The sequence below is a fragment of the Kitasatospora sp. NPDC023120 genome (assembly GCF_055560835.1).
This window is the reverse complement of record NZ_JBVHHY010000020.1, coordinates 108,873-160,977: the sequence shown is the minus strand read 5'-3', so window position 1 is coordinate 160,977 and position 52,105 is coordinate 108,873. Positions and strand designations below refer to the sequence as shown.

Sequence of the window (52,105 nt, the reverse complement as noted above, 5' to 3'; positions counted from 1 at the left end):
CGCGAGAACCTGATGGTCGTGGCGGTGCCCCGCAACGCGGATGTGAAAGGGTTCCAGGTGCTGCCACGCAGGTGGGTGGTGGAACGGACATTCTCCTGGCTGGGACGGTGCAGACGGTTGGCACGGGACTACGAGCGCAAGACCGCGCACGCCGAAGCGATGATCAAGGTCGCCATGATCCGCCTCATGGCCGCCCGCCTCGCCGGCGAGGAGATCGAACCACGCGGCCCCATCGAGGCCGAAGCAGCCCGCCGCCTCGCCGACGACCTCAAGAACGAGTAGTCAGCCAGTTACCCGACACTTTCTCAGTCGGTCTCCACCCGGCCGAGTCTGCGGCGTCGCGGCGTGACGGGCGTGGCGGTGCTCTCGCGGAGGGGCACGGTTGCGGCGGCTCGCTGGTACCAGTGCCCGTAGCGGGCGGCGATGACCGCGGCCGATGCCCCGTGGAGCAGCACGCTGAGTCCGACGGTGATCGCGACCACCTCGCTGATCGGGCCCACGCCGTGGATGTGCTCCTCGGCGACCAGGAGTCCGAACACCATCGAGGCGAGGCCGCGTGGGCCGAACCAGCCGACGTAGGCGACGGTCGGCGCTCTCAGCCCGCTTCCGGCCAGGGCGAGCGCGACCGGGACCATCCGGATCACGGTCAGGCTCAGCAGGGCGTATCCGACGATCCGCCAGCTGAGGTGCTGCAGCGCGGGGCCGAGCAGCACCGCTCCGAAGAACAGCAGGCTCAGCATGGCCAGCAGGCCGCCGAGGTCCTCGGCCAGTTCGGTGGTGCGGGCCACCTCGCCCGACGGACGATCACCTCGGCTCAGGGCGTAGGCGAAGGCGAAGCCGGCCACCCATGCGCCGATGAAGCCGCTTCCGCGGGTGACCGTGGCCAGGGTGTAGGCGAGGGTGGCCGCGGCGAGCACGTAGACGGGACGCCAGTCCGACGCGACCCAGCGGCGGTCGATCGACAGGGCCAGGAGCCGGCCGCCGATACCGCCGACGGCGAGGCCGAGTGCGGGACTGAGCAGCAGGGCGCGCCAGAACGTGTCGGCCACGCCCTGGTGCGCGTAGGAGGTGCCGGGAATGGCCGCGAGGAAGACCACGAAGAAGGGCAGCACCAGGCCGTCGTTCAGTCCGCTCTCCACATTGAGGGTCTGCCGTACCAGGCCGGGCACCCGGGGATCGGAGATGGCGCTCTTGCCGAGGGCCGCGTCAGTGGGGGCGAGGATCGCGCTGACCAGCGCGAGCTCCCACCCGGTGAGGCCCGGAAGGAGCGGCCAGGCCAGCAGCCATCCGGCGCCCATGGTGAGGACCAGCCCGATCGACAGCAGCCGCCCGGGCAGCGCGCCGCCGCTGCGCAGGTCCGTCGGGCGCACGGTCGTCGCGTCGGTGAACAGCACCAGGGTCAGCGCGGCTTCCACCAGGATGCGCAGGGGTTCGGTGTCGTGGCTCAGGCTCACCAGGTCCAGGCCGACGGGACCGATGGCGATACCGGCGCCGACGAAGACCATGGCGGCGGACACCGGTGAGGTGGCCAGTCGCCTGGAGGTGAGCGCGTAGGCCGCGGCGACCCCGGACACCACCGTGAGGGTCCAGGAGCCGCTACTCACGACCGCCCGCCTCGCGGTGACCGGGTGTGGCCGGTGCTCCCGGTCGGGGCCGTCTGCTCCCGTTGGTCACAGTCATCGATTCCCCGTTGCTCCGCCGCGGCGATCACGTCCGCCCACTGTGCGGCAGCCCGAGGGCCCTCCGCGTCAGCGACACGGGAGTCTCCAGGTGATCCGCTCTCGCTCCCGCGGGCCTTCGCCGACGTCGCGATCACTCGCCCGGCAGATCGGCGTCCCTGCTGTCGCCGAACGTGGCGAGGGTGACGCAGTAGGCCGCGCCGGCATAGGGCCCCTCGCTGGCGAGCAGGAGTTCGCCGACACGGCTGCGGAACTCCGTCCGGCCGGCCACGGCAACCAGCCAGGAAGCAGTCTTGCGCTCCCGCCATCCGCCCTCGAACAGGATGTCGAGCTCGGCAGGAGTGATCTCCGCGGCAGCCTGGACCAGCTCCCCCATGAACACTTCGCGCTCAGGCCCCCTCAACCGCAGCGAGCTTCCACCCAACCGAAGGTACCGTCGTCCGGGCGTGACGAATCGGCGGACCAGGTCCATCAGCTCAGGGTCGGTGTGGGCATGACGCATGAGCTGCATCCTCGCCCGGTCGACGCGCAGCTTCCAGTGGTTCCCCCCCCCCAAGGGCCGGCGGGATCGGCCACCCCCGGTGGTTCCCGCCGGCGCGTACCCCACCGGGATCCGCCCGCACCAGGACGGGTACGTCGTGCCCGGCCGGCTGTCGGGTGCTCAGTGCTTCCTCTTCAGGCGGCCCAGGACGTTCTGGCTCCGGCTCGTCTGCCAGCGTGACCGTGCCTGACGGAGCACCGTGTCCCATTGCTGGCGGACCTCGTTGTCCGGCGGGCGCTCGCCGCGGCCGATCCTGTCGAGTTCGTCGCCCACCTCTCTTCCGAGCGCTGCCGAGGCCACGGTCGCGAGCATCGCCCCGAACAGGGCGGAGAGCATGGCGAACACCGCCCCGATCGCGCCGTAGCGGTCCGTGGAGGAATCGAGGAGGTGGGGCAGGTAGACGCCCATCGCCACCGAGTAGCCGCTCAGCAGGACCGCCCCGATGGACCCGAACGGCAGGAGGTCGAGCCAGCGGATCCGGCCGGCGGACAGGAGCCGACCGCCCCAGACGAGGAAGCCCGCCGTCAGCGGCGCCTCCACGAGGGCCGCTCCCAGTTCCAGCGGTCCGCGGCCGAGTTCGGCGTGGACCCAGCCGCTCAGCGCGGTGTACGCGGCCAGCAGCGAGATCCACTTCAGGCCGTTCACCGTGTTGCGGACGCTCAACGGCTGCAGCTCCCAGCCCTGTTCGAAGAGCCGCTGGGCGGCCCGCGCGAAACTCAGCACCGAGACGAGCAGGAAGGCGACCCCGAAGAGTCCCGTGGTGGTCCAGTCGCCCGCCGAGGAGAAGAGGTGGCGTACGGCTTCGGCGCCGTCCCCGGTGAGGCCGTAGCGGTCGATGATGCGCTCGGCGACGTCCTTGCCGCCGCCCAGGCGGGCCACGAGCGCGCCGAGGAGGATGGCCAGGGGCACCAGCGCGGTGAGCGCGGAGGAGGCCAGGGCCATCGAGCGGTCGAAGCCCACGAGTCGCTGGAACCTGCTGAACACGCGCAGCGCGAACGCCGGGCGGAGCCAGAAGGTCGCCGTCCTCAGGATGGCCTCGCGGCTGATCCGTGTCGTGTGGCCCTCCGGAGTAGCGGGTGGCGAGGTGTCCTCGCAGGAAGCCGGGCGGGTTCGGCTGGTGCCCGTACGGGCCCGCCGGTCGGCACGGCGGACCATTGCCGGAACGATCTTCCCGCGACGGATCCCGACCGGACCAGGCAACCCGCCGGGTGAGTGCCTCCATCCGCTCGGGAAGGAGGCACCGCCCGCGCTCTCGCCACCCGCTGTTGACGAGCCGCAAGGCGCCCACCCCCGTGGGCCCCTCGTGGCGGAGCCGGTCAGGTGCGCGGGGCGGTGCCGGACTGCTTCTGCCAGCGCGTGCCGATGGTCCGCAGCAGGCTGTCGTAGACGCCGAGGTAGCGGAAGGGCTTGATGGCGGCCAGGTAGAGGTGGCCGAACGGGCCGTTGGGTTTGACGAGGACGGCCATCTGGCCGCGGTGGCCGCCGGAGCCGTCGGGGACCCAGCCGAGGCCTTCTGGCCTGCGTCGGCCTGGCGGCAGGACCCGCACAGGCAGTCGTCGTTCCAGGTGTCGGCCCGCTCGTGACGCGCGAGGTTAGGGGCGGGTTCACCCGGGAGCCCGGCGCACTTCAACTCAACAAAATCAAACGCCCCTACGTTTCATCCCGCTCAGATGCAAACGAAAGGCAACAACATGGCACAGCAGGTCGGTCGGCGCGGTTTTCTGCGCGGCGCCGGTGCAGGACTGGCGACGGCGGGACTGGCAGGGGCGGCGGGCACGCTCGCCTCGCCCACGGCTTCGGCGGCGGTGTCACGCGAGGAGCGGCGGGTGCCGCGCGGCGGCTTCGTCTGGCTCGCGGGCGACCACCACCTGCACAGCCTGTACAGCAACGACGCGATGTACCCGGTTGCCGACCAGGTGCGGCGCGGCATGGCCCACGGTCTGGACTGGCTGGCGATCACCGACCACGGCAACGCGGCCTTCGCCGCGCACAGTATCGAGGACCGGTACGCCGACCTGCGCGCGGCGCGCGAGCGCTACCGGGAGGACATCCTGGTCTTCCAGGGGCTGGAGTGGAACATCCCGGGGGCCGAGCACACCACCCTGATGCTCGCGCCGGGGGCCGGCGAGGCCGCGTTCCTCCAGGAGTTCGTCAACCAGCACGACGCCCTCGTCACGGGCACCCGCGACGGCACACCCGTAAACGAGGCGGCCGCGATCAAGGCGCTGACCTTCCTTCGCGACGCCGTCCGCTGCGGACGTGTCGCCGACGCCCTCGTACTGCCCAACCACCCCTCCCGCAAGGGCATCGACTCGCCGCACGAGCTGCGCGCGTGGCGCGACACCGCGCCCGAGATCGTCATCGGTATGGAAGGCGCCCCCGGCCACCAGGCGGCCGGCCTGCCCGCCCCCTGCATGGCGCGAGCCCGCGGTCTGTACGACAACGCGCCCGGCACCTGGTCCTTCCCCGGCTACCCGGCTGAGAGCTACCGCACCCACGGCGGCTTCGACTGGATGACCGCAACCGTGGGCGGCGTGTGGGACAGCATGCTCGCCGAGGGCAAGCCGTGGTGGATCACCGCGACCTCGGACGGACACCAGGCGTGCGGCGACTGGGTGAAGAACCCCGTCGACCCGCTGAACGAAACCGCGTACGACAACACGCCCTTCGACGCCGAGGGCCACACCTTCGCCGGCACCGGGCACTTCCCCGCCCCGGTGAACGCCGGCCGTCCGGTGACCACGTACAGCGCGCTGCCACCCGGCGCCTACTCCAAGACCTGGGTGGGCGCCACCACCTACGGCCACCGCGCGGTGATGGACGGACTGCGCGCCGGACGGGTGTGGGCCTGCCACGGCGACCTGATCAGCGGCCTCGACGTACGGGTCCAGGAGAAGGGCGCCCCGCATCGCGGCGTGCCGATGGGCGGACGGCTGCGCGTCAGGCGCGGCGCCACGGTCGAGGTGGTCGTCGAGATCCGGCTCACCGAGACGCCGAACCACGCGGGCCTGGTGCCGGTGCTCGCCCGTGTCGACCTGATCAAGGGCCGCGTCACCGGGCCGGTCACCGACCGCGACACCATCACCGCGCCGGACACCCGGGTCGTACGGTCCTGGGAGGTGGACGAGCGCCAGGGCACCGTGACGCTCGTCCAGGAGTTCACCGCCGACCAGTCCTGCTACCTCCGGGTCCGTGGCACCGACGGCAAGCGCACCGCCCCCGGCCTGCTCGGCAAGGCAGTCGACCCGGCAGGCCCCGCGATGGACGTCCCGGCGGCCGCCGACCCGTGGGAGGACCTCTGGTTCTACGGGAACCCGGTGTTCGTCGAGGTCTGACACCGGCCGGCGGCCTTCGTGGTGGTGCTGACCGCGGGGCCCTGCCACCCGCCGGCGTGGGGCAGCAGCCCGGCAGGGGAGATCGCGGCGTGGCGGGGCCTTCGGCCGACCGGTTCGGCTGCCAGCCGCGGCTCCAAGCCCCCGACCGCACCCGGCTGGTGCCGGCCGCGTCTCCCCGGATGCGGGGTCAGGCAGGGAGACCACGGCCCGGAATGCTGCTCGGCGGGCGCTGGGATTAGCGCCCGCCGAGCCCGGGCCGCGGTCGACCCTGGTCTCGTCCCGTTGCCTGCGGTGGTCGGCTCGGCGTTTACGCCACCGTCGCAGCCGGCCGCCCCGGCAGCGACCGGGCATCGGCGCTGCGGCCAACGACGGGTTCGAGACGGGCGCGATGAGCCCCTGGGTCAACGGCGGCGCCGCCCCGTCGGTCACCGCCTCCGACACGTAGCGCCTGTTCAGCTCCCTCGGCGTGCCGCATACCGGTCCCGGCCCGCGCGCCGGTTGGGCTACCACGGCACGGGCCCACGCACCGGCGATCGCCTCCTTGGGGTGCGGTGCCAGCTGAGCAGGCAGGGTCCTCAAGGTGTCGGTTCGGCGATTTCTTGAGTGCCGATGACCGCGAGGAGGTGGAGCAGGCCGGAACCGTCCGTACCGGCTCCGGGGATGAACCACCCGTAGATCCGCGACGAAGGCACGGGATTGGGCATCGTGATCGGTTTCGGGGTAGACGCGTCGGGCGTCGGGTTCTATGCAGGTGGGCACCGAGCTCGTCGTACGCGACTCGACCGTTCCGTCGTCCGGCGGCGCGCGGACCACCGCCGCCGATTGGTCACCCGCCTCACTGGCGGCTGAAATCGTCGCGGGTGCGGAGACCTGGGATGTCGGCTGCCGTGCGCGGCGGCCCGGCGAAGCGTGTGCGGCCGCACCGGTCGAACCGACCGTCTCGCTCCTGAGCCGGCGCGTCGCTCCCGGCGGGGGCGGATTCTGCAACACCCGGCCCTTTTCCCGGCAGGCCGACGTCGGCGCCGTACCGTTGCGGCACCCCGCCCGGACCACGTAGAAGATCGCGTCGACGATCCGCCGCCGCGGTGCTTCTCCCGCCGCCCGCCCTTCGGACCGACCCTCGCCGGCGGCAACGGCTCCATCAGCACCCACTGGTCATCCGTCAGGTCCGACGGATACCCACCCCCGCCACGTCCGTTACCGCCGTGGTCCTGCTGTGGCGTACACCACGGTGCCGGTTGCCAACAGGGCCCACGCGATCGCGGTGGACGCCGCCGTGCCGGGGGGAACAATCATCCAGTTGACCACCTCCCCCACAGTGCCACGCGGAGTCGGGACGAGGAGGGTGAACGCGAGCCAGCCGGTCGGCAGCGTCCAGGCGAGCTGGGCCCCGCAGAGCGCCGCACCGAGCGCGGCCAGGCCGACCAGGCCCGCGCTGTCCCGGACGACGACCCCGGTGGGGGCGAGCTTCGCGCCCGCTGCTTGGACCGCCAGCTGCGCCGCACCGGCGAACGCCCCGATCAGCAGCACGTGCACGGCCCGGCGGGGTGCCCACCGGATCGCGGCGGTCCGCTCCAGCGCGACATCCCGTCCGCCGAGCCCGACGGACGCGGCCGCCACGTGCGTGGTGAGGACCAGGACCGCCATTCCCAGGTCCACCGGCCCCGGGCCGCCCCGGTCGAATGTCCACACCGTCAGCGTGACGAGCATGATCGCGGCGGCCGAAGTGGGCGCCTGCCGTGAACGGGCGTACAGGATCAGCCATCTCATCGCGACGCCTCCCCCGCCAGTACCGGAAGCTTGTCGTATCCCGTGCAGGCGAGGGCGGCGGCGCGCACCTCGGCGATCCGCGAGCGCTGCTCGGCCGGTGACAGCGCCGTCAGCTTCTGCCAGGCGACATCGGCATCCGCCCAGGTCTTGAGCGAGTACGCGTCGCTGCCCTTCTCCCCCAGCGGGTGGAGCTGGGAATCGCGCAGGGCCCAGCTCGCGGCGATGCTCTGGAGGGCGACGTCGGCAAATCCTCCGCCCTCGAGGGCGTTGTTCCCGTGGCAGCTCGGTGCCAGACCCTGGGCGACCAGTGCGCGGGCAAGTTTCTCGCCCGTCGCATCGGCGAACAGCCGTTCGTCGAAGTCGACCAGGACCACGTCGCCGGAGAGTTCGCGTGCGTCCCCGAGCGCGCGCAGCTCGGTGTCCTCCCGAACCGAGTTCGGCGCCTTGTCGCCCAGGACGTCGTGCAGCACGCGCAGCGCCTCCTTGCCGCGCAGCGCGAGCTCGGGCAGGTGTGAGTGGTTCGCCTGTGTCACGCACACCGGTCCGTCGCAGACCGGGGCGGCGGCGGCCTTGTCGACGACGTAGGTGTCGTGTGCGGCGGCCGGGAGGACCAGCAGGGCCAGGGCCGCGCCGGCCAGCACGGGGGTCACTGCGAGCAGGCGGGCCCGGTGCGTCGTGGCCGACAACAGGGCGAAGCCGGTGGCGAGCAGGCCGAGCAGCCAGAGTGTCTGGCCGAGGTGGACGGACCCGGACAGGGTCAGCAGCATCTCCCGCGGTTCCACGGTCACCGGGGAAAGCAGCGCGAGCCGGTTCGGCGCGATGGTCGACGGCAGTGCCCCGTCACCGTTCTCCTGGAGGAAGGCCGTCGCCATCAGGAAGAGCAGCGCGAGGGCCGGCGGGGTGAGCACGGAGGGCAGGGCCCGCGCGACGCCCATACCGAACACGGCCCCCGCGACCAGGGCCAGCGCCGCCACGAGGGAGATCGGCAGCCACCCGAGGGGCATGTAGGTGGTGGGGCCGAGGGCCACCTGGACCGCGCCCACGAGGATCAGGAGGCCGAAGCCCGATGCCAGCGCGAGCGCGATCGCCCCGGCCGGCAGCGCCGCACGGCGCCAGGCCGGCACCGGTGTGGTGGTCAGCAGTTCGGTCATCCGTGAGCGGGATTCGCGCAGCCCGTACACCGCCCCTATGCCGACCACGAGCGGCCACCAGAAGGACAGCAGGTAGCGGGTCCACATGGCCATGGAGGTCCACTGGGCCGTCCACCCCGCGGTGCCCTTCCACCAGATCCCGTCGATCAGGCAGAGGACCGCCAGGCTGCCTCCCAGGACGACGATGCCGGGCCACGGGGCGGCGGAGCGCTTCAGTTCGATGCGCAGGACACGTCCGTTCACCAGGTGCCTCCCTGCTGCCCGGAGCCCTGGAGCAGCGCGGAGTAGCCGCGCTCCAGGGGGCTGTCGCCCGGGTGCTCGGGGCCGCCCGCGGCGGCCAGGTCGTCCGGCGTGCCCTGGAAGACGAGGCGGCCGTCGGCGAAGAGCACCACGTCGGAGCAGGCGGCCGCGACGTCCTCGACCAGGTGGGTGGAGACGACCACGCAGGTGTCGCGGCCCAGTTCCTGCAGCAGTTCGCGGAAGCGCAGCCGCTGCGCCGGGTCCAGGCCGGCCGTCGGCTCGTCCAGCAGCAGTACTGCGGGGTCGTTGACGATGGCCTGGGCGATGCCGGCGCGCCGCAGCATGCCGCCGGACAGGGTCTTCATCCGGTGGTCGGCGCGGTCCGCCAGGCCCACCCGTTCCACGGCCCGCTGGACGGCCGCGGGGACGTCCGCCTTCGGGACCTCCTTCAACCAGGCCATGTACTCGACGAACTCACGCACCGTGAAGCGCTTGTAGTAGCCGAACTCCTGCGGCAGGTAGCCGATCCGGCGACGCAGGGCCCGGTGGTCGCCCATCGGGCCCACGGAGGTGCCGAGCAGCTCCAGTTCGCCCTCGGTGGGGCGCAGCACGGTGGCCAGCGCCCGGATCAGGGTGGTCTTTCCCGCTCCATTGGGCCCGAGGAGGCCGTGGGCGCCGGTGCCCAGGGAGAGGTCGAGCCCGTCGACGGCCATCTTCTTCCGTCCGACGCGTACTCTCAGGCCGCTGGCCCGGATCTCCCAGGCGTACGTCTTCGGCGTAGTGTCGGCCGCGCCAGTCGGCGGTGTCATGCGGTTCCTTTCGGGGGTCGTCGATGGTTTCACAGCGTTGAGTAGGCGTTCCTGCGGGCGATCACGGCGCCGGTGCCGAGCGCGAGGAGCAGTCCCCACACGGGCAGTTGGTCCGGCTGCAGGGCGAGTTGCAGGAGAGCGGGGACGTGGCCGGTGGCCCAGGCGGGTGCCACGACGACGGCCCACGCGACCGCCAGCCCGGCGGCGGCGCGGGTGACGCCGACCACGCTGCCCAGGGCCAGGGCGGTGGAGGTGAAGGCCAGGGAGGGCAGCAACCACTGGGCGGCCGTCATGGTTCCGGTCAGCCATCCCCCCACCAGGAGCCCGGGCAGGACCACCACGAGGACCGCCGTGGTGCGCCGCAGGAGCAGGGGCAGGCCGGCCCGGGCGGTCGAGGCCGTCAGTTCATGCGCCGGGTCCAGGCCGCGCGACCACGATGCGGCGACCCCGCACATCGGCAGCACGGGCGCGACCAGCAACACGGGAGAGGCGTCGCCGAAGAGATTTGGCGACGCGACCGCGTCCAGCAGCAGCGCCACCAGGGTGACGGCGAGGGTCATGGCCAGCCACGGGGTCATGACCGGCGTCATCCAGGCCGAGACCCACCTCGGCCGGCGCCGCCGCCAGGGCGCCCTGACGGCCGCGTCCAACTGCGGTTCCAGACCGGCCCGGACGGTGTCGACGAGCGCGGCGATGCCGGGTGCCTCGGTGGCCACGGAAACCGCCAGGCGGCTCCGGCACGGAGCGCACGTCTCCAGATGGGCCTCCAGCGCCCATACCGTGTCCGCTGCCATCGCCCTGTCGCCACGTGCATAGTCGTCGAGCAACCGCCTCGACGCGTGTTCCCCATTCATGCCAGCGCCTCCCGCATCGCTATCCGGGCCCGGCGGGCGCGGGTCTTGACCGTGCCTTCGGGCAGTCTGAGCAGGACGGCGGTCTCCCGGACGGACAGCCCGTCGAGCACCGTGGCCTGCAGTACCTCTCGGAGTTCCGGCGCCAGTCGCCGCAGGGCGTCGCCGACGTCCCCGCCGACGGCCTTGGCGAGTGCCTCCTCCTCCGCTGCGGGCACCACCGCCCGCTCGGCGGCGGCGACCGGCGGTTCGGCGTGGTGGGCACGGCGCCGGAACGCGTCGACGAGACGGCGCGCCGCGATCGTCCACAGCCACCCGACGGCCGACCCGCCGACCGCGCTCCCGGCGAACGCGCCGGCCGCGCGCCACACCGCCAGATAGGTCTCCTGCATGACCTCGGCGACGATCTGCTCATCGGCACAACGACGGCGCAGCCGCACCGCCAGCCACGGCGACGTACGTCGGTACAACTCGTCGAACGCCCTGCGGTCACCTCTGGCCACCAGCCGGACGAGGCGTTCCTCGTCCAGCTCATCCGGTGCTCTCCTACGTGATCTCACACCAGCCAGACGGCCGCCGAGGCGCGCAGGTTCTGCATTCGACGTGATCTGCATCACGGCCGTCTCGTCCGGAGGCGTGTGATCCCCGAAACCCTGTCGCCGGCCCATGGCGAATCCTGGGGTCTTGACCGAGCACGCCGACCGACACGCAGCCGCAGTCGATGCCGAAGGCTCAGCCCGCCAACCGAAGCACTCGCTCGCCAACTGAAGCGCTCAGTCGCGATCGGGATTTTGAAACGGCCTGCTCCGGGTGGGGCTTCTTCTCCCGGGCTTCCTGGCGATCGTCGTACGCCTGGCGGGTGTCCGGGGCTCTCCAGCGCATCGAGCGCCTCCAGGCCCTCCCGAACCCCGGCTGAGCAGCAACGACGTCCTGTCCCGACGAGTCATCCTCTGGCCGGAGCCGTGGAACCCGGCGCTCACCCGACGCGACAGCTGGCCGCAGGCCTGCCCGCCCCCAGCCCGGGCAGCCGAAACGGCCCGCCGAATGAACCGACGGACCGTCACGAAATATCGAGGCTAACCGGTGTCTGGGGGGGGCGGCAGGCGACGATAGCCGTGTTCAGCGCGTCTTGAAGGACTTGCGCAAGGCCGCCCGATCCTGCCACGAGTCCGCAGCGGGGCCCTTGGTCATGTCGGTGAAGAAGCTGTCGTGGCGGACGAAGAACGCGGCCCGCTCCTCGTCGGTCATGGCCGCGACGTCGGCCAGTCCCTCGAAGTAGCCCTCCCGTGCGGCGCCGGGGGCGAAGAGCATGAGGAACTCGGCCGGCTCTCCCGAGATGTTGCCGAAGGAGTGGACGCCGCCCGGTGGAATGTAGAGGTAGTCGCCCTGGGAGGCGTCGAACCAGCGCTCGCCGTCGAAGATGTGGATCTCGCCGGACAGGACGTAGAACGACTCGGACATCGTCTTGTGGAAGTGCGGGCTGGTGCCGCCGATCTGGCCGGTGAGCCGGTTCTGGTAGAGGCCGTACAGCCCGTTCGTGCTGAGCCGGGTCGACAGGTAATGGAACGCCGACCCGTTCGGCGCGACGTAGTCGGGCGGCGTCCCGGCCGGGCGGAACGAGGCGACACTGACCTCGCCCTCGTCCCGGTCGTAGATGATCTCGGGGTAGTCGGGTGACAGGAAGGACACGTCGATCTCCTCTGGTTGGTCCTCGTATACGGAAAGGGGGCGGTGGCGCGGCGGCGGTCAGTCGGCGTCGAGGAATGCGCGGGTGAGCCCGACCAGGCCGGTCGGGTCGGCGAACCAGTCCATGTGCCCCTGGCCCTCGACCTCGACGAGTCGGCTGCCGGCGATGCCGGCGTGGAGCTGCCGCGAGCCCTCGACGGGAATCATCGCGTTGTCGGCGAACCCGACCACCAAAGTGGGTGCGGTGATGGCGGAGAGCAGGGGGCGGAGGTCCACCCGGGCGCCGAGGTCGATCTGGCGGCCGATGCCGGGCGGCGGCCAGGCGTCGGCCAGGGAGTCCGCGAGCCCCTGGTGGCCGAAGCGGTCCAGCGCGGCCGCGCTGAAGCCGGTCAGAGCCGAGAAGCGCTTGAACATTGCGCCACCGAGTCGGCGTAGACCGGCAGTTGGGCGACTTCGGAGAGCCAGTCGTACAGGGTGTCGTCGGTGGCGTCCGAAGCGGGCACCGCCGGGCAGGCGGCCTGTCCGCGGCCCTGCCAGAACATGAACGGCGCGCGCAGGACGGCGATCTCGAAGGCCGTCGCCGTCGTGGCCAGCAGCCGTCCGAGTCGCCTGCGCAGCATGGGTCTTCCTTCCCGTCGTCGACTCCCAGTCAACCGGGCCTCCGACCTGAGCGGATCCCACTTCGAGGGGGATCCGCCTCCCTCCCGAGGGGGAGACGCGCACCCCTCCCCGGGCGACCGTTCACACTGCCGAGATCCCGCTGACAGCCATCCGGCACTCATGGCATGGCCTTCGTCCGGTGAGTCCGCTCGCTGCGTGCGGTGACCGCGAGTGTCACGGCCGTGACCACGGCGAGGGCCGCCCACGCGGGGGTGAAGCTGTGGGTGGTGTCGCGGAGCAGCCCGAGGGCGGGCGGGACCAGGATGACGGCCAGTTGGTTGACAGCCATGATCAGGCCGAGGGTGAAGCCGGTCCGGCCCGGTGGGGCTGATTCCGCGAGGTGGGCGACCCAGGGGCCGTACCAGCCGATGCCGAAGAAGCCGAGCCAGGTGAACAGGAGGGCGGCCGCCGGCGGGGACTGGCCGGCCGGTGTGGTCAGGGCGGTCAGGCCCGCCGCCACCGCGGCCATGCTGACCAGGACGGGCCGGTAGCGTCCGGCGCGGCTGCGGTCGCTCCAGGCCGCCAGGGCGATCCGGCCGATCGCCCCTGCCACCTGGGCCGCTACCAGGACGGCGGCGGTCGGGCCCGCGCCGAGGGACGTCACGTCGTGGAGGTACAGCGCGCCGAGGACGCCGACGCCGCCGTGCACCGAGACCAGGCTCATGCCGGACAGGAGGATCCTCATCATGGAGCGCTCGCGCAGCATCCGCAGCCGGGCCGGCGGCGAAATGGACGGGCTCCCCTCCGGCACATCGGGCGGTGCGTCGTCGGGGATGTCGCCCGGGACGGGCCGGGCGGCCGCATTGGCGGGTGGCCGCCGGTAGAGGGTCATGAAGAGCACGGCTCCCAGGAGCGCGACCAGCCCGCCGACCATCAGCGCCGTCCGCCACCCGTAGGACGCGGCCACCGCCGGCAGGACAGCGGCGGCGATCGCCCCGCCCAGCGGCAGTCCGGCCTGGCGCACGCCCATCGCCAGCCCGCGCCGTGCGGGGTCGAACCAGGCCGCCACCGACTTGCTGCCTCCGGGCTGCGCGGTGCTGTAGCCGGCGCCGACGACCAGCAGGACGACGAGCAGGGACGCGTACCCCTGCGCCAGGCTTCCGAGGAGCAGGCCTGCGGCGACCACGCCGGCGCCGATGCCGACGACCCAGCGCTCGTTGTGGCGGTCCAGCAGCTCACCGGCCACCAGCAGGCCGACCAGCGGGACCAGTTGGGAAGCCGACAGGAGTAGCCCCAGCTGGGCGGTACTGAGGTCCAGCGAGCGTTGGAGGGGGACGGCCATCGCCCCGATGCCCTGCACGAAGAAGCTGGAGGCCGCCTGGGTGAAGGTGGCGATGGCGAGGACCACCCAGCGGTACCGGGGCAGATGCGCGGTGTTCCGGGAGTCGTGCCGCACCCCGTTCGTGGTGCGGTCGGTCGCGGCTCGCGCGATCACGGTGCGGCTGGTCGTGGTGTGCTCGTTCACGGGCGCCGGTCCGGGGCCGCGCAGCAGTGGTCGGCGAAGCCGAGTTCGCGGCGGAGCGGCTCTCCCTCGACGGCGGCCAGCGGGTCCACCCGGTCGGCGCCTCGCTCGCGGAACCACTCCAGTAGGTCCCGCAGGATCACGAGTCCGTGATCGCGCCTGCGGTACTTCGGATCGGTGGCGATCCCGATGACCAACCCGACCCGGCCGGTGCGCAGGTGCGGGCTCGGGAGCCGCTGTTCGACGCTGCCGACGCCGTAGGCCGCGAGACCGTTCCCGCCGTCGACGACGAGGACCCGCACGTCGTCCGCCTCGATCTGCCCGTGCAGCACCGCGGACAGGGCGTCGCACCAGGCCTCCTCCCCGGAAGGAGGGATGCCGTGGTTGGCCCAGGGAAACTCGAACGAGAGCGCGCGCAGCCGAACGAGTTCCGCTACATCGTCAACTTCCGCAGGGCGCAGGACGACCCGCGTGCCGGTGTGGTGACTCATGCCGATCAGCCTGATGTAATGGCCTTATGCAACTCAACCCTTACGGCGAGGACGCCGTGAACCTTGCCGCGGACTTGGCCAATCGACGTCCGGGAACCGTCGAGGAGCTGACGGAGCGCTGCCGCGCGGCCGGGCTGGTGGTCGACGGACCGGTCGCGCCGCAGGACCTGGCCCGCACCCTCACCCTGCTGGACGCCTGGGAGGAGGTGGTCGACGCGGCGGACGAACGCGAGCGTGCCGAGCGGCTCAACCGGATGCTGGCCGCCGGCGCCGCCCACCCCCGGCTGACCGACCACTCGGACGGTGGCTGGCACCTCCACTACCGCGACGACCACCAGCCGCTCACCGCCGTACTGTCCTCACTGATCGCCGTCGGCACCGCGTTCCACCTGGTGGGGCGCGGCATGCACCGGCTCGGCCGGTGCACCGTCGCCGAGTGCACCACGATCTTCGCCGACACCACGCGAACCGGCCGCCAGCGCTACTGCTCCCCACGGTGCGCCAACCGTGACGCGGTCCGCCGCCACCGCGCAACCGCAGCACAGTCGGCGAACGGCGTGGTACGCACGTGACCACCCCTCAAAACCTCACCTGGGCTCTCTCCGCGACGCGTTGACCACACAGACGAACGCGAAGAGATCCGACCTGCGCGTACGCGCCGTAACAGGCCACGACGTCTGGCCGCCGCGCAGCGGACACTCCGTTGGTGCCCGCGTATCACCTCAAACGGTCGGCACGCGTGTCCCGGGGCCCTGCTGGGCCATACGCCTGGGTGTCTCGCACACGGGCTATGTCAGCGACAGGGCGTACACCGTGGCGCCGTGTTGGGCGATCAGCCGTTGTCCGTCGGTGGTCAGCAGCCAGTCGTGCGAGGAGTCGGATCCGGTGCGGAAGTTCCACCGGATCCGGCCCGTGGCGGTGTCGATCGCGTAGAGCCCGGTGGCGCCGCCGGTCGGCACGACGAGCGTGCGGGCGACGACCTGGGCCCGCACGGGGGCGACCGTGCCCTCCGGGAGCCCGCAACTCCACAGCGTCTGCCCGCTGTCCGCGTGGAACGCGTGGACGTCGGTGTCCGCCGCGGTCGCGTAGACCACCCCGTCGGCGACGGCGGGTGGGGAGTAGGCGCTCTGCCCGTCCGCCGGTGGCTCGACGGACCAGAGCTGCTTGCCGTCGGCGAGCCGCAGCGCCTGCAGCCCCCGCTGTCGGTAGGCGCAGTAGACCCTCTCCCCGTCGCAGCACATCAGGTGGCCGAGCGGGGCGCCCGTGCTCACCGACCACACCTCGCGGCCGTCGGCGGTGCTGCGGCAGACCAGGTTCCCCTTCTCGTCGCCGTAGAGGACGTGGTCGGGCGCCGTCAGCGAGCTGACGCCCGGTTCGGGCGCCGTCCGCCGTTGCGAGAACCAGGACACCGCCCCCGTCTCCGGGCTGAAGCCGGCCACCCCGCGCAGGTCGGCGCCGCGGTCGGCCAGCGTGTAGACGCCGTGGTCGTCGGCGCCGAGCAGCTGGGTCGGCGCGGTCGCGGTGGCGGTGTACCTCCAGCGCTGTGCCCCCGACGTCAGGTCGAAGCCGACCAGGTCCCCCGCGACGGTGAAGAACGCCGTTCCGCGGGCCGCGGCCAGTTGGTACGTGCCCGCGTCCCGGACCCGCCACCGCTCCTTGCCGGAAGCACTGTCCAACGCGAACACCGAGTCGCCGCCGAGCAGCACCATGCCGCCGACCACCAGCGGAGGCGCGTTCAGCGCACCGATCGCGTCGTACGTCCAGACCGGCTTCGGCGCGCCGTCCGGCCCCGGACTCTGCGACGGCGGCAGGGAGTCCGAGCCGGCGGGAGAACCCGGGCCGGATGCGGCGGAGCCGCTCGCCCCACCACTGCGGCCGGTCAGCCGCCAGGCTGCCGCCCCGCCGGCCGCGACGGCGGCCAGCGCTGCGGCGCCGCCCGACAGGACGGCCCGGCGGGACCGTCCCGGCGACTGCGCCGCGGCGGTGGCCACGGCGCCGGGCCGCTGACCGGGCGTCGGGGCCTCCAGTTCGAGTACGGCGGCCGACTGCGCGGCGATCGCCGTCGCGACGGGCGCGGGCAGCCAGTCGACCGCCGCCCCTTCCGACAGGCGCTCCTGAAGTTCGACGAGTGCGGGCCGCTGCTCCGGCTCCTTGGCCAGGCAGTGCTCGACGGGCGGGCGCAGAGCGTCCGGAACGTCGGCCAGGTCGGGCCGCTCGTGGACCACCCTGTACAGCTGCACGGCCGGACCGGAGTCGCTGTCGAACGGGCCCCGACCGGTCGCGGCGAACACCAGCACCGAACCCAGCGAGAACACGTCCGACGCCGGGCCCACCACCTGGCCGTTGGCCTGCTCGGGTGACATGAAGCCGGGCGTGCCGATCGCGACCCCGGTACGGGTCAGGCGGTCGCCGTCGACGGCACGGGCGATGCCGAAGTCGACCACCCGCGGCCCGTCGGCGGCAAGCAGCACGTTGGAGGGTTTGAGGTCGCGGTGGACCAGCCCGGCCCGGTGGACGGCGACCAGCGCACGGGCCAGCGCGTATCCGAGCGCGCGGACCGATGCCTCGGGCAGCGGGCCGTACCGCCGGACGGCCTGGCTGAGCGACGGCCCCGGCACGTACGCCGTGGCCAGCCAGGGCTGAGCGGCCTCCGGGTCCGCATCGACGACCGCCGCCGTGTGCGCACCGTCCACCCGCCGCGCGGCCGCCACCTCCCGCGCGAAGCGGACCCGGAACTCCTCGTCGTCCGCCAGCTCCGGGCGCACCAGCTTGACCGCGACCGTCCGACCGCCCGCCGACCGGGCGAGGTACACCCGGCCCATCCCGCCCGCACCCAGCACCCCGAGCAGCCGGTAGGGGCCCACCTCCACCGGGTCGCCCCCGGCCAGCGGCTGTATCGGCATGGTGATTCGGCTCCCTGAGCGCTGGACTGGTCCCGGCGGGTCGGCCCGCCGCAGCCCAGGAGTGTAGAAGACCGGTGGGAGTGCGTCGGACCCGGCCGATAGGGTGACGGCCGATCGAGGCGGCGACACCGAGGACGACGGCAGTGCAGCTCAGGGCAACATCACGGCACTAAACGGTCCCGACGTAGGCACGCAGCTCAGAGTGCCCGGTCGGCACATTCCACCGGCGCAGAGCGTCCGTTCCGCCGTACGGCCAGGTCCAGTCGTCCCGGTCGGCGACGAACTCCACGACCCGCCGCTGCACGTCACTCAGGTCTCCGAAGCGCTGCGGCGGTTCGGCGGGTTCGCCCGGGAAGAGCAGCGTGAACAGACTGTGTGCCGTGTAGTACCTGTCGTGGAACCTCTCTACGCCCGTGCAGTCGGCCAGACCGGCGAGCATGGCCTCGACCGACCGCAGCGTCGTGGCCTCGGGCGTCTCGGCCAGGGCCATCACTGCGAGGCTGCCGTAGGAGCCGCTCAGGAACGACATCGTCTCGGTCCTCTCCGGCGGCCTGGCGACGACCTGGATCAGCACGTCGACGACGGCCGGATCGGCGCTGCCGAGGCGCGTCAGCGCGAAGGCGGAGGCCCAGCGCAGCTCGACGACGGGGCTGTCCAGGTAGCTTTCGACGAAGGGCACGGCCGCCGGATCGCCGAGCAGCCCGAGGGCGACCACGCCCGTCGCCGCGGCGCCCGGCGAGGCTTCCTCGGCGACGAACGCCTTCAGCAACGGAATCGACATCGACGCGGACTCGGGGAACCATGCGAACAGGTTCGCCGTCTCGGCGCGCAGCTCAGGGCTGTCCGAGGTCAGCAGGACGGCGAGTGCGGGAAGTGCCTCCCGAACGGCGTCGTAGGAGAGCACAACCGCTTCGGCGTCGATGAGCATCTGCTCGCAGATCTCCTCGCGATGCCTGCGCTGCTCGTCGTCCGCGGCTTCGGCGATCCACCGCGCCCGGTCCTCGGCTTCACCTCGCAGGCTTGCCAGCTGGTCGCGGTCCTCCCGGGGGTCGTAGCCGTTCGGCAGATGGTTGTTGTCCAGCCCGATCGCGATGGCCACCAGCAGAGCGACGAACCGGTGCCTGTTGACCAATCTCGGGTCGAGCGCCATCCGCACGAGAAACGGAACGGTGTACACCGCAGCCTGCGATCGCGTGCCCTGGTGCACGATGTGGTTCGCCAGCAGCACACTCGGCGGGAAATGGCCCGCCTCGTCCCCCGCCTGCATGGCCCGGAGGTGTCCGGGGACGTCGTCGGCCATGCCGTAGGAGTGCCGCAGTCGGGCCCAGGGCACATCGTTCAGGCCGGCAAGAGGGTCGCTGATCACAGCAGTAGATCCTGGCACACCCAGGCCCGCCCGCCGTCCGGTGGATTCGGGCGCCGGCTGATCGGCACACGAAGCGCCTCGGGGAACCCGCGGGTGCTCGGTGACGGTCCTGGGAGCGGGGCGATCACCGACCCCACCACCGAAACCGACCTCCCCGAGAGGACCCGACACCCGATGTCCATATGGCCTTCGATCGTCGCCGTGCTCGGCACCCTCGCCGGTGCCCTGACCGCCGGACTCCTCCAGCACCGATCGGCGCGCACCGCACGCGCCGAGGAGCGCGCCGACAGCCACCGTCAGGACCAGCTCGGTGCCGTCACCGACTTCGCGGCCGCCCTGGACGCGCACCGCTCGGCGATGTTCCACCGGGAGCGTCTGGCGCTGGCCGAGGCAGGCACCGAGCACCAGCTGGAGGCCCAGACGAGGTCCCACGACACCCGTGCGGCCATCACCGCGCCCCACATCCGCCTTCAGGTCCTGGTCCCCCAGCTGGCCGGGCCCGCGCAGCAGGCCGCGGATGCCACCTACGCGCTGCGCAAGGCCGTCGACCGGACCGAACTGGACGCCCAGCGGCATGCGGCCAAGGAAGCAGCCGCGGCGTTCATCGCCGCGGCCGCCACACTGCTGGGCCCCGACAACCGCTGACTCAGGGCAACCGCTCCCGGCGTCCCGGCCGTCCGGCCGGGGTGCCGCTCATCGAGGAGGGGCGGGGCCTGTCCTCCGATGAGCGGCGGGCCGGACGGCAGCGCCTACCGGCTGCTGCCGTCCGGCCGCCCGGCATCACTTCAGGTGTCGGGCGAAGAAGCGAGCCCCGGCGTCGAGTTCGTACTGCGGGACGCCGGTGTGCCCGCCCATGTTGGCGTGCAGGGTCTTCTCCTTGCTGCCCAAGGCGTCGAACAGGTCCAGGGCTGCCTTCCGGTCGTTCGCTTCGTCGTCCCACTGCAGCAGGACCTGCAGCGGGATGGTGACCTGGCGGGCCTCCTCGAGCATGGCGGCGGGCACGAAGCTCCCGGCGAAGAGACCGGCGGCCACGATGCGTGGTTCGACCACCGCCAGCCTGACGCCGATGGAGATCACTCCACCCTCGTACCCGACCGGGCCGCCGATCTCGGGCAGCGAGAGGAGGGCGTCCAGGGCGGCCCGCCATTCCGGGACCGCCTTGTCGACCAGCGGGAGGATGAGGGCGTCGATGAGCTCGGCGCTGACCGGCTCGCCGGCCGCCATCACCCGGCGCAGGTCGGCGCGGGCCTGATCGGCGGCTGCCCAACGGGGTCGGTCACCGCTCCCGGGGAGTTCGATGGTGGCCGCGGCGAAGCCGTACTGCGTCGCGTAGTGCCGGGCCCGGGCTGCCAGCCGGGGGTACATCGTGCGCAGTCCGAGCGGGGGGTGGCCGATCAGGATCAGCGGCGCCGGTGCGGATGCGGGCGCGGGCGCAGGCGTCCACAGGATGCCGGGGATCTCGCCGAGGGTGAATTCGCGTTCGAGGACGCCGTCTTCGAGGCGCTGCTCGGAAGTGACGTGCATGGTCGTGCCTTTCGGGAGTGCTGATGAACGGCGCTCCCGGACGACCTATCGCCCGACCGTGACCCCGGAGGGGAGCACCCATGTCGATATCGCGTTCACGGGTACCACCTCCTCGTTCTCTCGCACGGCTGCCGGAACGTTAACAGCGGTCGCCGTGATGCGCCAACGGGTTTTCGCGCGGGCTCGGCGGCCGGCTTCCGTCGCCCGCCGTCGCCCGTGTCGCTCATGTCCGGGGGCCTGGGCGGGTCACTGTCCCGCTGCCGGAAGCGCCTTCGGCGCGTGGGAGGTGCCGGGCCGGTGAGGGCGAGTGCGGCATCGAACTGCTGCCGGTGTTCGGCGGCGTCGACAGCCTGCCGGTACGGCTGTTGACACTGGCCGGCGGACGGCAGGGGTTCCGCGCCGTGCAGGACGAGGTCCAGGACCACTGTCTGGGCTTCGCCCGCACCGGCCGGCCGCTCGCCTCCTGGCCGCAGTACACGGTGGCGCGACGGAACACCCGCATCATCGACCATCCGCCGCGGATCGAGGCGGACCCGCAGCGGGAACACCGAACGCTCTGGGAAGGAGTCCGTCTCCCCGCCGCGGAATGAGCCGGGCGACGGGCCCGGGGCTACCGTGCGCCGCCGGCGGAGGAGGGCTCCCGACCGTCCGTCAGGGCGGCGTCGAGTTCGGCTGCCGTGGGCGGGTTGGCGCCCGGGCGGGCGACGGTCAGGGCGGCGGCGGTCACCGCGTGGGTGAGGCAGGTCGGGAGGTCGGCGCCGGTGGCCCGGGTGTGCAGGAGGGCGGCCATGAAGGCGTCCCCGGCGCCCACGGTGTCCGCGACCGGGACCGGGAGGGCTGCCGCCTCGACGCGGCTGCCGTCGGCGGTGCGGGCGAACGCGCCGTCGGCGCCGAGGGTGACCGCGACCACGGAGGGGCCGAGGGCCAGCCAGCGTTCGACGACCGCCTCGGGGGTCTCGCCCGGGTAGAGCCAGGCCAGGTCCTCGTCGCTCGCCTTCACCAGGTCGCTCAGGGCCACGCAGCGCTCGACCCGCCGGACGGCCTCGGCCCGCTCCCCCATCAGCGCCGGGCGCACATTGGGGTCGTAGCTGACCTGGGTCCGCCCGCGCCGGCGTTCCACCAGCGCCAGCACCGCGGCCGCGCCCGGCTCGGTGATCGCGCCGATCGAGCCGAGGTGGATCGCGGCGGGCGCCTCCGCGGAGTCAGCCGGCTCGGCCGACTCTGTCGGCTCGCTCTGCGGGAGCGTCCAGCCGATGTCGAAGGTGTACCGGGCCCGCCCCTGCCCGTCCAGCCGCACCACGGCCGAGGGCGTCCGCGCGACCTCGGCGGCCCGCACCCGCACGCCCGCCGACTCCAGGTGCGCCCGGATCAGCCGACCGTAGGCGTCCGGTCCCAGCTCGGTGAGCAGGGTGGCCGGACGGCCCAGGCGGGCCAGGCCGTACGCCACGTTCGCGGGGCTGCCGCCGGGGTGCACCACGTCCGGGGCGCCATCCGTACGGACGATGTCGGCGACGCACTCGCCGATCACCAGAACGTGCGAAGCTGGGCTGGTCACGGCGGCTCCTGGCATCCGGTACGGGGCGTCGTCTCGACCGTCAGCCTACGGGGTGCGTCCACCCGGCGGGGAGTGCCGGGGCAGCGGGGAGCGCCGGGCATGAAAGTACGGCCGCCGGACCTGGTCCAGGTTTTCCGGCGGCCGTGGCCCCGTCCGTCAGGGGACGAAGCACTCCTGACGTTAGACCGTGTCCGGGGGCTGTGCCATCACTGTGAGCCGTCCGGGGGACGACGGAGTGTCGTCGACTCCCTCCGGCATCCCCCGGTGCCCCCTCGATCCGTCGGAATCGCGCCTGCGGCGGGCGGCCGGTCGACTAGCATCCGTGCGCGGTCTACCTGTTCCCGGCGGCTTCCGCGCCCGCTCCGCTCGTGAAGTGCGGTGATCCCCTGTTGTCCAGGCCCCACGGGTCCAGGGCCCGTTTATCCAGCCGCCGTGCCGGTCTGGCCCTGTCGCTCGTGCTCAGTGCGGTGCTGCTGTCCGCGAGCGTTCCGTCGGCGGGGGCCGTCGACGGGTTGGGCGATCCGGTGTTCCCCTCGCTCGGGAACACCGGGTACCGGGCGCTCGCCTACGACCTGGCCTTCGACTACCGGGCCGACAGCCGCACGGTGGACGCCACCGCCGTGATCACCGCCCGGCCCGACCGCACGCTCGCCCGCCTGGAGTTGGACGCGCTCGGGCTGACCGTGCGCTCCGTCCGGGTCGACGGGCGTCCGGCGCACTTCGCGACGCACGACGAGAAGCTGACCGTCACCCCGGCGAGGCCGCTCCGCCGGGGTGCCACCACCGAGTTGACGATCGAGTACACCGCCGATCCGCGGGCCGGGCTGCCGCACTCGGGCTGGGTCCCGACGCCGGACGGCTTCGCCGTGGCCGGGCAGCCGCAGAGTGCCCACGCGGCTTCTTCAAATGGTGCAACGTGAACCTGCGGCAGCACCTATGCTGACGTGGTATGGGCAACGTGATCCCGCTCCCTCGCTCAGAGGCCTACCAGCAACGAACCCTGCGCGCCGTTCTCTACGGTCGCGCCTCCCGAGACCGGCACAAGCGCGGACGCTCGATCAAAGACCAGTTTTCCGTCGGGGAGATGGAGTGCGCCGAGCGCGGCTGGCAGGTCGTCGACCGCTATGAGGATCGAGACCGCTCGGCTACGCGAAGGGCTACGAAGGTTCGCGAGCGCTTCGAGGAGATGATCACGGATGCCGAGGCGGGCAAGTTCGACGTCATCGTCTACGCGGAGAGCAGCCGCGTTGCTCGAAACCTCCACATCTCCCTAGCCTTGCGTGATCTCTGCGTCCAGACCGGCATCCTCCTCTGCTACAACGGTCGCGTCTACGACATGCGAAACGCGGCTGACTTCAAAGAGTTCACGCGGGACTCTGTACAGGCAGAGGAAGAGGGCGAGACCATCATCGCCCGCAATGAGCGGACCGCGAGGCTGACCGCGCGCCGTGGCGGAATCTGGGGCTGGGTGCCGCTCGGTTACAAGCGAGAGTATGACCCTGACACCGGCGAGCTCATCGGCCAGGTTCCCCACCCCACTGAGGGGCCGCTCGTGGTTGATCTCTTCGCGCGGGCAGATGCCAAGCAGAGCATCAAGTCCCTTGTTCCCCTTGTTCGCAGTCTTCGCCCCAAGACGGAGGAGTCGGCTATCCGTGCGATCCTGCGGAACAAGGCGTACATCGGGATCCGCAGTCACAACGGCGCCGAGTACAAGGCCGTCTGGCCGCCCCTTGTCGAGGAGGCTGTCTTCTGGCGCGTGCAGGCAATGCTTGATGATCCGAGTCGCCGGACGACGCACACGAGCGGCCTGAAGCACCTTCTCGTCGGGGATGTACTGTGCTCGGTCTGTCGCGCAGAAGGTGAGTTCGTTCGGGCTCGGCTCAAGGCGCGCCCGGCTCAACTCAAAGAGCGTCGCGGCCCGCTGTACCTCTGCCGGCGGAATCACATGGCAGTCTCAGAGGCCACTCTTGATGCGTTTGTTGTGGAGGCCGCCATCGATTGGCTCTGTTCCGACAAGGCTCGAATGGCTTTTCAGGCGGCACCGTCGGATGGCGAGAGGGAGCGGGAGCGCGAGCGTGCACGGATCATGACCGAGCAGCTTGCGGAAGCGCGCCAGCAAGCCGCCGAGTTTGATCCGGCCACGCGTTTGCCGAAGCTTTCAATCGGCTCGCTCGCGGCCCTGGAGCAGCGCCTCGTTCCCGAGATCCAGGCCGCAGAGCGGCGGGTGCGTGAGTTGATGTCAGCTGGTGACCCGCTGCTTGATCAGCTGCTGGCCGCTTCGCCTGACGAGATCGACGAGGTCTGGAACAACGAGCTCGATTTGGCTCAGCAGCGGCATGTCCTGCGGGTGATCGTGCGCGTGGAGCTCCGGCGCACCGCCGTCAGAGGAAGCAAGTACCCGGACATGAACCAGCGGGTTGGGCTCATCTTCTTCGGCGAGCCCGGCTTTGCCGAATGGCCTGGGTATCCGGACACCGCCAGCTAGTGACTCGGCTCGTTGGCTGTGGCCTTGGACCGACGCGCAGCCAGCGGGATGACGTCCGCCTCGTCCGCCTCGAAAGCGGACGGGAGCCGGCCGGAAAGGGCGTGCGTGGCCCCTTCGACGTAGCCGTCCGCTCGAGCCCTGAGGCACTCACGCTGGCGCCGGGCCTCTGCGGCGCCCAGGCGTTCCGCCAGTTCGGTTTCCACCGCGGCGCGCAGCCTCTCGCGTTGGCCGGAGAGTGCCGAGTAGGCGGCGTCGTATTGGGCTTTGGTGGCTGCCAGCTCTTCACTCTGCCGCGAGAGTTGCGCGAGCCGGCGCTCCACTACGGCAAGGCATGCAACGCCCGATACGGCGGCGCCAGTCAGGAGCCCGGCGACAGCCGGCTCTGCCTGCGTGGCCAGCAGTAGGAGGCCGGCAGCGCCGGCGGCGGCTATGACGTTCCAGCATCTTGCCCTGACGGTCATTTCGCTCCCCCGCTCAGCTGTTGGCGGCGCGACCTTCACCCTCGCGCTCGCCGATGGATCGGCGGGTGAGGGCGCGGAGTCGTTCGAGGGATTCACGGACGTACTCGCGGTCGGCCTCGTCGGTAACACCCCACTGGTCAGCAAGTGCTTCAGCAGTGATGGGCCTTGATGCTACTGGCGTGCCGGGCATATGCGCGACCGACTCGGCGGGGATTGTGCCGCTTACAACGAGCAGCTCCAAGAACGGGCGCTTCAGCACCTCAGCAAGGGGCCACAGGGCGGCCGGCTTCGGCACTCGACCGCCATTGAGGAGTCGGGCGAGCGCATCCGTTCCCATGCCCGCGTCGCGCGCCAGGCGGGCTTGCTCCCCGTAGGCGTCGAGGTCGTAGCCGGCGGAGGGCGCGTGGCGGCGCACGTAGGCGGCGAGGGCCGCAGGTCCTGCATCCATCGAGGGAGCCCCGTTCATGAGGCGGAGGGTAGCGCCCTGAGGCGCTGCTGTCAGCTGACAACAGTAGCGGTCGGGCCACGAGTCTTCATGCACACATCCAGGACATCTCAACCGCAAGCACCCCACCCGCCACGCCACCCACGGGGGACGCCATGAGATTTGCTGTCAGGGCGCAGCAATTGGCAACCAATCGCTGTCAGGGCGCAGCAAATGCGCTATGGTTGCTGTCAGAGCGCAGCGACCTAGCAGGGCGACGCCGAGGAGGTGACCTGTGCCCAGCTCCGACATCGCCGCATTCGATTTCAACGCCGCCGCATTCCGCAGTACCGCCTTTGCCGTCGGCGACACCAGTACCAGCCACATCGCCACTCGCACCGGCCTCGACCGGGGCCGCATCGCGCGGCTCCTCAAGGGCGAACGGCAACCGAGTCTCCGCACCGCCGCACGTATCGCCGCCGCTTACGAAGTGCGTCTCGACGAACTCGTCGTAGGCCTGGATGACCTCACTATCGGCGCGCAGGCCGCATGACCCGGGCCGAACGCCTCGCGATTCTCGGCGCAACAACTGTGGCCGAAATTCACCGTCGAGTCGCCGCCGCGCCCCCGCCAACGCCCGAACTGGTTGCCGAGCTTCGGCCGACCCTCGCACCTGCGCTCCACCGGGTGCGTGCTCGCCGCGTCGCCGAGGAACCGAGCGAGGCCCCGATCGCGGCCTGACCCGACTCCCAGCGTCCTGTGGGCCGCCCCTCTGGCGCTAACCAGGGGCGGCCCCGGCCCACCGATCAACACTTCCACGAGAAGGAGGCAGGCCGTGACCACACAGCCTACCCGGATCCGGAACTACACATCCCTGCTGGGCCAGGCGATGGCCCTGCTGGCGCTCCAGACCGAGCACCCCGAGCTCGCCGACCTCGCCTTCGTCGAATGGCAGGTCACCACGCTCGGCCTGCTGTCCTGCTACGTCCAGGCGGACGACGGTCAGACAGTGGCCACCGCCTACCAGCAGGTGCTCGGCGGCCAGTTCGAGGAGCCCCTGCCCTTCGTCTGGAAGGAGCAGGCCATGGAGGTGCGCTACCTCGACACGGTCTGGCGGGACGCCCGGGTTCAGGTCCGGGTGTCATCGCCGGCCAGCGCTCACCTGGCGGTGGCGTGATGAACACCGTGACGGATCTGGTCTCGGTCACAGGCGTGGCGGAGATCGTCGTGGACGGCGAGCACTTGTGGGTGTCGCCGGGCCTGAGCGAACTGGGCCGCTACTGGGCGCTGTTCACCGTGGCCAACGTGTCGGCGGGCGTCGTGACCGAGGCGCCGGACGGCTCTGCGGATGCCACCGTCAGGACGTCCGCCCACCACGCCAAGTCGGTACAGGAAGCAGCTCAATGGGTGGTTGCTGCACTGCGCGGGAAGCTGCTGTGCCCGTGTGGCTGCGACCTCCCGATTCACCAGCACGGAACGAAGAGGGGCGCGTGATGGCCGACTTTCCCAACCCGGTCGCCCGGCGGGCGGCGCGGCTGCTGGCCGAGCGCTACGGCGCTCCCGTCGCCCGCAGCGTGACGGACCTGCTCGACCGTGAGGGCCTGCTGGCCCGGGCGGCGGACCGGATCAACGCCGCGTTCCCGGTGTGGGTGCGAGGCCGGCAGCTGGGTGTGGAGCTGGACGTGACGCCGCTGGCGTCCGCGCTGCTGGTTTCGCTCGCCTCTGAGGCCTCCGAAGAGCCGGAGAGTGTCGGCCAGGAGTTGGCAGACCTGTACGCGGCGTCGGGGCCGGAGCGCGACGAGCTCGTGCAGGGACTGCTCGACCGTCTGGGCGGCGCGAACATGCTGCTGGCGAGCACGGACGCCGAGGACCTCGCAGCGAGGCTGTTGGTTGCTTCGGGGAACCACGTCCCGCAGCAGCGCAAGGGGGCGGCGTGACGACCACCGTGCCGGCCGGGGTTCAGGCCTCGGCCGCCGGCCGGCGCGTCACCCCGACCGCCCGGCTCATCCTCCCCGCAGACGCCGACCGCGGCCAGTGGCTCGCCGCCCGCCGGCGTGGCATCGGCAGCAGCGACATCGCCGCCATGCTCGGCCTCTCCAAGTACGGCAACGAGCTGACCGTCTACTACGACAAGCGGGGCGAACTCCCCCTGGAGTCCGATGACTCCGAGCCCGCGTACTGGGGTCGGGTCGACGAAGAAGGCGTCGCCCGCCGCTGGGCCGCCAGCAACCGCAGCTCGGTCCGCCGGGTCGGCCTGGTCGCCAACATCGACCGGCCATGGCAGATGTGCACCCTCGACCGGCGCGTCGCTGAGTGCCCGGTCGAGCCCGGCGCCGTGTGCGCGCTGGAGATCAAGTGCCGCGACAAGATGAAGGCCTCGATGTGGCGCCGCGGTTGCCCGGACGACGTCCTCGCGCAGACCCTGCACCAGGCCGACACCTGCGGCTTCGACCACATGCACGTTGCGGTGAAGCTCGGCGGCAACGACTACCGGCAGTTCACTGTCCGGGTCGCCGAGCACCAGCAGTTGCTTCTCGACCTGCGGGCCGCCGCCGCCGAGCTGTGGCAGCGCATCCTCGACGGCCGGCCACCGGTGCTGGCCGCGGACGTCGATCCCGACCCGCTGATCGATCTATACCGCCGACTGCACCCGGAGCGCTCTGGCGTCGCTCACATCGACCGCGATGGCGACGCCCAGGACGCCCTCGCCGACTATCTGCAGGCCCGAGCCGATGTCTCTGCTGCGGAGAAGCGGCAGAAGGCAGCGAAGGCCCGCATGCTGGCCGCTCTCGGCGGCGCCGAAATGGCCGTGCTGGGCGACCAGCCCGCGTACTCGATCGAGCAGCGCACCAAGCAGACGCCGAACCTGTCTCGGCTCGCCGAGCGCTGGCCGGAGGCGTACGCGGACTGTGTCGAGGACCGGTCTTACAGCCAGATCACGATCCCCAACGAGGTCAGGAAGAGGCACGCCGCATGACCCAGTCCACGCTCGCTCAGCGGGCCGCCGCGAAAGCTGGCCGCAGCACCGACGAACCGGCCGATCCCGCGGCCGTGGAACCTGACGCCCTCCAGGGCATTCCGGATCTCGGAGAGTACGAGCCCCGGGAAGGCGAGCCCGAGATGGTGCCGGTCCACATCGCGTGGCTCCGTGCCCGTCGTGACGTCCGGGCGATCGGCAAGCGAGAGCAGTACAACGGCGGCGGAACCCGGTTCAACTTCCGGGGCGTCGACACCACGGTCAACACGTTCGGGCCCGTCACGCTCTCGCATGGCCTGAACCTTCTGCCTCTCAAGGTGGAGGCGAGCTACCGCGACGCCACTTCGGCGAACAACAAGAAGATGCACGAGTGCACGGTGCTTGTGACGTGGCAGCTGATGGGCCCGTGCGGGGACAGTTTGCCGCCGGTGCAGTCCGCTGGCGAGGCGCTCGACTCAGCGGACAAGGCGACAGCGAAGGCCCAGTCGGTGGCTCTTCGCGTGATCCTGCTGACGCTCGGCCTCACTCCCACGTCCGACCCGGACCCGGACTCCTCGCATATGGAGCGCGGGGAGGCGCCGGTACGGCCGGCTGCCTCGTACCTGGACGAGATCACGGATCCGACCACCAGCGTCGGCCGGCTGCGCCAGATCCACCACGAGCTTCAGCAGAGCCGCCAGGCCAACACCCTCGTGACGAACGAGGTCGGCGATGAGGAGGCCATCGGCGTAATGGTCATCCGGATCGGCAAGGAACGCGCTTCCAGCTGAGCTGCCGATGTGGGACCGCGCCCGCCCGTAACAGGCGCGGTCCCGCACCACCCATCATCTCCCAGCCCTGACAGGAGGAACTCAATGCACGACCCGTGGCACCTCAGCCGCATGGCCGCGCTCGACTTCGAGGCCAGCGACAAGACCCCCGACACGGCTCGCATCGTGTCCTGCGCGCTGATCCACCTCGGCGGCGGCATGCCGACCGAACAACGCACCTGGCTGGTCAACCCCGAAGTCGCCCAGGAACCCGACGCCATCGCCGTCCACGGACTCACCGACGAGTACCTCGCCGAGTACGGCATGCCCGCTGACCGGGCCGTCGCCGAGATCACGCAGGCCGTTGCCGAGGCTGTTGGTGTCGGCTTCCCGCTCGTCGGCCACAACATCGGCAGCTACGACCTCACGCTCCTCGACCGGGAGATCCGCCGCCACCACGGCGCCGGCCTGGAGGAGATCACCGGCCCCCTGGTCCGCGTGATTGACACGATGACGCTCGACCGACACGCCGCCCCGTACCGGCGCCGTATCTCCGACACGCAGGGTCCGTACCAGCTGCGCACAACCGTGGAAACGTACGGGCAGGACAACGTGCTGTCGTGGGACGAGGAACAGGCCCACGGCGCCGAGTACGACGCCCACAAAGCGGCGCAGGCAGCCTGGGTCATGGGCGTCATCGCGCACAAGTTGGCCGCCGAACGCCCCTCCTGGGTGCAGGCACTACGGAACTGGCGGGGCCCGTACGAGCGGTTCGACGACCTCGCCTGCGACATCGACGAGCTGCACCAGCGGCAGGTCGGCTGGGCCGCCGAGGACGCGGCGTCGCTGCAGGCGTGGCTCCGCTCGGACAAGGCCGGCGAGAAGCGGGACCCGGACGCGGTCGTGGACGGGTCGTGGCCGCTGCGCCCTCTGCCGATGGCGGTGGCGCAGTGAGCAGAAAGGTACGCGACCACGACAAGCCCTGTCTGACCCCACTCCAGTCGGCGGTCCTCCTCGGACACGCCCGCGGGGAACAGCCGGTCCGGATCGCCGACCAGCTGGGGATCGGCGTACGCGACGTGCGGCTGCACCTGCGAGCCGTCCTCGTCGCTCTGAAAGCGGTCAACGCCACCCACGCCGTCGGCCTTGCCTGCGCCCTCGGCCTGCTCAATTCCAGCGAAATCCTTCAGGGAGAACCCCATGTTCGGTAGATCCAGACGCCGCATAGCCGAGAAGGACGAGCGAATCGCCTGGTTGGAGAGTCGGGTGGCACAGCTCAACATGGCTCTGGGCGCGAGCCGCAATGAGGAGGCGGTGAGCTTCCGCAGGTCGGAGCGGTTCGCCGACGACATCATCGCCGCCGAGAAGAAGCTCACTGCCGCGAAGATCGAAAACGCCACGCTGATCTTCCGGGCGGACGACTGGGCCGAGACCGCGGTCAACTACGCCGAGCGCCTCGGCCGCGCCCTCCGATCCTGTGCCCGGTACCGGGCCGAAATCCAGGACTTGCGCCGCAAACTGCGCAACCAGCGCCGCGACTTCGCCGAACGGCAGATCGCCCTCGAAGACCGGCTCCACGCACTCCAGGACGCCAACGAGAACCACTACCGCACATCGGCCGCCACCGCAGCACCGGCCGCTCCGATCGCCGCGTGACCTTCGCCGTCTACCTAGCACTGCTGTGGTGCACCCACACCGGCATCAGCACCATACAGGCCTACCACCACCTCACCCAGAAACGGCCCGTGCTCACCCGATACGCGCTCGCCCTGGCCCTCCTGGCCGGCACCGCCCTCGCCCTCATCGCCTTCGCCATCACCGCATGGAGCACCCGTGACTGACACCGCCCTCCTCCCGCCCCCGGGAGGCACCCTCACCCACGGCCCCACCGTCATCGGCCTCGACACCAGCCTCACCGCCACCGGCATCGCCTCATCCCTCGGCTGGTGCGAAACCGTCGGGCACACCGACAAGAAGAACCCGATCACCAAGCTCCCCCACCCCGAGCGCATCACCGCGATGCGAAAGGTCTCCGCCGCCGTCCTGCTGAACGTCGGACGCCCCGACCTCGTCGTCATGGAAACGCCCGCCCTGTCCCGCACGGGCGGAGGCAGCCACGAACGCGGCTGGCTGTGGTGGCGGCTCTACGAGTACCTCACGGACTCCGAAATCCCCGTAGCCCTCATGGACCCCCGGCAGCGCATGCTGTACGCCACCGGCAAGGGCGCGGCAACCAAGTCCGCCGTCGTGGACGCCGTCGCCCGCCGCTGGCCCGCCTGGTCCACCGGCGGCGACGACAACCAGGCCGACGCCGTCGTCCTCATGGCCGCCGGCCGGGACTACCTCGACCACCCGATCACCGTCATGCCCGCCGCGCACCGAGCCGCGCTGACCAAGGCCGTGTGGCCCGACGGGATCAGCGGCACGGGGGCGGTCCGATGAGGTGGGGAGCCCTCGGCGCCTGCTGTGACAAGGAAATCGACGGCGACCTCTTCTACCCCGTCTCCTACACCAGCCCCGAGGGCAGGGACCAGGTCGAGGAGGCTCGCAAGGTCTGCGGGCGCTGCCCCGTCGCCGCCGCCTGCCTGCAGGACGCCCTCGACAGGGAGGGCCAGAAGGACAAGAGCCGGCACGGGATCTGCGGCGGGCTCACCCCCCGTGAGCGCTACCTCCTCAGCAAGACCCGTCGCTTCACGCCCGCAGCATGACCGTCCTGGCCTGGGGCGACCGCTCCCACTGGGCCACCCAGGCCAAACCGTGCAGGTACTGCGGCGACCTCACGCACCTCCGCGATGAGGAACGCCGCCCCTCTCACAAGGTCTGCGCCGAGCAGGCCCTCACCCCTGACTCAAAGGACGGCCATGGCCGGAGAGACCCTGATCACCCTCATCGGCAACCTCGTCGACGACCCTGAGCTCCGATTCACACCGTCCGGTGTCGCAGTCGCCAAGTTCCGCATCGCGTCGACCCCCCGCACCTTCGACCGCCAGGCGAACGAGTGGAAGGACGGCGAGGCGCTCTTCCTCACGTGCAACGTCTGGCGGCAGCCCGCGGAGAACGTCGCCGAGTCCCTGGCCAAGGGCGTGCGCGTCATCGTGCAGGGCCGGCTCCACCAGCGGTCTTACGAGACCAAGGAAGGCGAGAAGCGGACCGTCTACGAGATCGAGGTCGAGGAAGTCGGCCCGTCCTTGCGGAACGCCACCGCGAAGGTGACCCGGGCGAACCGTGGGCAGGGCCAGGCGCAGCAGGCCCGGGGTGGCGACGGCCCGTGGTCCCAGTCCAAGCCGTCGTCACAGGGCGGCAGTTGGGGAGTGCCTCAGGGCCAGGCCGAGGCCCCTTTCTGATCCCGTCCGCCCCACCTTCAAAGGACCCACGACCCCATGGCACGGATTCGCACGATCAAGCCGGACTTTTTCACGTCGCTCACCATCGCCGATCTGCCGCTGTCTGCGCGGCTGACGTTCATCGGCTTGTGGTGCTACGTCGACGACAACGGCGTCGGCATCGACGAGGCCCGACTCATTCGCGCCTCCGTGTGGCCTCTGGATGAGTCTCCGGGCATTCTCCAGAGGACTCGGGACGATCTCCGGAGCCTTCAGGATGCTCTCCTCGTCACTCGGTACACCGTCTCCGGAAGGCCGTACCTGGCCATCCGGAGCTGGTCCGAGCACCAAAAGATCTCCCACCCCGGCAAGCCACGCTATCCGGGCCCCGACGAGGCTGATCACCCCACCGACACCCCTCCTGGTCAGGCAAAACTCGTTCCTCCGGACAGTCTCCAGAGTCTTCCGGAGGGTCCCCTGACGGTTCCCGAGACCTTCGCCCCTGAGCAGGGAACAGGGAACAGGGATAGAGGGAAGCGCGCGAGCGCGTCGAACGAGCGCCAGACACGTGCCAGCACCAGTGCGCCCGACCACCTCGTCGTCACCGACGCCATGCGCGCCTGGGCCACCCAGAAGGGCATCACCGCCGCCCGCCTTGGCACCGAGACCGAGCGCTTCCTCGACCACCACCGCGCCAAGGGATCCACCTTCAAGGACTGGATCGCCGCCTGGCGCACCTGGATGAGCCGCGTCCCCGACTTCACACCGCGCACGGCCACCGGCACCCACGGCAACTCCTGGACCGATCTCACCGAACAGGAGATCTTCTGATGGCCGACGACCCCGAAGGCGATTTCGCCCGCTCCGAGCCGAACGACCTGACCGCCGAACAGGCCTTCCTCGGCACCATCACGCTCAGCCGCGACGCCCGCCGTGCCCTGCGGGACACGACCGTCACCGCCGAGGACTATTACCGGCCCGCCCACGCCTTCATGCACCGGGCCATCACCTCGATCGCCGAAACCAGCGACCCCATCGACCCGATCACCATCGTCGCCACCCTGGAGGCCCGCGGCGAGCTTGCCCGGTGCGGTGGCCGCGACTACATCAACACCTGCATAGACGCCGCCCAGCACGGGCCCAGCCTCGACTGGCTCAATCACCGGATCCGCAGCCTGGCCCTGCGCCGCGCCCTCGTCCACGCCGGCACCGAGATCCGTGAACTCGGCTACGCCGCCGAGGGCGAGCCCAGCGAGCTCGCCGAGCACGCCGTCACCCGGCTGCGAGAGGTCCGTGACGCCGGGCGGGCCGCCGAGGACTCCCCCGTCCAGGACATTCACGACTTCCTCGCCGGCGAGGATCCCGACTACGACTGGACGCTGCCCGGTTATCTGGAGCGCACCGACCGCATCGTGTGGACCGCCGGAGAGGGCGGCGGCAAATCGTTCCTCCAGCGCCAGCTCGGCGTCACCGCGTCCGCCGGGCTGCTGCCGTTCGGCGATGTCAACCCGATGGGCCCGCAGAAGGTGCTGATCTTGGACTGCGAGAACTCGCAGCGTCAGTCCCGCCGGCACTACCGGGGCCTGGTCCAGGTTGCCGAGCGCATGGGCGCTCCGGTCAAGCGCGGGCAGTTGCACATCGACCTGCGGCCCGAAGGCGTGGATCTGACCCGCGGTGATGGCAGGGCGTGGCTGATGCGCCGCGTCGAGGCTGTCATGCCGGACCTGCTGATCGTCGGCCCGATCTACCGGCTGCACAACGGCGATCCGAACTCGGAGGAGCTCGCCCGAAAGATCACCGTCGTGCTCGACGAGGCGCGGGCCACCGCCGGCTGCGCGTTGTCGATGGAGGCGCACTCTCCGCAGGGCGGGCCGATGGGGCCGCGGACACTGCGGCCCGTCGGCAGCTCCCTGTGGCTGCGCTGGCCCGAGTTCGGGCTCGGTCTGCGCCCGGTCGAGGATGCCCGCTCCGCGCAGGACGACCGCGCCCGCCGTGTCCTGCCCTGGCGAGGCGCCCGCGACGAACGCAGCTGGCCCCGCTTCATCTGCCAAGGCCACGAGGGCTCCTGGCCGTGGCGCACCTACAAGCCCATCGACGCAGACCCGTTCACCGGCCACTCCCCCACTGGAGCGCTCTCATGACCCTCACCGAGCACTGCCCCGCCTGCCTGTCCCGCGCCCGAATCGTCGCCCAGTCCGATGACGGCGTCCACACGCTCACGGCGTGGCGCTGTTCCAGCTGCTTCCGGCAGTGGGAGACGGAGTACCTGACCGAGGCGTACGCAGACGACGGGTTCGAGGGTGAGCTTCGTGACTGTTGAGCCGTCGGTCGGACGGTCATGACGTTCCGGTGTCGCGGTGTCCGGTGGCGGATCCGACCGCTCGAACGGCCTCGCGGCGCATCAGAGGCGCCGCGAGGCCCGCTTAAGGCAATGACTCCACCTCCTCCCCGCTGGGCGCTTCTTGCCCACCTGTAGCCCCGATTTGAGGCCATCATGGCGAACAGTGCCACTGCCGTTCCGAAACCGGCGGCCCTTCTGGCCGCTCTCCCACCGTCCGCGGCTCGGCTCGCGGAGATTCTCGACGCCGCTGGGCGCCGCTGCCTGACGCCGGTCGAGGCGGCCGAACTTCGCCGTGGCGTGGAGCACCTGAAGCGCTGCCTGGCGGACGCCGGGGCGCAGCTGCGCCAGTCGATGCGGGATGCGGAGCGGGTGCGGGATGAGCACGCGGCGGAGCTTCTGATGGTGCGCCAGCCGGGTCTTGAGGCTTCGTGTCGGCTGTGCGGGGCGGCGGTGGGTGTGTGGTGCCGGCCGGTGCACGGCGGCGGCGTGATGCCGCGGACGTTGCATGTGGCGCGGCTGGTGGATGCGGGGGTGCTGCTGTGACCCCGAAGTCGCGGATTCTGGTGACTGGTTCGCGGGCCTGGACGGATCGAGCCCGGGTGGAGTGGGCGCTCGGGGTGGCGTTCAAGACGTTCCGGCCGATCGTGGTCGTGCACGGGGGCTGTCCGACGGGTGCGGATGCGGTGGCGGCGGTGTGGGCGCAGCGGGCCGGCGTGGAGGTGGAGGCGTGGCCGGCGGATTGGGAGCGGTTTGGTCGTGCGGCTGGGCCGTTGCGGAATCAGGCGATGGTGGCTGCGGGGGCGCGGCTGGTGCTGGCGTTTGTGTTGCCGGGGTCGCGCGGGACGGTTGATTGCGTTCGGCGTGCGGAGGCGGCGGGGATTCCGGTGCGGCGCTTCCTTGGGGTGGCGCGGTGACTGGGCGCGGGCAGCACGAGGGGCCGCTCGGCGCAGCGGGCCGGCGGCTTGCGGGGTTGGTCCTGCTACTGGGTGGCTTCGGCGACCTTGCGGGCGGCTTCGACTTCGCGGCCGACGGTGGGGGCGCGGCGGCGGTTGTCGACGCCGATTGCCTTGGCGAGCTTGCGGAAGTACTCGGAGGTGAGTCCGGTGAGTTTGGCGAGTTCCTGGTTGCTGGCGCCGGCGCGGATGGCTTCTTCGGCCTTCTCTCGCATCTGTGGCTTGAGTTCCTGCTCGGCTTCGTAAGCGCGCTTGTAGTTGGTGAAAACCTTGGTGGCTGCGGGGTCGGGTTCGTAGCTGGTCATACATGTCATGTTCTCATGCGCGTTGGCCATCGGGAAGGCCATGGTGTTGGCCTATCGAAAGATCTTGAAGCCAAACATGTTGGCCTCTTGCGTGGCCAACATGTTGGTCTCATACTGGAGTCATCAGGGCGGCGCCAAGCGGCCCAACTCCCCAATAAGGAGACTCCGGTGAACGCTGCCACCCGCACCGCCCGCCAGATCATCAAGGCCCGCACCCACAACCAGCGCCAGACCTCCCGGGCCCTCCGCCACGGCCAGCCCCTCACCGCGAAGACTGCCCTCATCGCCCGCGGCCTCGACGCCGCCACCGCCGACCGCTTCGCCTCCGCCTTCTCCAAGGCCGCCGGCCCCGGCGTTGCGACGGTCACCGTGCTGAAGCTGCGCCGCTCGAAGTCCACCGGCCGGCTGGTCGTCCTCGCGGTCCCCGCGAAGACGTTCACCGCCGCCCAGATCACCGCCGCGCTCACCGTGTACCGGCCTAAGACCAACCGGGCCGCCGCCGAGCTGTTCGCCCGCCTCGCCCTCGCCGCCTGAGACCACCAGCTCACCCCCGGAGGAGAGTTCACGATGACCGACGCCCCCAGCAACGACGTTGTCGCCCTGCTCACCGCCGAGCTCGCTGTCATCGGCCGCGTTCCCACCCAGGTCGAGATCAGCACGTCCATGCGCTTCGGCTTCAGCCCGTCGCGATACCTCATTCTTGTTGACGGCGCCCCCTACGACTTCGCGATCAACCGTCTCGTGGCGCGAGTCCGAGCGTGTACCGCTTCCCGGCGGAGTCCCGCGTCGACCATCGAGGTTGAGTACCGCCCGACTGGTGAGCGGGCCGTCGCTGATGCCGACGGCGCCTTCGTTCACGTCGGTGGCTACCGATGGAGGCACCCGGGCCACTGCGAGTGCGGCGCCCCTGACTGCTCTACGACGCGCTGAAAGTAATCAACCTGGCGGCCCTGCCCTCGCCGGCCGCCGAGCCCACCAACCACCCGCCCCGCTTCCCCGGAGCACACCGTGAACCCGAACCCGTCCGATGCTGAGATCGAATTCCTCCTCTCGGCGTGCGGCCTGACACTCCCCCGCGAGTTGAAGCCCTGCGGAACTCAGGCTGCCTATCACCGGCACCTCGACCACGGTGAGAAGCCGTGCGAGGCGTGCACGACGGCGAACCGCGAGTACGGCCGGCAGTTGCGGACCCGACCGCACACCCGGCTGCGCCCCATCAAGCATGGAACGCCTGGCGGCGCCGACGCTCACCGTTACCGCGGTGAGGGAGCCTGCGGGGCCTGCGCGGAGGCGTATCGAGCGGATCGCCGGCGCCGGGCTGCAGCTCGCCGCACGGCTTGAAGCCCTCGCCCGCTGGCTCCCCCGCGCCATTCACCCCTGAGGAGATCTGATGAACACCCAGTCAGTCGCTGACGCCACCCGCACCCGGCACGAGATCTTCCTTCGTCAGGCCGTCGCGCACAGCGTCGGCATCGCCCGCGGCCCGCGCGGCACCACCGGTGCCCATGCCGACGCGGCCGTCAACGCCTGGTGGGCGCATCGCCTTCTCGGAGCGCTCGCCGGCGTGATGCCGGCGGCCGACCTCTCGGTGTTGCTCGACGGCATCAGCGAGGAGCTGGAGATGGGTGACGCGCATGAGGCCGCATACGTCGACGCGGTCGCCATCGGGATTGACGTGGACGGGCTGACCGCGCACGTCGAGGCCAAGTTCACCACCCAACCCGCCGCCTGAGGAGACCACCATGACCAGCCTGTTCCAGCACGAATGCGAGCAGACCCTCCGCGAGAAGTGGGCCAAGGTCTGCGGTGACCAGCCCACCGAGATCACCGTCAGCACCGTGCCCCCGCTCGTCGCCGGCCCCTACACCAAAGACGGCCTGACCTGCCCCCACGGCATCACCTACTGGATCGAGCCGACCGGCGAGCAGATCGCCCAGTGGGCCCGGGACGGTGTCGAGTGAGCCCCGTCCGCCCGGAGAACCGCCGCCGCTACCCCGCTGAATGGCCCGCCATCAGCCTCGACATCCGCACCAACCGCGCCGGCGGCCGATGCGAGTGCCTCGGCGAGTGCGGACGCGGCACCCATGACAGCCGCTGCCCGAACCTCAACGGCGGTCAGGCGTACGGCACCGGCTCGACGGTGGTCCTCACCGTCGCCCACCTCGACCACACGCCGGAGAACTGCGATCCCAGCAACCTCCGCGCGATGTGCCAGGGCTGCCACCTGCACTACGACCGCGACCACCACCGTCACACCGCCGCCACCACCCGACGAGCCGCCATCGAGGCCGCCGGCCAGCTGACCATCACCGAGGAGACCACCCGATGAGCACCCAGCCCCAGCCCGAGGCCGGCAGCTGCGAGTGCGGCGACCCCGACTGCACGTACGTCACCGACCTGGAGCGCTCGATCGCCTGGCTCCGCGCCCAGACCGCCACCAAGGAGACCAACCGATGAACACCCGGCCCCAGCCCGCCGAGCCCCTCGACCTCGACGCCATCCTGGCCCGCTGCGACGCCGCCACTCCTGGGCCGTGGACCCTCCACGACGACCTCGACGGCCACGGATACCCCGGCCACCTGTGGGTCGTGCAGAGCCCCGACGACGGTCCCGGCGAACACCACGCCATGGTCAACATCGGCACCCGCGACGACGGCGAGTTCATCGCCGCCGCCCGTGAGGACCTTCCCGCTCTGCTTGCCCGGGTCCGGGAACTGGAGGCCGCCATCGGTGCCGTCCTCGCGCTGCCCACCGCCACCGACGAGGAGCTGGAGCAGATGGACCCCGCGGCCTACCAGCAGACCACCGGCCGCGACGACGCCATCGCCGACATCCAGCAGATGCTCCGCCAGCCCGCCCCCAGCGGCCCGCAGGCGCCCGCCTGACGGCCCCGCAGCCCCGCACCGGACCACCAGCCCACCCCGCGCCCCAACGGGCGTCAGAGCCCCGAGGAGCACCGTGCCCCAGCCCTACTACCGAGACGACACCGTCACCCTCTACCACGGCGACAACCGGGACATCCTCCCGGCCCTCGGGATCCACGCCGACCTCATCGTCACCGACCCTCCCTACGGGATCATGCAACGCACCGGCAGCTGCACCTGGGACGAATGGCCGGACGACTGGGTCACACTCGCTGCCACCGTCACCCGCTCCATGTGGTGCTTCGGCACCGCCCGCGTGTTCCTCGACCATTACGCCGACTTCACTGCCGCCGGCTGGCGAATGTCCCAGGACATCATCTGGGCCAAGACCACGGGAACCGGCGTGCACGCCGACAGGTTCCGACGCGCACACGAACATGCCTTCCACTGGTACCAGGGGCCCTGGAGCGGCATACACCACGAGACGCCGCGGGTGCCCAGTAGCCGACCGAACGCGGGCACCAGCAAACGACACACCCGAGGCGGCCGCGGTGACACCTACACCCACCGGCCGGCAGGCACATGGACCGACGACGGCTTCCGATACCAGTTGTCCGTCATCACCGCCTCCAGCGTGAAGGCCCGCCGACACCCCACCGAGAAGCCCATCCCAGTGCTCGACCTGCTGATCCGATACGGCAGCCCCGAGGACGGCCTGGTCCTCGACCTGTTCGCTGGCAGCGGCAGCACGCTCGACGCCGCCCGCCAGGCCGGCCGGCGGGCCATCGGCATCGAAGCCGACGAACGCTACTGCGAAGCCGCCGCCTTGCGCCTCTCGCAAGCCACCCTGCCCGCTGCCTGACCCAGCCCCGGGCGGCCGGCACCCACCGGCCGCCCACCACACACACCCACCACGGAGACCCACCATGGCCACCAGCACCGACCAGCAGGACGTCGAGCCCTGGGCCGCCCAGCGCGACGCCTCCTGGTACGACCGCCCCAACACCCGCACCGACAAAGTGGTTCACGTAGGGCGCCCGGACGGCTGGTCGCGTTGTGGCCGGTCCTTCCTGGACGACGGGCTGACCTGGGCACTCGAAGGGGTGGCCGATGTGCTGCGCTGCCGCAGCAACGGCTGCCGCCAGGCGTGGCCGACCGCCGGCGGTGCCCGGTGACCGGCACCCCGCCGCCCGCCGAGCGCATTGCCCTCCTGCGCGCCGCCCTGCCGCCCGCTGGCTGGCGTCTCGACCCGGCCCGCGAGCAGGAGACCCGCGACCTGTACGCCGAACTCGGCGCCAGCACCAGCGCTGCGGCCGTCGGCCCGTACAGCGCGCTCGGCGACCTCCTCGCCGAGGTCACCCGGCTCCGCGCCGAACTCGACGCCGCCCGCGCGGCCGGCATGCGCGACGCCGCCGCGATGCTCCGTCGCTACTGCCCCGACCACGGCGACGCCGACAACGCCGCCCGCACCACGACCAGCTGAGGAACCGCCCGTGACCGCCAACGCACCCGACACCCTGGACCTGTTCGCCGGCCCCGGCGGCTGGTCCGAAGGTCTCCATCGCTGGCACGGCATCCGCGACATCGGCATCGAATGGGACCAAGCCGCCTGCACCACCCGCGCCGCCGCCCGACACCTCACCGTCCGCGCCGACGTTGCCCAACTCGCCACCCAGCCCATGCAGGGACGCATCCGACGCATCATCGACTCCTCCCCCTGCCAGCCCTGGTCCCGCGCCGGCAAGGGCCTCGGCCTCCAAGACCAGCCCCTCGTCCACCAGGCCCTCCACGACCTCGCCCACGGCCGCGACACCCGCGCCCAGATCCTCACCGCTTGCAAGGATCCGCGCAGCCTGCTCGCCGCAGAGCCCATGCGATACCTGCACGACCTGCGGCCCGAGGACATCGTCAAAGAGGAGGTCCCCGACGTCCTGCCGCTGTTCCGGCACTACGCCGAGATCCTCCGCGGCTGGGGCTACAGCGTGTGGTGCGGCATCCTCAACGCCGCCGACTACGGCGTCCCCCAAACCCGCCGCCGCGCCATCCTCATAGCCTCCCGCGCCCGCACCGTATCCGCACCGACACCGACGCATGCCCAGGGCGGCACCGAGCCCGACCTGTTCGGCGAAACCCGTGCTCCGTGGGTGTCCATGGCCCAGGCCCTTGGCTGGGAAACCGGTCTGGTCGTCAACACCCGCGGCGAGCGGACCACGCCCGGTGGCAACGAGTTCTCCGCCGACGACCCCGCCCAGACCCTCGTCAAGTCCACCCGCTCCTGGGCCCTCCGCTCCAACACCCAAGCCAACGCCTCCGTTCGAGACCTCGACGAGCCCGCCGGCACGCTGTTCTTCGGCGCCCGCGGCAATGACGTCTCGTGGGTCCTGCGCAACGGGAACCAGCCCGGCTCCGCCATGCGCGGGGCCGACGAGCCAGCACCGACCATGGCGTTCGGCAACAACGCCGCCCGGGTCGAGTGGGTGCAGGAGCGACCGGCCACCACGGTCTGTGCGACCAACCGCATCGCACCGCCCGGCCACCGTGACCGCTCCCCGGGTGGCGAGTCCCAGTTCGAATCGCCCGACACCGTCCGCATCACCGTGCACGAGGCCGCCGTCCTCCAGTCGTTCCCCGCCGACTACCCGTGGCAGGGCTCCCGCACCAAGCAGTTCGAGCAGGTCGGCAACGCCGTCCCGCCGCTGCTGGCCGCGCACGTCTGTGCCGCCGCGTTCGGCCTGCCCCAGCCCAACCTCGGCGCCGTTCCCGCGGGAGCTGCCGCGTGAGCGTCGCCACCTACGTCGAGATCCGTTGTGACGGCCCCGACGAGTGTGGTGCCGCTACCCACCTGCCGTACTCGTCAACGGCCGCCGAGGTCCGAGCTGTCCGCCGAGAGGCTGGCTGGCACCAGCGCCCCGGCGGCCGGGACATCTGCCCCGACTGCTGGAAAGCCGGCCACCGCTGACCCCCTGACGCCCTGACGCCGCCCGCAACCCGCGGGCGGCCCCAACCCGAGGAGACACCGTGCATCTCGCTATCGCCCTGGCCAGCCTGGCCATCAGCGTCACCAGCCTCATCGTCGTCATCCACGAGACCCGCAAGACCAAGCGCATCTACGCCGAGGCCCGCGCGGTGCTCGGCCAGGACGGCGGCCAGCAGTGACCACGTACCCGCACCGCCTCCGCCTCCACGGCGGCCGCAACACCCACGCCGCCCGGCCCACCGCGATCTGGACCGGAGCCACCGTGCTGGTCACGCCGTGCGGCTACTCCAGCGGGCCGAAGGACGAGCTCAAGCCCGACGACGCTCCGACCACCTGCCGCGCCTGCGCCCGTGCCCTCGCTGCCGAGCCCACCGCGTGACCGTGTCCCCGTGGCTGGTCCTGGCCGGCGCCCTCCTCGGCGCCGGCCTCGGGGCAGCCCTCCTCGGCCACCTCGACAACCGACAACACGCCGAGGAGGACGAGCAGGCCGCCCTCGACGACCAATTCGCCCAGCTCATAGCCCAACTCGACGACCCGCAACAGGAGGACTGGGCATGGTGACCCGAACCGAAGCCCTCGCCAAGGCCCGCGAGTGGGCCGAGTCCGCCCACCGCTGCTACGCCCGCGCCGCTCAGGCCCGCGACGACGCCCAGCGCCTTCTCCACCGCGGTCGCGACCTGCACGGCTCCCAGATCGACCAACTCGCTGTCCGCCAGCGAGCCGACGAGGCCGACTGTGAGGTCGAACTGAAGCTGGCCCGCACCTGGGCTGCCATTGCCGCCGCCACCCCCGACGAGCCCCAGCCGTGACCTCGTGGCAGCCCACCCCCGGCGCCGCGCTCACCGCCCGCGAGCTGGAATACCTGCGGCTCATGGCCAGCGGCCACACACGCGACAGCGCCGCACGGGCCATGGGCATCACCGAGGGCGGCGCCAACCACCACGCACACCACGTGCTGATCAAACTCCGCGCCGCATCCATGGCCCAAGCCGTCTGGAAGGGCCGCCGACTGCTCACCCGGCAGCGGGTCACCGACGCCCCCGCCATCTGCCCCACCGGATGCGACGGCGACCGCGGAGCCTACCGCCAACATCTGCGCCGCGGCGAGACGGCGTGCGCTGCCAGCCGCCGGGCCAATGCCGCCCACACCCAGCAGTACCGCCAGACCGGGAGCGCCGCCGCATGACCAGCGCCTACCAGCAGCAGCTCGCCGAGCGTCTCCGCACGGCCGAGGCCCGCATCGCCGCCGTCCTGGCGCTCGCCGACGAGCTGGACACCGCCGAGGCCTACGGCGGCCTGGCCGACGGCTACCAGGACGCCGCAGACCGAATCCGCGCCGCCCTCGACGGCCGGCCGTGATCGACGACATCGAGGCGTTCGTCGACTGGTGGCTCACGGCCACCGACGAGGAGCGGCGGCAGTTCGTTGAGGACAGCCTGAACCTGCCCGCCTCGTCCGCTCGGCGGCCAGTTGTCACGCTCTCTGACATCGCCGACTTTCAGCCGGACGTCTGAGCGTTCGGAGCGCCTCCCGGTCCTCCCGTGTCCTACCCCGTTCCCTTGCTGCGCCCGGTCTACTGGCCGGGCGCTTTGTCGTGTTCGACGGGTTGGTCGTCGCCGCGGAGGTTGGCGAGGGCGTCGGCGATGAGCCAGGCGAGGGGTTCGGCGTCGCTGATGGGTTGGTGGCCGACGATCTGCCCGTTGATGATCCATTTGAGGAAGACGCCGGCACGTGGCTTCGCGGACTGGGAGAGGCCGGCGTAGACCCAGCCCTGTTCGCCGCGGGCTTCAGTTTCGAGGTTGAGCGGGATGAGTTTGGAGCGGTGGGCGCCGCCGCGGGCTGCGAGGTTGGCTTGCTGGTTGGGGACGTCGCAGTGGGCGGGGTCGCACCAGGTGGGGTGGAGCGGGGGGGTCACATCCCCAATCCTATCGAATACAGGTTCGATTTAAGGCCAGCTATGCGAGGCTCTCGCGCGCGACGTCATCGAGCGCATCGAGCAGCTGGCCTCGCAGCTCACCCCGGCTTCCGTACTCACCCACAAGACCGATCTTCTCCAGCCGATCCCGCAGCTGGTCCACGGCGCCAAGATCCTGTGCGAACTTGCTCGCATCCCGCCGGCTGACCCTTCGCTGGCAGAAGTACGTGAGCACCCGCTTGCCAGCCGTCCGGAACTGTTCCAGCTCGTGGACTGTCCCGGAGTCTCCGTCGACAGAGCCGCCGATCTTCATCCAGAACAGGGCGATGCAGATGTCCGAGGCGCGCACGAGCTTCTCGTCGATCATCTTTTGGCCTGGCTTGCGCAGGTCGGGGAACACGTTGGTTTCCCACCGCACTGGCACGAACACGACGCTTGTCGTCTCGGACGATCTCTTGGCGGACCACTGGGCCAGCACATCTCTCACGAGCTCTCGTTCTTCAACATCGCTGGGGGATCCGATGAAGGCCCGGATGACTTTGGCGTTGTACATAGCCACAGCCTCAGGCTGGAGCTGCCGCAGCCGCGATGTTTGCTAGCCCATCGGAATGTGTCTCTTTGATGCGGCGGGGGACTGCCGGAACCATTGACTCCGCATGATCGCGGGCAGATCCTAGCCACCCCCACCAGGGAGGAGCCCGCATTGACCGACATGGCCGACTTCCAAGTGATCAGAACCGACGACATGCCGCCCTGCCCCCATTGCGGCGAAGCCGCCGCCCTGACCGCCCGTCTCCCTCTCGGTGACGGCATCGAGCTGCTTCTGTGCCGCCGTTGCGACACCGGCAACACTCCCGCTGGCCGGCTCGTCGCCATTTTGGGTCTTCCTGAGGCCGAGCGGCCGATGGATCTGTTCAGTGACTTCGTCGTCGGCTGGCTGTACGCGGGCGCGGCTGCTCACGGTTGGCGGCAGATACCGAATCAGTCGACGGAGCGCTGAGCCCGGAAGAGCCCTGCCGTCGGGGGTGCGGCAGGGCTCCGGTGAGAGGGTACAGCGGCGGCAGCGGACTCGACCTCCACATGCCTGGCAGAGGCTCAGATCGAGGCTGCTCTAGTCCAAGTCGAACAAGGGCTGCAGCAGTTCCTCGATGTCCCGCGCGTTAGAGCCCGGCGGAATCACCCGGACGTTGTCCGGGTTCGATGCGACCATCGCCACTGACCTCGCATCTGCCGGCAGCAATCCTAGGAACCAGCCGATCGTGTCGGACCACACTGATGGATCACCATCACGCAGGATCAGCTGGCCGCCTTCGAAGTAGCTGCACTGCCGTTCCACACCGTCTACCTCGACGTCGAAGTCGATGTAGTCTTTGCCGCTCACTGGAGCACGCTTGAACCAGGACTCCATGCCGGGAAACCGGTCACGGAGGTGCTCTTCGGCTTCTTCGGGAGTCAGCGACCAGGTGGTGCCGGGCGCGGCGCCGACATAGATGGTGTCCAACGGGGGTTCCTTGCCGGGTTAGGGGACTACGCGAACGTTGCTCTTCACGTGGTGCTTGGCGAGCAGGTACTGCCAGTAGCCGACGGTAGCGTTGTCAGGGGTGTCGACTTCGAGGTACTGGGCGTGGTTGGCCGGGTTGTCGATTGCGGCCTGGTAGCGGGAAAGCTCGGATTCGTCGTCGCCCAGTACGAACTGGACGTTGAACTTTCCCTCCTGCAGGCCTTCCAGGGATCGTGGGCTGCAGCCCTTCTTCCGGACGTTCTTGGCGTCGATGAGTGCGCCGTCGGCGGGTCGGAAGCCGTCCGCCCATACCTTCTCGCCGTCCGCCCCCAGGACCCGCCGTTCCGGTTCCCCGGCGACCCGCACCTGATAGGCCCGGTCGTCTGCGGTGCCATAGTTGGCACCCCGCTCGTCCATGCTTTCGATCCATGTCTTGGCTGCGGCCTGCTGTGCCGCGTCATAGAGCGGATACGGCCGCGGTTCGGGCGGCGGAGGGATAGGGCCTACGACGGGTGCGGCGGGCGTGCCCTGACCGCCCCCAGCAGCCGGGTTCTGGGGCGTTGCGGCGTTGGCGGACTCGACAGCTGCCACCGCAGTCGCGGCGGTGGCAGTGCCGGCGAGCACGACCAATCGGGAAGCGAGAGAGGAAACGATCGCTTCGGCTTCGGCGACAGCTGCTGCGGCAGCCATCCCGGCCTCGGCCGTGGCGAGAGCTTCAGCGGCGACCGCCGCGTCCGCGGCCAGGGCTGCGTCCGCAGCGGCTGCAGCGACGTCGGAGCCACCGAACGTGAAGAAAGTCAGCAGTACACCGGCTGTCGTCACGACACCTGCGGTCACGCCTAGCTCGATGAGTTTGTTCTGGCAGTCGTCGATCGCCTTTGCGTAGTCGTTGCAGATGGCCTGTAGTTCTCGGCAGGCGGCCGAGATGTTCTCCATGAGGGAGAGTTTCGACGACGCGGTCGTGCCGCCAGCCGGACAGGCGTTGAACACGGTGGCTGCGTAGGTCTTGAAGCCTTCGACTGCGTCGCCCGAGCACTTGGCGATCACCTCGGCGGAATGAAGGCCGGCGTTGCGTTGCGCTTGGTCGATCAAGGAGGCGCAGTGTTCCCAGACGTGAGCGGCGCTACGCAGCCTCTTGGGGTCACCTTGCGGCCAGAACTTCCCGATGATCGGGATTTCGTGGACCTCTTTGGATCCTGTGACCATCGGCAGGCTGTTGTGTGCTTGGTTCGGGTCGCACTGCTGCGCACCCTTGGCGAGCCCTGACGATGTGTTGATCTTTCCAGTGAAAGCGGCTGCCACACTGTCCTGGACGGCAAGGTAGTTGGAGGCCATGGTCAGCAGTCGGCTAGAGACGGTGGCCATGCCCTGCCCGGCTTTGCCGATGGCCTGGACCACGGTCTTCGCTGCCGGTTCGTACTTGGCCGCGAAGGAGTGGGCGACGGAGTCGTCTCCGGCCATTCCGGCGGTGGAGGCCAGGTCTCCGACGATGCCGTCGGCGATGTTGTAGACGAAATCCTTCGTGTCGAGGAACTGAAGTGACGCCTGGAACACGACGCTCGGGTCAACTTCGAATCCGGTCCCTGTTGCCGTATCTGCCATTGGCTTCGCCTCCCCCAGTCAACCGGAGTTTAGCGTGGAGCCACGACAGCCCAATGCGAAGGGCGCGGGCTGATCTCTGTGTGTCGACACCCTATGAGTTGATCACGATCCAGGCTATCGGCCTGGTACTTCGAGCTCGGATAGTCTCGCCCGACATCTGGACTCTCCCGCTCCGCAGGCGTAGCGTTCCCGGCCACGAGGGGTGGCACCCGGGCACCCAACCCCGCCCGGGCCCTGTCGGCGGTCGCGCCTGGTCGTCGGTGCCGCTGCGCCCTGCCGCTTCCCAAGGGCGGCAGGGCGCAGCGCTCTCAGCCCTTTGCCGGCGGCCCCTCGGGTTCCAAGCGCAGCTTCTTCGCTATCAGGCCGGCATTGCGGGCGCGCATCGACTGCCCCGTGTCGTACGTGAACAGCGTGACCTCCTCCCCCGCCAGTGCCTGCAGCGTGAGCGCCTGATCGACGATCTCGTCGTCGGCGATGGGGAGCCGAATGTGGCCAGGCTGATCAAACAACAGTTCAACGGTCACCTTCGATCGCGGCAGTCCACCCGCGGCCGCCTCGGACAAGTCCAGGTCGCGCAGGACGGAAACGGATGGCCGGCCCGAGGAGAAGAGCCGGTCCAGGATGGCGAGGCTGTATCCGGCTCGCCACCTGACCTGCTGCTTGTTGTGCTGCTTCAGGTTGTCCAGCTCGTCGATGACGACCATCGGGACGACCAGGTTGACGGTGTCATCGAAGACTCCGGTCAGCGACCGGTAGTCGATCTGGTCGAACTTGTCCGGGTGGTTGATGAAGACGCCGGTGTCGAAGACGATGTTCCGGCCGGCCTGTTGGCGCCTGCTGGCAGCTGCTTCGAGGGCCTGGACCGCCGAGTTGAAGTCGTCGGACCGCTGGCGGAGTTCGAGGTTGAGCAGCCCGTTGGCGAAGCGGACGGCGTCCGGGGCTGTCAGCATGGCAACGTTGGCGAGTATCTGGCCATGCCGACTGGTCAGGACGAGTCGGTTGAGGTCGCGGTCGGCGATCTGTCCGGCCAGTCGGCCGACGGCTTCGTTGGCCCACTCCAGGTAGGCGAGGACCGCGTCGATGGCTTCGTGCGGCCGGGCGGTGTAGAGGTTCTGTACGTCGTCGCGGGTCTTGCGGAGGGCTTGGAGGACGTTGTCGCGGTTGGTGCCGGGGCCGGGCGTGATGAGCATTTTCGGATGATGCCAGGAGCCGTCGACAGGGGCCATGGGCTTGCGGAACTGGTTCTTCTATTTCTTGCGTCCGGGGCGTTGATACGGCCGGGACGTTGGGCGTAGCGTCCTGATTTGCAGGGCTCCTGCATGCCTCCCACGGCAGAGCCCCGCTCCGGGTTGGATGGAGCGGGGCTGCTTGCATCTGCTGGCGGTTCAGCTTCGGGTTGCCAGGATCGAGGTGATCGGGCCGGCAGGTGTTCGTCCCTGCTCATCCTTGAGCGTGAAGCCTTGCTCGTCGTCGCCCAGGCTATCGATCAGTTGCTCGTATCACTCGTCGGTGGCGGACACGAGCCTGTAGGCCCCGACCCGGAATGACTTGCGGTGGACCTGGTGCCAGCCGTCGACCAGAAGGACTTCCGTCACTGTGGGGGCGGAGATCCGGATCGTGGCGCTCATCGGGCGAGGACCACATGGAGCTCGGTGTCATCGCAGCCGGCTGCGATCTGGTGCAGGGCGTCGGCTTCGCGTTGGTCGACGCTCAGGCCCCAGCGGGTCTTTACCGCCACCCAGTCTTCGATGTACCGGCACCGGTACCCGACTGCGGGCGGGAGCCAGTCGGCGACGTCCTTGTCGGCCTTCTGCCTGTTGGAGCGGGCGGTGACGGCGATGAGGGTCCGAGGATCCGCCATGTCATTGGCGTATTGCTCGCGCTCCTTTGCGGTCCAGGCGTAGCCGCCGGAGTCCCAATTTTCTGCAAGTGGCACGACGTGGTCGACGTCAAGGCCGGAGGCGTTGGTGACGGTGACGTCGTCGTACGGCGAGTACCAGACCCCGCCGGTGATGGTGCAGCCTGAGCCTACCTCCGGGGCGACGACGGCCTCGCTGATGATGACGTCCTTGCGTGCGTTGCAGCCGTTGTGGTCGTCGTCGGTCCAGTGCTTGTACGCGGTGCGCAGGTAGCCGTCACGGTGTTCTTCGGCGATGGGGAGGTTGTCGATCGCGGCGTGGAGGGTGGTGGTGACGGTGTCGCCGGCGGCGCGATGGTGGGGTGCGGCGTGGGCGGGGGTGGCGATACCGAGCAGAGCGGCCGCGGCAAGGATGGCGGCGGGCTTGAAGCGCACGAGGTCTCCCGGGTAACGGTGTGCGGGCTACCCGGGAGAACGATCAGGATCGGCCGCGAGTCACGATGCGACGAGCCCTGACGACTGCCCGGTCTTCGTCGGCCGGGTAGTAGTGGGCCTGGGAGTGTGCGGGCTGGCCGACGGACGGCGACCGGTACGGCGCGGGCACGCCCGCATGCCTTCAGCGCGGGGCGGAGTTCACCTACAGCGCCCCTTGAAGGCCTCCGGCACCACCGTGAACGGCCTCACGCGGCATCCCCCTCCCCCCTGCGGCAGGGCAGGCTGCTCGGCGCTCACAGGGGCCCCTGCGGCTATCCACTGCCCCCGGTACGCGTCCACCCAGTACGCACTCGCTCCGAGCATGGAACCGCACCGTGCCATCCGCGAGATCCGGACGCCACAAGTTCGGCCCCGGAAACGCCACCGACTTCTGCCGACCGCTGATCGCCTCCCCGCAGCCCATGCACGCGCCCGGGTGGATCGCCATCAACCGCAGCGTCTCCGCCATCTGCCGCTCCGTCACCGCGTCGAGCTCCTCCTCACGGCAGGGCGGAAGTTCACCGCACGACCGGCACACCGCGTAGTGCTCCGGCAAAACGTCCCAAGCCCTCGATGCCGGCGCCTGCAGGTGCATGGCCTTCCCGCCGCCTTCCGGCTCCGCAACGACCACGACAGGCCGCTCTCGCCACGCGGCCGGGTCCGGGGCCGAGTCGGTCGTGTCGCTGCGCAGCCAGAAGTCGAAGTGCGTTGCCCAGTGCTCGTCGTACGGGTGAGGCCAACGGTCGAACGGGACTTCGCGGATCTCGACGACCCGGTAGGGGGCTCGGTCATGGATGACGAGGACACCGGGCTGGAGGTGGACGTTGCGTTCGCGGCGCTGGCGGTCGTATTCGGCTTCGCGGAGGTGATGAGGATTCGCGAAAATGGTTCTGGCCGCCGTTCCGTGAATGATCTTGTCACTGCCGTTACAGGCTCAGCAGCAGGTCCCGGACCGCGGCGGGCTGGGACAGGAACGGGTGGTGGCCGGCGTCGAGCTCGACGACGCTGCTGGCCCGGCGGGCGAACTCGCGTTGCAGCCGCGGCGGGGTGCCCCGGTCCTGGGCGCAGATGAGGTACGTCGAGGGCACCTGCTGCCATGCGGCCGCCGTGACCGGCTGCCCGATCACCTGCACACTCTGCCGGGCAAGGTGGTCCGCCGCCCGCGCCTGGACCTCGGGGTCGCAGTCCTGCAGGAATGTGTCCACGAGCAGCTCGGGGCGAACCCCGAACGTGCCGGCGTCGGGGTCAACGTCGAGGAACGGGGCGGGGCTGCCGTCCCCGAACTCAGACAGGCTCTGCCCGACCTCGGGCAGGTAGCTGGAGACCAGCACCAGGTGGCGTACCGACCCGACGCCCGCGGCAGCTTCCGCCGTGATGATGCCGCCGTAGCTGTGGGCGACCACGACGGTGGGCTCTTCGCTGTCCAGCAGCGCCTGCCGCACCGCCGCGACGTCCTCGGAAAGCCCCGGACCGCCGGCGCCTGGGGGCAGGCTCGCCTCGCCGCAACTCGGCAGCGCCGGGGCCACGCTCAGCACCCCTCGCTCCTGCAGCAGGTCAGCGGTGCGGTGCCACCACCACGACCCGTCCCGCACACACGCCCCGTGCACGAACACGACTCGCATCGCCACCTCCACGTCGGCCTTGGCTGCCTCTCGAATCAACGGTAGACGTGGCCGCGCCATCGCCTGGTCAAGATCATTCACGGAATCGCGGTCAGAGCCGCGAAAATCCCCAGGCCCGCTCTCCCTCCCCAGATCGTTGTCTCTTGGACGTTGTGACGAGGCAGGATCGGGATGCGAGCAATCTGACACCCGGGACAACGGTCGAGCCCAACACCCCGCACCTGCCCGGGCCTGCCCGCCGTCCACCGCGCTGAGCGGCCTGTCGACGGCGGTGAAGAACTCCTCAAGTGACCCAGCGTCGTGGCGCTCAGGCCCAGGCCTCCCTAGATCCACTGCGCGACTCGCGGTTTGCCGCCGAGTGCGTACCGTTTGGAAGTGAGGGTTTGGGTGACTTGTCTCCTCCGAGGATGATCTCCATGGATCTGCTCGCTTTATGGGCTGCACAGGGCGGTATTGCCCCCTCTACCGTCCAGATGCTGTACGCCGCCGACCGCCGCCTCGCCGAGGCGGCCGAACTGCTGGATCAATTCCCCGACGAGCAGCGGCGGGCGGAAGGAGAAGGCGAGACCCCAGCGGTCAGGCAATGGCAAGATGAACCAGGCATCGTCGGCTTTTGGGGCGTCGGCCTATGGCTGCTGGAGCAGAACGGTCCGCAGGTCCCGACCGTGTTCGTCGACTCTGCTCTGGCCCCTTGGGAGGGCGAACCGCTCGCCTTCGCCACTCGCCGGGCACCCCGGCTCGGCGAGATCATCCTCCGCATGGACGCTCTCGGCTTTCCGGAGGAGCTGATCTACACCCCGGGTCAGCTGCGTTACCGGGGCCTGTGGGCGGTCGGACGCGACCGACCCGAGCCTCAGCACTGCGGTCCGGGGGACACTGTGCGAGTCCCAGGGGAGTCGGCCACCCTCGGCTGCCGAGTGCAGCTGAGCAACAGAAAGCACGCCGTCACCACTGCCGGTCACGGCGCACGAAACACCCCCGACATCGCGAAGGTGCAGGGCAACCGGATTGGGCGCGTGACGCAGACCGTCTGTCCTCAGGCACGGGCACCCGGTGACGTATGTGCGGACGTCGCTCTGATCACTCTCGACACCGACCACCCAGAGAAAACCACCGGGACCTTCCAGGGATACACCAGCACTGCCGCTGGTGACGACCTGCTCGTCAACGTTCCGGCCGGGACCCAGCAGGTCTGGGCTCGCGCCGTTATTCCGTCACTCTGGTTTAACCGCAAATGTGGCGCATGGGGAA

71 protein-coding genes and 3 pseudogenes (1 of these 74 running past the window's edge) are annotated in these 52,105 nt (G+C 70.5%); 46 read left to right on the top strand and 28 right to left on the bottom strand.

Translation table 11 applies throughout. The annotated features are described in order from the left end of the window. The coding region (locus ACZ3TI_RS28070) for a transposase (protein ID WP_465730901.1) at positions 1-282 on the top strand (282 nt) is incomplete at its 5' end. 23 nt (positions 283-305) lie between these two features. On the opposite strand, the gene ACZ3TI_RS28065 is transcribed toward ACZ3TI_RS28070, so the two are convergent. From ACZ3TI_RS28065 to ACZ3TI_RS28050, 4 genes and pseudogenes are all read right to left on the bottom strand, one after another. Then, positions 306-1,604 carry a cation:proton antiporter gene (locus ACZ3TI_RS28065; protein WP_465730899.1) on the bottom strand — a complete coding sequence of 433 codons (1,299 nt, stop codon included), beginning with the start codon at positions 1,602-1,604 and terminating at the stop codon, positions 306-308. Positions 1,605-1,824: 220 nt separating this feature from the next. Beyond that, a pseudogene (locus ACZ3TI_RS28060) lies at positions 1,825-2,181 on the bottom strand (DUF6000 family protein); the annotation flags it as partial. 159 nt (positions 2,182-2,340) lie between these two features. Further along, positions 2,341-3,375 (bottom strand): hypothetical protein, encoded by a 1,035-nt coding sequence (locus ACZ3TI_RS28055; RefSeq protein WP_465730897.1) that lies wholly within the window; start codon positions 3,373-3,375, stop codon positions 2,341-2,343. 161 nt (positions 3,376-3,536) lie between these two features. After that, a pseudogene (locus ACZ3TI_RS28050) lies at positions 3,537-3,728 on the bottom strand (DUF2867 domain-containing protein); the annotation flags it as partial. Positions 3,729-3,911: 183 nt separating this feature from the next. Between ACZ3TI_RS28050 and ACZ3TI_RS28045 the strand changes: the two are divergent. Continuing rightward, positions 3,912-5,555, top strand: a complete 1,644-nt coding sequence (locus ACZ3TI_RS28045; protein WP_465730895.1) for a PHP domain-containing protein — start codon at positions 3,912-3,914, stop codon at positions 5,553-5,555. A 1,197-nt stretch (positions 5,556-6,752) separates the two neighbouring features. On the opposite strand, the gene ACZ3TI_RS28040 is transcribed toward ACZ3TI_RS28045, so the two are convergent. The 10 genes from ACZ3TI_RS28040 to ACZ3TI_RS27995 all read right to left on the bottom strand — a co-directional run bounded on the left by ACZ3TI_RS28040 (position 6,753) and on the right by ACZ3TI_RS27995 (position 14,675). Then, positions 6,753-7,325: a hypothetical protein gene (locus ACZ3TI_RS28040; protein ID WP_465730893.1), complete on the bottom strand. Its 573-nt coding sequence runs from the start codon at positions 7,323-7,325 to the stop codon at positions 6,753-6,755. Then, positions 7,322-8,719, bottom strand: coding sequence for a hypothetical protein (locus ACZ3TI_RS28035; RefSeq protein WP_465730891.1), 1,398 nt, complete (start codon positions 8,717-8,719; stop codon positions 7,322-7,324). The genes ACZ3TI_RS28040 and ACZ3TI_RS28035 overlap by 4 nt, the downstream gene beginning before the upstream one ends. Further along, complete coding sequence (locus ACZ3TI_RS28030) at positions 8,716-9,525, bottom strand: ABC transporter ATP-binding protein (protein ID WP_465730889.1); 810 nt, start codon at positions 9,523-9,525, stop codon at positions 8,716-8,718. The genes ACZ3TI_RS28035 and ACZ3TI_RS28030 overlap by 4 nt, the downstream gene beginning before the upstream one ends. A gap of 29 nt (positions 9,526-9,554) precedes the next feature. Then, the gene (locus tag ACZ3TI_RS28025) at positions 9,555-10,379 is read right to left on the bottom strand and encodes a zf-HC2 domain-containing protein (protein WP_465730887.1); all 825 of its coding nucleotides are present in this window, start codon (positions 10,377-10,379) and stop codon (positions 9,555-9,557) included. Continuing rightward, on the bottom strand, positions 10,376-10,879 hold the full coding sequence (locus ACZ3TI_RS28020; protein ID WP_465730885.1) for an RNA polymerase sigma factor: 504 nt from the start codon (positions 10,877-10,879) through the stop codon (positions 10,376-10,378). The genes ACZ3TI_RS28025 and ACZ3TI_RS28020 overlap by 4 nt, the downstream gene beginning before the upstream one ends. 616 nt (positions 10,880-11,495) lie before the next feature. Next, the gene (locus tag ACZ3TI_RS28015; RefSeq protein WP_465730883.1) at positions 11,496-12,065 is read right to left on the bottom strand and encodes a cupin domain-containing protein; all 570 of its coding nucleotides are present in this window, start codon (positions 12,063-12,065) and stop codon (positions 11,496-11,498) included. A 57-nt stretch (positions 12,066-12,122) separates the two neighbouring features. Continuing rightward, complete coding sequence (locus tag ACZ3TI_RS28010) at positions 12,123-12,476, bottom strand: alpha/beta fold hydrolase (RefSeq protein WP_465730881.1); 354 nt, start codon at positions 12,474-12,476, stop codon at positions 12,123-12,125. Continuing rightward, positions 12,452-12,682: a hypothetical protein gene (locus tag ACZ3TI_RS28005; protein ID WP_465730879.1), complete on the bottom strand. Its 231-nt coding sequence runs from the start codon at positions 12,680-12,682 to the stop codon at positions 12,452-12,454. The genes ACZ3TI_RS28010 and ACZ3TI_RS28005 overlap by 25 nt, the downstream gene beginning before the upstream one ends. 158 nt (positions 12,683-12,840) lie before the next feature. Beyond that, positions 12,841-14,118: an MFS transporter gene (locus tag ACZ3TI_RS28000; RefSeq protein ID WP_465730911.1), complete on the bottom strand. Its 1,278-nt coding sequence runs from the start codon at positions 14,116-14,118 to the stop codon at positions 12,841-12,843. A 65-nt stretch (positions 14,119-14,183) separates the two neighbouring features. After that, positions 14,184-14,675: a GNAT family N-acetyltransferase gene (locus ACZ3TI_RS27995; protein WP_465730877.1), complete on the bottom strand. Its 492-nt coding sequence runs from the start codon at positions 14,673-14,675 to the stop codon at positions 14,184-14,186. Positions 14,676-14,701: 26 nt separating this feature from the next. Between ACZ3TI_RS27995 and ACZ3TI_RS27990 the strand changes: the two genes are divergently transcribed. Beyond that, complete coding sequence (locus ACZ3TI_RS27990) at positions 14,702-15,247, top strand: CGNR zinc finger domain-containing protein (RefSeq protein ID WP_465730875.1); 546 nt, start codon at positions 14,702-14,704, stop codon at positions 15,245-15,247. 216 nt (positions 15,248-15,463) lie between these two features. Here ACZ3TI_RS27990 and ACZ3TI_RS27985 read toward each other — a convergent pair whose 3' ends face one another. Next, the gene (locus ACZ3TI_RS27985; RefSeq protein WP_465730873.1) at positions 15,464-17,578 is read right to left on the bottom strand and encodes a protein kinase domain-containing protein; all 2,115 of its coding nucleotides are present in this window, start codon (positions 17,576-17,578) and stop codon (positions 15,464-15,466) included. 169 nt (positions 17,579-17,747) lie between these two features. Then, entirely contained in the window at positions 17,748-18,944 is a 1,197-nt protein-coding gene (locus ACZ3TI_RS27980) for a HEAT repeat domain-containing protein (RefSeq protein WP_465730871.1), read from the bottom strand. Between the two features lie 174 nt (positions 18,945-19,118). On the opposite strand from ACZ3TI_RS27980, the gene ACZ3TI_RS27975 reads away from it, so the two are divergent. Next, on the top strand, positions 19,119-19,589 hold the full coding sequence (locus tag ACZ3TI_RS27975; protein ID WP_465730869.1) for a hypothetical protein: 471 nt from the start codon (positions 19,119-19,121) through the stop codon (positions 19,587-19,589). A gap of 135 nt (positions 19,590-19,724) precedes the next feature. On the opposite strand, the gene ACZ3TI_RS27970 is transcribed toward ACZ3TI_RS27975, so the two are convergent. Next, positions 19,725-20,468: an alpha/beta hydrolase gene (locus ACZ3TI_RS27970; protein ID WP_465730867.1), complete on the bottom strand. Its 744-nt coding sequence runs from the start codon at positions 20,466-20,468 to the stop codon at positions 19,725-19,727. A gap of 329 nt (positions 20,469-20,797) precedes the next feature. Here ACZ3TI_RS27970 and ACZ3TI_RS27965 point away from each other — a divergent pair, with 329 nt between their 5' ends. Beyond that, positions 20,798-21,058, top strand: a complete 261-nt coding sequence (locus ACZ3TI_RS27965; protein WP_465730865.1) for a hypothetical protein — start codon at positions 20,798-20,800, stop codon at positions 21,056-21,058. A 20-nt stretch (positions 21,059-21,078) separates the two neighbouring features. Here the strand turns inward: ACZ3TI_RS27965 and ACZ3TI_RS27960 are convergent, their stop codons facing one another. Then, positions 21,079-22,023, bottom strand: a complete 945-nt coding sequence (locus tag ACZ3TI_RS27960; protein ID WP_465730863.1) for a carbohydrate kinase family protein — start codon at positions 22,021-22,023, stop codon at positions 21,079-21,081. 455 nt (positions 22,024-22,478) lie between these two features. Here ACZ3TI_RS27960 and ACZ3TI_RS27955 point away from each other — a divergent pair, with 455 nt between their 5' ends. Next, positions 22,479-22,943 carry a hypothetical protein gene (locus tag ACZ3TI_RS27955; protein ID WP_465730861.1) on the top strand — a complete coding sequence of 155 codons (465 nt, stop codon included), beginning with the start codon at positions 22,479-22,481 and terminating at the stop codon, positions 22,941-22,943. A gap of 29 nt (positions 22,944-22,972) precedes the next feature. Further along, positions 22,973-24,508 carry a recombinase family protein gene (locus tag ACZ3TI_RS27950; protein ID WP_465730860.1) on the top strand — a complete coding sequence of 512 codons (1,536 nt, stop codon included), beginning with the start codon at positions 22,973-22,975 and terminating at the stop codon, positions 24,506-24,508. On the opposite strand, the gene ACZ3TI_RS27945 is transcribed toward ACZ3TI_RS27950, so the two are convergent. Beyond that, positions 24,505-24,969, bottom strand: coding sequence for a hypothetical protein (locus tag ACZ3TI_RS27945; protein WP_465730858.1), 465 nt, complete (start codon positions 24,967-24,969; stop codon positions 24,505-24,507). The two genes, ACZ3TI_RS27950 and ACZ3TI_RS27945, sit on opposite strands and share 4 nt — an antisense overlap. A gap of 13 nt (positions 24,970-24,982) precedes the next feature. Next, on the bottom strand, positions 24,983-25,435 hold the full coding sequence (locus ACZ3TI_RS27940; protein ID WP_465730856.1) for a helix-turn-helix domain-containing protein: 453 nt from the start codon (positions 25,433-25,435) through the stop codon (positions 24,983-24,985). A gap of 253 nt (positions 25,436-25,688) precedes the next feature. On the opposite strand from ACZ3TI_RS27940, the gene ACZ3TI_RS27935 reads away from it, so the two are divergent. The 18 genes and pseudogenes from ACZ3TI_RS27935 to ACZ3TI_RS27850 all read left to right on the top strand — a co-directional run bounded on the left by ACZ3TI_RS27935 (position 25,689) and on the right by ACZ3TI_RS27850 (position 35,697). Next, entirely contained in the window at positions 25,689-25,946 is a 258-nt protein-coding gene (locus ACZ3TI_RS27935; protein WP_465730854.1) for a helix-turn-helix transcriptional regulator, read from the top strand. A 282-nt stretch (positions 25,947-26,228) separates the two neighbouring features. Further along, positions 26,229-26,570, top strand: a complete 342-nt coding sequence (locus tag ACZ3TI_RS27930) for a hypothetical protein (protein WP_465730852.1) — start codon at positions 26,229-26,231, stop codon at positions 26,568-26,570. After that, complete coding sequence (locus tag ACZ3TI_RS27925) at positions 26,570-26,887, top strand: hypothetical protein (protein WP_465730850.1); 318 nt, start codon at positions 26,570-26,572, stop codon at positions 26,885-26,887. The genes ACZ3TI_RS27930 and ACZ3TI_RS27925 overlap by 1 nt, the downstream gene beginning before the upstream one ends. Continuing rightward, complete coding sequence (locus ACZ3TI_RS27920; protein ID WP_465730848.1) at positions 26,887-27,330, top strand: hypothetical protein; 444 nt, start codon at positions 26,887-26,889, stop codon at positions 27,328-27,330. The genes ACZ3TI_RS27925 and ACZ3TI_RS27920 overlap by 1 nt, the downstream gene beginning before the upstream one ends. Continuing rightward, positions 27,327-28,370, top strand: coding sequence for a YqaJ viral recombinase family nuclease (locus ACZ3TI_RS27915; protein WP_465730846.1), 1,044 nt, complete (start codon positions 27,327-27,329; stop codon positions 28,368-28,370). The genes ACZ3TI_RS27920 and ACZ3TI_RS27915 overlap by 4 nt, the downstream gene beginning before the upstream one ends. Beyond that, positions 28,367-29,140, top strand: a complete 774-nt coding sequence (locus ACZ3TI_RS27910) for an ERF family protein (RefSeq protein WP_465730844.1) — start codon at positions 28,367-28,369, stop codon at positions 29,138-29,140. Before ACZ3TI_RS27915 ends, ACZ3TI_RS27910 begins: the two co-directional genes overlap by 4 nt. Before the next feature lie 84 nt (positions 29,141-29,224). Beyond that, complete coding sequence (locus ACZ3TI_RS27905; RefSeq protein ID WP_465730843.1) at positions 29,225-30,073, top strand: exonuclease domain-containing protein; 849 nt, start codon at positions 29,225-29,227, stop codon at positions 30,071-30,073. Further along, positions 30,070-30,330: a hypothetical protein gene (locus ACZ3TI_RS27900; RefSeq protein WP_465730841.1), complete on the top strand. Its 261-nt coding sequence runs from the start codon at positions 30,070-30,072 to the stop codon at positions 30,328-30,330. The genes ACZ3TI_RS27905 and ACZ3TI_RS27900 overlap by 4 nt, the downstream gene beginning before the upstream one ends. A 55-nt stretch (positions 30,331-30,385) precedes the next feature. Next, positions 30,386-30,775: a hypothetical protein gene (locus tag ACZ3TI_RS27895; RefSeq protein ID WP_465730839.1), complete on the top strand. Its 390-nt coding sequence runs from the start codon at positions 30,386-30,388 to the stop codon at positions 30,773-30,775. Then, positions 30,772-30,960, top strand: coding sequence for a hypothetical protein (locus tag ACZ3TI_RS27890; RefSeq protein ID WP_465730837.1), 189 nt, complete (start codon positions 30,772-30,774; stop codon positions 30,958-30,960). The genes ACZ3TI_RS27895 and ACZ3TI_RS27890 overlap by 4 nt, the downstream gene beginning before the upstream one ends. Next, positions 30,953-31,561, top strand: coding sequence for a hypothetical protein (locus tag ACZ3TI_RS27885; RefSeq protein WP_465730836.1), 609 nt, complete (start codon positions 30,953-30,955; stop codon positions 31,559-31,561). The genes ACZ3TI_RS27890 and ACZ3TI_RS27885 overlap by 8 nt, the downstream gene beginning before the upstream one ends. Further along, the gene (locus ACZ3TI_RS27880) at positions 31,558-31,827 is read left to right on the top strand and encodes a WhiB family transcriptional regulator (RefSeq protein ID WP_465730834.1); all 270 of its coding nucleotides are present in this window, start codon (positions 31,558-31,560) and stop codon (positions 31,825-31,827) included. The genes ACZ3TI_RS27885 and ACZ3TI_RS27880 overlap by 4 nt, the downstream gene beginning before the upstream one ends. Before the next feature lie 153 nt (positions 31,828-31,980). Further along, positions 31,981-32,442: pseudogene (locus tag ACZ3TI_RS27875) on the top strand (single-stranded DNA-binding protein); the annotation flags it as partial. 57 nt (positions 32,443-32,499) lie between these two features. Next, positions 32,500-33,273, top strand: a complete 774-nt coding sequence (locus ACZ3TI_RS27870) for a hypothetical protein (RefSeq protein ID WP_465730832.1) — start codon at positions 32,500-32,502, stop codon at positions 33,271-33,273. After that, on the top strand, positions 33,273-34,583 hold the full coding sequence (locus ACZ3TI_RS27865; RefSeq protein ID WP_465730830.1) for an AAA family ATPase: 1,311 nt from the start codon (positions 33,273-33,275) through the stop codon (positions 34,581-34,583). Before ACZ3TI_RS27870 ends, ACZ3TI_RS27865 begins: the two co-directional genes overlap by 1 nt. Then, positions 34,580-34,762: a hypothetical protein gene (locus tag ACZ3TI_RS27860; protein ID WP_465730828.1), complete on the top strand. Its 183-nt coding sequence runs from the start codon at positions 34,580-34,582 to the stop codon at positions 34,760-34,762. Before ACZ3TI_RS27865 ends, ACZ3TI_RS27860 begins: the two co-directional genes overlap by 4 nt. A gap of 174 nt (positions 34,763-34,936) precedes the next feature. Beyond that, on the top strand, positions 34,937-35,326 hold the full coding sequence (locus ACZ3TI_RS27855; RefSeq protein ID WP_465730826.1) for a hypothetical protein: 390 nt from the start codon (positions 34,937-34,939) through the stop codon (positions 35,324-35,326). After that, on the top strand, positions 35,212-35,697 hold the full coding sequence (locus tag ACZ3TI_RS27850) for a DUF2493 domain-containing protein (protein WP_465730825.1): 486 nt from the start codon (positions 35,212-35,214) through the stop codon (positions 35,695-35,697). Before ACZ3TI_RS27855 ends, ACZ3TI_RS27850 begins: the two co-directional genes overlap by 115 nt. Positions 35,698-35,762: 65 nt before the next feature. Here the strand turns inward: ACZ3TI_RS27850 and ACZ3TI_RS27845 are convergent, their stop codons facing one another. Further along, positions 35,763-36,041, bottom strand: a complete 279-nt coding sequence (locus tag ACZ3TI_RS27845) for a hypothetical protein (protein WP_465730823.1) — start codon at positions 36,039-36,041, stop codon at positions 35,763-35,765. Between the two features lie 168 nt (positions 36,042-36,209). On the opposite strand from ACZ3TI_RS27845, the gene ACZ3TI_RS27840 reads away from it, so the two are divergent. From ACZ3TI_RS27840 to ACZ3TI_RS27755, 18 genes are all read left to right on the top strand, one after another. Next, positions 36,210-36,575: a hypothetical protein gene (locus tag ACZ3TI_RS27840; protein ID WP_465730821.1), complete on the top strand. Its 366-nt coding sequence runs from the start codon at positions 36,210-36,212 to the stop codon at positions 36,573-36,575. A gap of 33 nt (positions 36,576-36,608) precedes the next feature. After that, positions 36,609-36,971 carry a hypothetical protein gene (locus ACZ3TI_RS27835; RefSeq protein WP_465730819.1) on the top strand — a complete coding sequence of 121 codons (363 nt, stop codon included), beginning with the start codon at positions 36,609-36,611 and terminating at the stop codon, positions 36,969-36,971. 460 nt (positions 36,972-37,431) lie between these two features. Further along, entirely contained in the window at positions 37,432-37,773 is a 342-nt protein-coding gene (locus ACZ3TI_RS27830) for a hypothetical protein (protein WP_465730817.1), read from the top strand. A 10-nt stretch (positions 37,774-37,783) separates the two neighbouring features. After that, entirely contained in the window at positions 37,784-38,002 is a 219-nt protein-coding gene (locus tag ACZ3TI_RS27825; protein ID WP_465730815.1) for a hypothetical protein, read from the top strand. Next, positions 37,999-38,370: a hypothetical protein gene (locus ACZ3TI_RS27820; RefSeq protein ID WP_465730813.1), complete on the top strand. Its 372-nt coding sequence runs from the start codon at positions 37,999-38,001 to the stop codon at positions 38,368-38,370. Before ACZ3TI_RS27825 ends, ACZ3TI_RS27820 begins: the two co-directional genes overlap by 4 nt. Next, positions 38,367-38,498, top strand: a complete 132-nt coding sequence (locus tag ACZ3TI_RS27815) for a hypothetical protein (protein ID WP_465730811.1) — start codon at positions 38,367-38,369, stop codon at positions 38,496-38,498. The genes ACZ3TI_RS27820 and ACZ3TI_RS27815 overlap by 4 nt, the downstream gene beginning before the upstream one ends. Continuing rightward, positions 38,495-38,926 carry a hypothetical protein gene (locus ACZ3TI_RS27810; protein ID WP_465730809.1) on the top strand — a complete coding sequence of 144 codons (432 nt, stop codon included), beginning with the start codon at positions 38,495-38,497 and terminating at the stop codon, positions 38,924-38,926. Before ACZ3TI_RS27815 ends, ACZ3TI_RS27810 begins: the two co-directional genes overlap by 4 nt. Positions 38,927-38,999: 73 nt before the next feature. After that, the gene (locus ACZ3TI_RS27805) at positions 39,000-39,767 is read left to right on the top strand and encodes a DNA-methyltransferase (protein WP_465730807.1); all 768 of its coding nucleotides are present in this window, start codon (positions 39,000-39,002) and stop codon (positions 39,765-39,767) included. Positions 39,768-39,831: 64 nt separating this feature from the next. Beyond that, positions 39,832-40,080, top strand: a complete 249-nt coding sequence (locus ACZ3TI_RS27800; RefSeq protein WP_465730805.1) for a hypothetical protein — start codon at positions 39,832-39,834, stop codon at positions 40,078-40,080. Then, complete coding sequence (locus ACZ3TI_RS27795; protein WP_465730803.1) at positions 40,077-40,388, top strand: hypothetical protein; 312 nt, start codon at positions 40,077-40,079, stop codon at positions 40,386-40,388. Before ACZ3TI_RS27800 ends, ACZ3TI_RS27795 begins: the two co-directional genes overlap by 4 nt. Before the next feature lie 10 nt (positions 40,389-40,398). Continuing rightward, positions 40,399-41,685: a DNA cytosine methyltransferase gene (locus ACZ3TI_RS27790; protein ID WP_465730801.1), complete on the top strand. Its 1,287-nt coding sequence runs from the start codon at positions 40,399-40,401 to the stop codon at positions 41,683-41,685. Positions 41,686-41,923: 238 nt separating this feature from the next. After that, positions 41,924-42,061, top strand: coding sequence for a hypothetical protein (locus tag ACZ3TI_RS27785; protein ID WP_465730799.1), 138 nt, complete (start codon positions 41,924-41,926; stop codon positions 42,059-42,061). Beyond that, entirely contained in the window at positions 42,058-42,261 is a 204-nt protein-coding gene (locus ACZ3TI_RS27780) for a hypothetical protein (protein WP_465730797.1), read from the top strand. The genes ACZ3TI_RS27785 and ACZ3TI_RS27780 overlap by 4 nt, the downstream gene beginning before the upstream one ends. After that, the gene (locus ACZ3TI_RS27775; protein ID WP_465730795.1) at positions 42,258-42,443 is read left to right on the top strand and encodes a hypothetical protein; all 186 of its coding nucleotides are present in this window, start codon (positions 42,258-42,260) and stop codon (positions 42,441-42,443) included. The genes ACZ3TI_RS27780 and ACZ3TI_RS27775 overlap by 4 nt, the downstream gene beginning before the upstream one ends. After that, positions 42,437-42,691 (top strand): hypothetical protein, encoded by a 255-nt coding sequence (locus ACZ3TI_RS27770; RefSeq protein ID WP_465730793.1) that lies wholly within the window; start codon positions 42,437-42,439, stop codon positions 42,689-42,691. The genes ACZ3TI_RS27775 and ACZ3TI_RS27770 overlap by 7 nt, the downstream gene beginning before the upstream one ends. Continuing rightward, positions 42,688-43,068 carry a response regulator transcription factor gene (locus ACZ3TI_RS27765; protein WP_465730791.1) on the top strand — a complete coding sequence of 127 codons (381 nt, stop codon included), beginning with the start codon at positions 42,688-42,690 and terminating at the stop codon, positions 43,066-43,068. The genes ACZ3TI_RS27770 and ACZ3TI_RS27765 overlap by 4 nt, the downstream gene beginning before the upstream one ends. Next, the gene (locus ACZ3TI_RS27760) at positions 43,065-43,241 is read left to right on the top strand and encodes a hypothetical protein (protein ID WP_465730789.1); all 177 of its coding nucleotides are present in this window, start codon (positions 43,065-43,067) and stop codon (positions 43,239-43,241) included. The genes ACZ3TI_RS27765 and ACZ3TI_RS27760 overlap by 4 nt, the downstream gene beginning before the upstream one ends. Beyond that, complete coding sequence (locus ACZ3TI_RS27755; RefSeq protein WP_465730787.1) at positions 43,238-43,396, top strand: hypothetical protein; 159 nt, start codon at positions 43,238-43,240, stop codon at positions 43,394-43,396. Before ACZ3TI_RS27760 ends, ACZ3TI_RS27755 begins: the two co-directional genes overlap by 4 nt. A 59-nt stretch (positions 43,397-43,455) precedes the next feature. On the opposite strand, the gene ACZ3TI_RS27750 is transcribed toward ACZ3TI_RS27755, so the two are convergent. After that, on the bottom strand, positions 43,456-43,797 hold the full coding sequence (locus tag ACZ3TI_RS27750; protein ID WP_465730785.1) for a hypothetical protein: 342 nt from the start codon (positions 43,795-43,797) through the stop codon (positions 43,456-43,458). A 40-nt stretch (positions 43,798-43,837) separates the two neighbouring features. After that, entirely contained in the window at positions 43,838-44,350 is a 513-nt protein-coding gene (locus ACZ3TI_RS27745) for a hypothetical protein (RefSeq protein ID WP_465730783.1), read from the bottom strand. A gap of 159 nt (positions 44,351-44,509) precedes the next feature. Here ACZ3TI_RS27745 and ACZ3TI_RS27740 point away from each other — a divergent pair, with 159 nt between their 5' ends. Further along, entirely contained in the window at positions 44,510-44,797 is a 288-nt protein-coding gene (locus ACZ3TI_RS27740; protein ID WP_465730909.1) for a DUF6300 family protein, read from the top strand. 111 nt (positions 44,798-44,908) lie between these two features. Here ACZ3TI_RS27740 and ACZ3TI_RS27735 read toward each other — a convergent pair whose 3' ends face one another. From ACZ3TI_RS27735 to ACZ3TI_RS27720, 4 genes are all read right to left on the bottom strand, one after another. Then, complete coding sequence (locus tag ACZ3TI_RS27735) at positions 44,909-45,298, bottom strand: hypothetical protein (protein ID WP_465730781.1); 390 nt, start codon at positions 45,296-45,298, stop codon at positions 44,909-44,911. 18 nt (positions 45,299-45,316) lie between these two features. Further along, the gene (locus ACZ3TI_RS27730; protein WP_465730779.1) at positions 45,317-46,900 is read right to left on the bottom strand and encodes a restriction endonuclease fold toxin-2 domain-containing protein; all 1,584 of its coding nucleotides are present in this window, start codon (positions 46,898-46,900) and stop codon (positions 45,317-45,319) included. A 308-nt stretch (positions 46,901-47,208) separates the two neighbouring features. After that, on the bottom strand, positions 47,209-48,126 hold the full coding sequence (locus ACZ3TI_RS27725) for a PIN domain-containing protein (RefSeq protein ID WP_465730777.1): 918 nt from the start codon (positions 48,124-48,126) through the stop codon (positions 47,209-47,211). Positions 48,127-48,524: 398 nt separating this feature from the next. Continuing rightward, positions 48,525-49,193 carry an HNH endonuclease family protein gene (locus ACZ3TI_RS27720; protein ID WP_465730775.1) on the bottom strand — a complete coding sequence of 223 codons (669 nt, stop codon included), beginning with the start codon at positions 49,191-49,193 and terminating at the stop codon, positions 48,525-48,527. Between the two features lie 374 nt (positions 49,194-49,567). Here ACZ3TI_RS27720 and ACZ3TI_RS27715 point away from each other — a divergent pair, with 374 nt between their 5' ends. Beyond that, positions 49,568-49,777, top strand: coding sequence for a hypothetical protein (locus tag ACZ3TI_RS27715; RefSeq protein WP_465730773.1), 210 nt, complete (start codon positions 49,568-49,570; stop codon positions 49,775-49,777). A 381-nt stretch (positions 49,778-50,158) separates the two neighbouring features. Here ACZ3TI_RS27715 and ACZ3TI_RS27710 read toward each other — a convergent pair whose 3' ends face one another. Then, positions 50,159-50,854, bottom strand: a complete 696-nt coding sequence (locus ACZ3TI_RS27710) for an alpha/beta fold hydrolase (protein WP_465730771.1) — start codon at positions 50,852-50,854, stop codon at positions 50,159-50,161. A 416-nt stretch (positions 50,855-51,270) separates the two neighbouring features. Here ACZ3TI_RS27710 and ACZ3TI_RS27705 point away from each other — a divergent pair, with 416 nt between their 5' ends. Beyond that, positions 51,271-52,105, top strand: the 5' portion of a protein-coding gene (locus ACZ3TI_RS27705; protein ID WP_465730769.1) for a hypothetical protein. It continues 176 nt past the right edge of the window; 835 of the gene's 1,011 nt are visible here — the first part of the coding sequence; the start codon lies at positions 51,271-51,273; its stop codon lies off the right edge, out of view.

Bases quoted from the DNA above. Each gene is read 5' to 3' on its own strand.
- ACZ3TI_RS28055 (WP_465730897.1), bottom strand. From the start codon at position 3,375: ATGGTCCGCCGTGCCGACCGGCGGGCCCGTACGGGCACCAGCCGAACC.
- ACZ3TI_RS28045 (WP_465730895.1), top strand. From the start codon at position 3,912: ATGGCACAGCAGGTCGGTCGGCGCGGTTTTCTGCGCGGCGCCGGTGCA.
- ACZ3TI_RS28040 (WP_465730893.1), bottom strand. From the start codon at position 7,325: ATGAGATGGCTGATCCTGTACGCCCGTTCACGGCAGGCGCCCACTTCG.
- ACZ3TI_RS28030 (WP_465730889.1), bottom strand. From the start codon at position 9,525: ATGACACCGCCGACTGGCGCGGCCGACACTACGCCGAAGACGTACGCC.
- ACZ3TI_RS28025 (WP_465730887.1), bottom strand. From the start codon at position 10,379: ATGAATGGGGAACACGCGTCGAGGCGGTTGCTCGACGACTATGCACGT.
- ACZ3TI_RS28010 (WP_465730881.1), bottom strand. From the start codon at position 12,476: ATGTTCAAGCGCTTCTCGGCTCTGACCGGCTTCAGCGCGGCCGCGCTG.
- ACZ3TI_RS28005 (WP_465730879.1), bottom strand. From the start codon at position 12,682: ATGCTGCGCAGGCGACTCGGACGGCTGCTGGCCACGACGGCGACGGCC.
- ACZ3TI_RS27995 (WP_465730877.1), bottom strand. From the start codon at position 14,675: ATGAGTCACCACACCGGCACGCGGGTCGTCCTGCGCCCTGCGGAAGTT.
- ACZ3TI_RS27990 (WP_465730875.1), top strand. From the start codon at position 14,702: ATGCAACTCAACCCTTACGGCGAGGACGCCGTGAACCTTGCCGCGGAC.
- ACZ3TI_RS27985 (WP_465730873.1), bottom strand. From the start codon at position 17,578: ATGCCGATACAGCCGCTGGCCGGGGGCGACCCGGTGGAGGTGGGCCCC.
- ACZ3TI_RS27975 (WP_465730869.1), top strand. From the start codon at position 19,119: ATGTCCATATGGCCTTCGATCGTCGCCGTGCTCGGCACCCTCGCCGGT.
- ACZ3TI_RS27970 (WP_465730867.1), bottom strand. From the start codon at position 20,468: ATGCACGTCACTTCCGAGCAGCGCCTCGAAGACGGCGTCCTCGAACGC.
- ACZ3TI_RS27950 (WP_465730860.1), top strand. From the start codon at position 22,973: ATGGGCAACGTGATCCCGCTCCCTCGCTCAGAGGCCTACCAGCAACGA.
- ACZ3TI_RS27945 (WP_465730858.1), bottom strand. From the start codon at position 24,969: ATGACCGTCAGGGCAAGATGCTGGAACGTCATAGCCGCCGCCGGCGCT.
- ACZ3TI_RS27940 (WP_465730856.1), bottom strand. From the start codon at position 25,435: ATGAACGGGGCTCCCTCGATGGATGCAGGACCTGCGGCCCTCGCCGCC.
- ACZ3TI_RS27925 (WP_465730850.1), top strand. From the start codon at position 26,570: ATGAACACCGTGACGGATCTGGTCTCGGTCACAGGCGTGGCGGAGATC.
- ACZ3TI_RS27920 (WP_465730848.1), top strand. From the start codon at position 26,887: ATGGCCGACTTTCCCAACCCGGTCGCCCGGCGGGCGGCGCGGCTGCTG.
- ACZ3TI_RS27910 (WP_465730844.1), top strand. From the start codon at position 28,367: ATGACCCAGTCCACGCTCGCTCAGCGGGCCGCCGCGAAAGCTGGCCGC.
- ACZ3TI_RS27905 (WP_465730843.1), top strand. From the start codon at position 29,225: ATGCACGACCCGTGGCACCTCAGCCGCATGGCCGCGCTCGACTTCGAG.
- ACZ3TI_RS27880 (WP_465730834.1), top strand. From the start codon at position 31,558: ATGAGGTGGGGAGCCCTCGGCGCCTGCTGTGACAAGGAAATCGACGGC.
- ACZ3TI_RS27870 (WP_465730832.1), top strand. From the start codon at position 32,500: ATGGCACGGATTCGCACGATCAAGCCGGACTTTTTCACGTCGCTCACC.
- ACZ3TI_RS27865 (WP_465730830.1), top strand. From the start codon at position 33,273: ATGGCCGACGACCCCGAAGGCGATTTCGCCCGCTCCGAGCCGAACGAC.
- ACZ3TI_RS27860 (WP_465730828.1), top strand. From the start codon at position 34,580: ATGACCCTCACCGAGCACTGCCCCGCCTGCCTGTCCCGCGCCCGAATC.
- ACZ3TI_RS27855 (WP_465730826.1), top strand. From the start codon at position 34,937: ATGGCGAACAGTGCCACTGCCGTTCCGAAACCGGCGGCCCTTCTGGCC.
- ACZ3TI_RS27845 (WP_465730823.1), bottom strand. From the start codon at position 36,041: ATGACCAGCTACGAACCCGACCCCGCAGCCACCAAGGTTTTCACCAAC.
- ACZ3TI_RS27835 (WP_465730819.1), top strand. From the start codon at position 36,609: ATGACCGACGCCCCCAGCAACGACGTTGTCGCCCTGCTCACCGCCGAG.
- ACZ3TI_RS27830 (WP_465730817.1), top strand. From the start codon at position 37,432: ATGAACACCCAGTCAGTCGCTGACGCCACCCGCACCCGGCACGAGATC.
- ACZ3TI_RS27825 (WP_465730815.1), top strand. From the start codon at position 37,784: ATGACCAGCCTGTTCCAGCACGAATGCGAGCAGACCCTCCGCGAGAAG.
- ACZ3TI_RS27815 (WP_465730811.1), top strand. From the start codon at position 38,367: ATGAGCACCCAGCCCCAGCCCGAGGCCGGCAGCTGCGAGTGCGGCGAC.
- ACZ3TI_RS27810 (WP_465730809.1), top strand. From the start codon at position 38,495: ATGAACACCCGGCCCCAGCCCGCCGAGCCCCTCGACCTCGACGCCATC.
- ACZ3TI_RS27800 (WP_465730805.1), top strand. From the start codon at position 39,832: ATGGCCACCAGCACCGACCAGCAGGACGTCGAGCCCTGGGCCGCCCAG.
- ACZ3TI_RS27770 (WP_465730793.1), top strand. From the start codon at position 42,437: ATGGTGACCCGAACCGAAGCCCTCGCCAAGGCCCGCGAGTGGGCCGAG.
- ACZ3TI_RS27760 (WP_465730789.1), top strand. From the start codon at position 43,065: ATGACCAGCGCCTACCAGCAGCAGCTCGCCGAGCGTCTCCGCACGGCC.
- ACZ3TI_RS27745 (WP_465730783.1), bottom strand. From the start codon at position 44,350: ATGTACAACGCCAAAGTCATCCGGGCCTTCATCGGATCCCCCAGCGAT.
- ACZ3TI_RS27740 (WP_465730909.1), top strand. From the start codon at position 44,510: ATGGCCGACTTCCAAGTGATCAGAACCGACGACATGCCGCCCTGCCCC.
- ACZ3TI_RS27730 (WP_465730779.1), bottom strand. From the start codon at position 46,900: ATGGCAGATACGGCAACAGGGACCGGATTCGAAGTTGACCCGAGCGTC.
- ACZ3TI_RS27725 (WP_465730777.1), bottom strand. From the start codon at position 48,126: ATGGCCCCTGTCGACGGCTCCTGGCATCATCCGAAAATGCTCATCACG.
- ACZ3TI_RS27710 (WP_465730771.1), bottom strand. From the start codon at position 50,854: ATGCGAGTCGTGTTCGTGCACGGGGCGTGTGTGCGGGACGGGTCGTGG.